General features: G+C 75.1%; 39 protein-coding genes and 1 pseudogene. 29 read left to right on the top strand and 11 right to left on the bottom strand.

The annotated features are described in order from the left end of the window. Positions 1-47: 47 nt before the first annotated feature. Complete coding sequence (locus tag ACFVVU_RS37030) at positions 48-692, bottom strand: GntR family transcriptional regulator (RefSeq protein ID WP_380686076.1); 645 nt, start codon at positions 690-692, stop codon at positions 48-50. A 129-nt stretch (positions 693-821) separates the two neighbouring features. On the opposite strand from ACFVVU_RS37030, the gene ACFVVU_RS37025 reads away from it, so the two are divergent. The 11 genes from ACFVVU_RS37025 to ACFVVU_RS36975 all read left to right on the top strand — a co-directional run bounded on the left by ACFVVU_RS37025 (position 822) and on the right by ACFVVU_RS36975 (position 14,336). After that, entirely contained in the window at positions 822-2,810 is a 1,989-nt protein-coding gene (locus tag ACFVVU_RS37025) for a beta-galactosidase (RefSeq protein WP_387794184.1), read from the top strand. A 9-nt stretch (positions 2,811-2,819) separates the two neighbouring features. After that, positions 2,820-4,169 carry an aminomethyl-transferring glycine dehydrogenase subunit GcvPA gene (gene gcvPA / locus ACFVVU_RS37020; protein WP_387794183.1) on the top strand — a complete coding sequence of 450 codons (1,350 nt, stop codon included), beginning with the start codon at positions 2,820-2,822 and terminating at the stop codon, positions 4,167-4,169. Then, the gene (gcvPB, locus tag ACFVVU_RS37015) at positions 4,166-5,740 is read left to right on the top strand and encodes an aminomethyl-transferring glycine dehydrogenase subunit GcvPB (RefSeq protein WP_380686070.1); all 1,575 of its coding nucleotides are present in this window, start codon (positions 4,166-4,168) and stop codon (positions 5,738-5,740) included. Before gcvPA ends, gcvPB begins: the two co-directional genes overlap by 4 nt. Further along, positions 5,737-6,840, top strand: a complete 1,104-nt coding sequence (locus ACFVVU_RS37010; RefSeq protein WP_387794182.1) for an ATP-NAD kinase family protein — start codon at positions 5,737-5,739, stop codon at positions 6,838-6,840. The genes gcvPB and ACFVVU_RS37010 overlap by 4 nt, the downstream gene beginning before the upstream one ends. Continuing rightward, positions 6,837-7,613: an SDR family NAD(P)-dependent oxidoreductase gene (locus tag ACFVVU_RS37005; protein WP_380686066.1), complete on the top strand. Its 777-nt coding sequence runs from the start codon at positions 6,837-6,839 to the stop codon at positions 7,611-7,613. Before ACFVVU_RS37010 ends, ACFVVU_RS37005 begins: the two co-directional genes overlap by 4 nt. A gap of 58 nt (positions 7,614-7,671) precedes the next feature. Continuing rightward, positions 7,672-8,988, top strand: coding sequence for an ABC transporter substrate-binding protein (locus ACFVVU_RS37000; protein WP_380686064.1), 1,317 nt, complete (start codon positions 7,672-7,674; stop codon positions 8,986-8,988). Next, positions 8,985-9,971, top strand: coding sequence for a carbohydrate ABC transporter permease (locus ACFVVU_RS36995; RefSeq protein WP_380715654.1), 987 nt, complete (start codon positions 8,985-8,987; stop codon positions 9,969-9,971). The genes ACFVVU_RS37000 and ACFVVU_RS36995 overlap by 4 nt, the downstream gene beginning before the upstream one ends. 9 nt (positions 9,972-9,980) lie before the next feature. Further along, positions 9,981-10,820, top strand: coding sequence for a carbohydrate ABC transporter permease (locus ACFVVU_RS36990; RefSeq protein ID WP_387794181.1), 840 nt, complete (start codon positions 9,981-9,983; stop codon positions 10,818-10,820). Then, a complete protein-coding gene (locus tag ACFVVU_RS36985; protein ID WP_387794180.1) occupies positions 10,820-12,418 on the top strand; it encodes an amylo-alpha-1,6-glucosidase in 1,599 nt (532 codons plus the stop codon). The genes ACFVVU_RS36990 and ACFVVU_RS36985 overlap by 1 nt, the downstream gene beginning before the upstream one ends. Positions 12,419-12,513: 95 nt before the next feature. Further along, positions 12,514-13,281: a serine protease gene (locus ACFVVU_RS36980; RefSeq protein ID WP_380685976.1), complete on the top strand. Its 768-nt coding sequence runs from the start codon at positions 12,514-12,516 to the stop codon at positions 13,279-13,281. A gap of 53 nt (positions 13,282-13,334) precedes the next feature. Beyond that, positions 13,335-14,336, top strand: a complete 1,002-nt coding sequence (locus ACFVVU_RS36975) for an RNA ligase family protein (RefSeq protein ID WP_380685974.1) — start codon at positions 13,335-13,337, stop codon at positions 14,334-14,336. An 88-nt stretch (positions 14,337-14,424) separates the two neighbouring features. Here the strand turns inward: ACFVVU_RS36975 and ACFVVU_RS36970 are convergent, their stop codons facing one another. After that, a complete protein-coding gene (locus tag ACFVVU_RS36970; RefSeq protein WP_387794179.1) occupies positions 14,425-15,477 on the bottom strand; it encodes a ketoacyl-ACP synthase III in 1,053 nt (350 codons plus the stop codon). 174 nt (positions 15,478-15,651) lie between these two features. Here ACFVVU_RS36970 and ACFVVU_RS36965 point away from each other — a divergent pair, with 174 nt between their 5' ends. The 7 genes from ACFVVU_RS36965 to ACFVVU_RS36935 all read left to right on the top strand — a co-directional run bounded on the left by ACFVVU_RS36965 (position 15,652) and on the right by ACFVVU_RS36935 (position 21,666). After that, positions 15,652-15,909, top strand: coding sequence for an acyl carrier protein (locus ACFVVU_RS36965; RefSeq protein WP_380685970.1), 258 nt, complete (start codon positions 15,652-15,654; stop codon positions 15,907-15,909). Between the two features lie 38 nt (positions 15,910-15,947). Then, positions 15,948-17,210, top strand: a complete 1,263-nt coding sequence (locus ACFVVU_RS36960; protein ID WP_380685968.1) for a beta-ketoacyl-[acyl-carrier-protein] synthase family protein — start codon at positions 15,948-15,950, stop codon at positions 17,208-17,210. Next, positions 17,207-18,544, top strand: coding sequence for a ketosynthase chain-length factor (locus tag ACFVVU_RS36955; protein ID WP_387794178.1), 1,338 nt, complete (start codon positions 17,207-17,209; stop codon positions 18,542-18,544). The genes ACFVVU_RS36960 and ACFVVU_RS36955 overlap by 4 nt, the downstream gene beginning before the upstream one ends. Further along, a complete protein-coding gene (locus ACFVVU_RS36950) occupies positions 18,541-18,798 on the top strand; it encodes an acyl carrier protein (protein WP_380689529.1) in 258 nt (85 codons plus the stop codon). Before ACFVVU_RS36955 ends, ACFVVU_RS36950 begins: the two co-directional genes overlap by 4 nt. Positions 18,799-18,840: 42 nt before the next feature. Beyond that, positions 18,841-19,626 carry an SDR family NAD(P)-dependent oxidoreductase gene (locus tag ACFVVU_RS36945; RefSeq protein WP_380689527.1) on the top strand — a complete coding sequence of 262 codons (786 nt, stop codon included), beginning with the start codon at positions 18,841-18,843 and terminating at the stop codon, positions 19,624-19,626. A gap of 64 nt (positions 19,627-19,690) precedes the next feature. After that, the gene (locus ACFVVU_RS36940) at positions 19,691-20,710 is read left to right on the top strand and encodes an aromatase/cyclase (protein ID WP_387794177.1); all 1,020 of its coding nucleotides are present in this window, start codon (positions 19,691-19,693) and stop codon (positions 20,708-20,710) included. Between the two features lie 5 nt (positions 20,711-20,715). After that, positions 20,716-21,666, top strand: coding sequence for an MBL fold metallo-hydrolase (locus tag ACFVVU_RS36935; RefSeq protein ID WP_387794185.1), 951 nt, complete (start codon positions 20,716-20,718; stop codon positions 21,664-21,666). A 65-nt stretch (positions 21,667-21,731) separates the two neighbouring features. Here the strand turns inward: ACFVVU_RS36935 and ACFVVU_RS36930 are convergent, their stop codons facing one another. Together ACFVVU_RS36930 and ACFVVU_RS36925 are read right to left on the bottom strand one after the other, a co-directional pair. Beyond that, positions 21,732-22,400: an NTP transferase domain-containing protein gene (locus tag ACFVVU_RS36930; protein ID WP_380688360.1), complete on the bottom strand. Its 669-nt coding sequence runs from the start codon at positions 22,398-22,400 to the stop codon at positions 21,732-21,734. 399 nt (positions 22,401-22,799) lie between these two features. Further along, positions 22,800-23,819, bottom strand: coding sequence for an acyltransferase domain-containing protein (locus ACFVVU_RS36925; RefSeq protein ID WP_380688362.1), 1,020 nt, complete (start codon positions 23,817-23,819; stop codon positions 22,800-22,802). Positions 23,820-23,945: 126 nt separating this feature from the next. Between ACFVVU_RS36925 and ACFVVU_RS36920 the strand changes: the two genes are divergently transcribed. The 3 genes from ACFVVU_RS36920 to ACFVVU_RS36910 all read left to right on the top strand — a co-directional run bounded on the left by ACFVVU_RS36920 (position 23,946) and on the right by ACFVVU_RS36910 (position 26,992). Beyond that, positions 23,946-24,899 carry a DUF6081 family protein gene (locus tag ACFVVU_RS36920; RefSeq protein ID WP_387794176.1) on the top strand — a complete coding sequence of 318 codons (954 nt, stop codon included), beginning with the start codon at positions 23,946-23,948 and terminating at the stop codon, positions 24,897-24,899. 90 nt (positions 24,900-24,989) lie between these two features. Then, positions 24,990-25,877, top strand: a complete 888-nt coding sequence (locus ACFVVU_RS36915; RefSeq protein ID WP_380688367.1) for a nitroreductase/quinone reductase family protein — start codon at positions 24,990-24,992, stop codon at positions 25,875-25,877. 47 nt (positions 25,878-25,924) lie between these two features. Then, a complete protein-coding gene (locus ACFVVU_RS36910; protein WP_380688370.1) occupies positions 25,925-26,992 on the top strand; it encodes an aldo/keto reductase in 1,068 nt (355 codons plus the stop codon). Between the two features lie 89 nt (positions 26,993-27,081). Here the strand turns inward: ACFVVU_RS36910 and ACFVVU_RS36905 are convergent, their stop codons facing one another. After that, positions 27,082-28,161 carry a DUF6081 family protein gene (locus ACFVVU_RS36905; protein ID WP_380689169.1) on the bottom strand — a complete coding sequence of 360 codons (1,080 nt, stop codon included), beginning with the start codon at positions 28,159-28,161 and terminating at the stop codon, positions 27,082-27,084. A gap of 196 nt (positions 28,162-28,357) precedes the next feature. On the opposite strand from ACFVVU_RS36905, the gene ACFVVU_RS36900 reads away from it, so the two are divergent. The 3 genes from ACFVVU_RS36900 to ACFVVU_RS36890 are packed head-to-tail and all read left to right on the top strand — an operon-like array spanning position 28,358 to position 31,028. Further along, positions 28,358-29,314 carry a pseudouridine-5'-phosphate glycosidase gene (locus ACFVVU_RS36900; RefSeq protein WP_380689167.1) on the top strand — a complete coding sequence of 319 codons (957 nt, stop codon included), beginning with the start codon at positions 28,358-28,360 and terminating at the stop codon, positions 29,312-29,314. After that, positions 29,311-30,012 (top strand): HAD family hydrolase, encoded by a 702-nt coding sequence (locus ACFVVU_RS36895; protein ID WP_387794175.1) that lies wholly within the window; start codon positions 29,311-29,313, stop codon positions 30,010-30,012. The genes ACFVVU_RS36900 and ACFVVU_RS36895 overlap by 4 nt, the downstream gene beginning before the upstream one ends. Further along, a complete protein-coding gene (locus ACFVVU_RS36890; protein WP_387794174.1) occupies positions 30,009-31,028 on the top strand; it encodes a DUF6081 family protein in 1,020 nt (339 codons plus the stop codon). The genes ACFVVU_RS36895 and ACFVVU_RS36890 overlap by 4 nt, the downstream gene beginning before the upstream one ends. A 73-nt stretch (positions 31,029-31,101) precedes the next feature. Here the strand turns inward: ACFVVU_RS36890 and ACFVVU_RS36885 are convergent, their stop codons facing one another. Both ACFVVU_RS36885 and ACFVVU_RS36880 read right to left on the bottom strand, forming a co-directional pair. Beyond that, positions 31,102-32,205, bottom strand: a complete 1,104-nt coding sequence (locus ACFVVU_RS36885) for a hydrolase (RefSeq protein WP_387794173.1) — start codon at positions 32,203-32,205, stop codon at positions 31,102-31,104. A gap of 168 nt (positions 32,206-32,373) precedes the next feature. Continuing rightward, positions 32,374-33,852, bottom strand: a complete 1,479-nt coding sequence (locus ACFVVU_RS36880) for an MFS transporter (RefSeq protein WP_380689735.1) — start codon at positions 33,850-33,852, stop codon at positions 32,374-32,376. Positions 33,853-33,930: 78 nt separating this feature from the next. Here ACFVVU_RS36880 and ACFVVU_RS36875 point away from each other — a divergent pair, with 78 nt between their 5' ends. The 3 genes from ACFVVU_RS36875 to ACFVVU_RS36865 all read left to right on the top strand — a co-directional run bounded on the left by ACFVVU_RS36875 (position 33,931) and on the right by ACFVVU_RS36865 (position 36,001). Continuing rightward, the gene (locus ACFVVU_RS36875; protein WP_387794172.1) at positions 33,931-34,422 is read left to right on the top strand and encodes a MarR family winged helix-turn-helix transcriptional regulator; all 492 of its coding nucleotides are present in this window, start codon (positions 33,931-33,933) and stop codon (positions 34,420-34,422) included. A gap of 153 nt (positions 34,423-34,575) precedes the next feature. Continuing rightward, complete coding sequence (locus tag ACFVVU_RS36870; protein ID WP_387794171.1) at positions 34,576-35,460, top strand: SDR family NAD(P)-dependent oxidoreductase; 885 nt, start codon at positions 34,576-34,578, stop codon at positions 35,458-35,460. Between the two features lie 61 nt (positions 35,461-35,521). Continuing rightward, positions 35,522-36,001, top strand: a complete 480-nt coding sequence (locus ACFVVU_RS36865) for a nuclear transport factor 2 family protein (RefSeq protein ID WP_387794170.1) — start codon at positions 35,522-35,524, stop codon at positions 35,999-36,001. Positions 36,002-36,065: 64 nt separating this feature from the next. Here ACFVVU_RS36865 and ACFVVU_RS36860 read toward each other — a convergent pair whose 3' ends face one another. The 3 genes from ACFVVU_RS36860 to ACFVVU_RS36850 all read right to left on the bottom strand — a co-directional run bounded on the left by ACFVVU_RS36860 (position 36,066) and on the right by ACFVVU_RS36850 (position 38,552). Then, positions 36,066-37,010, bottom strand: coding sequence for a 3-hydroxyacyl-CoA dehydrogenase NAD-binding domain-containing protein (locus ACFVVU_RS36860; protein ID WP_380688038.1), 945 nt, complete (start codon positions 37,008-37,010; stop codon positions 36,066-36,068). Further along, positions 37,007-37,828, bottom strand: a complete 822-nt coding sequence (locus tag ACFVVU_RS36855) for a BTAD domain-containing putative transcriptional regulator (RefSeq protein WP_380688040.1) — start codon at positions 37,826-37,828, stop codon at positions 37,007-37,009. Before ACFVVU_RS36855 ends, ACFVVU_RS36860 begins: the two co-directional genes overlap by 4 nt. Before the next feature lie 118 nt (positions 37,829-37,946). Then, positions 37,947-38,552, bottom strand: coding sequence for a DNA-binding response regulator (locus ACFVVU_RS36850; RefSeq protein WP_380688042.1), 606 nt, complete (start codon positions 38,550-38,552; stop codon positions 37,947-37,949). A gap of 149 nt (positions 38,553-38,701) precedes the next feature. On the opposite strand from ACFVVU_RS36850, the gene ACFVVU_RS36845 reads away from it, so the two are divergent. Together ACFVVU_RS36845 and ACFVVU_RS36840 are read left to right on the top strand one after the other, a co-directional pair. Continuing rightward, positions 38,702-39,697: a beta-ketoacyl-ACP synthase III gene (locus ACFVVU_RS36845; RefSeq protein ID WP_380688044.1), complete on the top strand. Its 996-nt coding sequence runs from the start codon at positions 38,702-38,704 to the stop codon at positions 39,695-39,697. Further along, complete coding sequence (locus tag ACFVVU_RS36840) at positions 39,694-40,182, top strand: flavin reductase family protein (RefSeq protein ID WP_387794169.1); 489 nt, start codon at positions 39,694-39,696, stop codon at positions 40,180-40,182. Before ACFVVU_RS36845 ends, ACFVVU_RS36840 begins: the two co-directional genes overlap by 4 nt. Here ACFVVU_RS36840 and carB read toward each other — a convergent pair. Next, a pseudogene (carB, locus tag ACFVVU_RS36835) lies at positions 40,146-40,707 on the bottom strand (carbamoyl phosphate synthase large subunit); the annotation flags it as partial. The gene ACFVVU_RS36840 and the pseudogene carB overlap by 37 nt on opposite strands.

Here is a 40,707-nt window from a genome sequence, read left to right as displayed (position 1 = left end):
GCGCCCGCCACCCGCACCCCGGGTGGCGGGCGCCGCCGCGTGGCGGGTCAGTCCGCCGGCAGGTGCGCGAGCATCCGCTCCATGCCGCCGATCCAGTTGGCCCGCAGCGCCGTGATGGCGCCCGGCAGGTCGTCCGCCAGGAGCCGGCGGGCGATCTCGCAGTGCTCCTCCGACTCACGGGCCACCGGCTCGTCCTCGGCGACGACCAGGTTCTCGTAGCGCCGCATCCCGGCCTTGACCCGGGTGAGCAGGTCCAGCAGCCGTTCGTTGGCGCAGCCGCTGAGCAGCAGGCCGTGCCACTCGTCGTCGCGCCGGTCGACGGTCGAGTGCGCGGCCACCTGGTCGGGGAAGCCCTGGGCGAGGTCCAGCAGCCGGGGCGCGATGGTCCGCAGGTGCTCCGGGTCGGAGGACTCCAGCGCCAGCGCCTCCAGGGCCGCGACGATGGCGACCAGTTCGCGGAACTCCTTGCGGCTGACCGGCGCGAAACGGAAGCCCCGGCCCTGGCTGCTCTCCAGCACGCCCTCGCCCGCCAGCGCGATCAGGGCCTCCCGCAGCGGGGTGCGGCTGACGCCGAGTTCGGCGGCCAGGACGGCCTCGTTGACGTCGGTTCCGGCCGCGAACTCGCCGCGGGTGAGGCGGTCCATCAGCTCGTCGCGGATCTGCTCGCGCAGCGGACGGCGCTCGATCGCCATCGCGTCCCCCTGACTTCCGGATTGAGGCACACCTCTTGACCCCCTCCAGTGTACTGCACTATGCATTTTGAATACAAAATGCGGGACGAGGCGAAGACGGGGTGGCCGACCCCGGGAAAGGGGCATGGCATGGGCCTGACACGGTTACCGGGTCTGCTGTTCGGCGGTGACTACAACCCCGAGCAGTGGCCCGAGGAGGTGTGGCGGGAGGACGTCCGGCTGATGGCCGAGGCCGGCGTCAACCTGGTCACGGTCGCGGTCTTCTCCTGGTCCCGGCTCGAACCCCGGCCCGGCAGTTACGAGTTCGGCTGGCTCGACCGGGTGCTCGACCTGCTCCACGCCCACGGCATCGCCGTCGACCTCGCCACCGCGACCGCCACCCCGCCGCCCTGGCTGGTCCGCGCCCACCCGGAGATCCAGCCGGTCGATGCCGCCGGCACCAGGCTGGAGTTCGGCTCGCGCCAGGGCTACTGCCCCTCCTCACCGGTGTTCCGCGCCGCCACCGTCCGCCTCGCCCGGGCGATGGCCGAGCGCTACCGCGAGCACCCGGCGCTGGCGATGTGGCACATCAGCAACGAGTACGCCGACCACACCGCCGAATGCTTCTGCGCGGAGTCCGCCCGGGACTTCCGCCGCTGGCTCCAGGGCCGCCACCGCTCCCTGGACGGCCTCAACGCCGCCTGGGGGACGTCCTGCTGGGGCCAGCACTACACCGACTGGACGCAGGTCGAGCCGCCCCGCAAGGCCCCGGGCCCGGTCAACCCGGCCCAGCTGCTGGACTGGCGGCGGTTCTCCAGTGACGCGCTGCTCGCCTGCTTCGAGGCCGAGCGCGCCGTCCTCAAGGAGGTCACCCCGGACATCCCGGTGACCACCAACTTCATGAGCGTGCTGCGCGACCTGGACTACTGGACGTGGGCCGCCGCCGAGGACGTCGTCACCGACGACGCCTACCCGGACCCGGCCGACCCGCGCGCCGCGGTGAAGGCCGCGCTCGGCTACGACCTGATGCGCTCGCTGAAGCGGCAGCCCTGGCTGCTCCTGGAGTCCGCGCCGAGCGCCGTCAGCTGGCGCCCGGTCAACGTCCCCAAGGACCCGGGCGTGATGCGCCTGCACAGCCTGCAGGCGCTCGCCCACGGCTCGGACGGCGTGATGTTCTTCCAGTGGCGCCAGGCCAGGTACGGCCCGGAGAAGTTCCACTCGGCGATGCTCCCGCACGGCGGCACCGCCACCCGGCAATGGCGCGAGACGCTCGCCCTCGGCGCGGACGTCCGGCGGCTCGCCGGGGTGGCCGGCACCGGCACCCGGGCGGAGGTCGCGCTGCTGCTCGACTGGGACAGCTGGTGGGGCCTGGAGGCGCCCGAGTCGATGCCCTCCGACCGGCTGCGGCTGCACGAGCTGCTGCTCTCCTGGTACACGCCGCTGCACGCCCGGGGCATCGCCGTCGACCTGGCCCCGCCGGGGCGCGACCTCGCGGGCTACCGGCTGGTGATCGCCCCCAACCTCTATCTCTGCACCGCCGAGCACGCCGCCGCGCTGGCCGGCTTCCCCGGGCGGCTGGTGGTCGGCCCGTTCAGCGGGGTGGTCGACGCTGCCGACCGGGTGCACGAGGGCGGCGCGCCCGGACCGCTGCGCGACCTGCTCGGGGTGCGCGTCGAGGAGTGGCGCCCGCTGCCCGACGGCGTCACCCAGGAGGTCGTCACGGCGGACGGGACCGCGCTGACCGCCCGCACCTGGACCGAGTGGCTGGACACCTCGGAGGCCACCGAGGTCCTGGCCCGCTACCGGGGCGGCCCGCTGGACGGGCGCCCGGCCGTCACCCGGCGCGGCACCGCCACCTATCTCGGCTGCCTGCCCGAGGACCCGGCCCCGCTGCTGGACGGGCTGCTGACCGACGCCGGGATCACCGGCGTCACCGGGCCGGGCCTGCCCGCCGGCGTCGAGGCCTGCCGCCGCGGCCCCTACCTCTTCCTGCTCAACCACGGCGCCGGGCCCGCCACGGTCCCGCTTCCCGTGGAGACCGGCTTCACCGACCTGCTGACCGGCCGTCCGCTGCCCGGCGGCCCGGTGACCGTCGGACCGCGCGACGCCGTGGTCCTGGAACCCCGACCGACGCCCTGAGGAGTGTGCGTGTCCCACCCCTACATCCCCAACGCGGGGCCCGAGACGCGGGCGGCGATGCTCGCCGAGACCGGCGCCCCCGACGTCGCGGAGTTCTACCGCGACATCCCCGCCGACCTGCGCCTGGACCGTCCGCTCGACCTTCCCGAGCCGTTCGCCGACGAGCAGGGCCTGACCCGGCACGTGCGCGGCCTGCTGGCGCGCAACACCGACCCGGCCGCGCTGCTGAGCTTCCTCGGCCACGGCTGCTACCCGCACTACGTTCCCGCCGTCTGCGACGAGGTCAACGGCCGCGGCGAGTTCCTCACCGCCTACGCGGGCGAGCCCTACGAGGACCACGGCCGCTTCCAGGCGCTCTTCGAGTACGTCTCGATGATGGCCGAACTGCTGGAGATGGACGTCGTCAACGTGCCCACCTACGACGGCTACCAGGCCGCCGGCACCGCCCTGCGGATGGCCGCTCGCCGCACCGGCCGGTCCAGGGTGATGGTCGGCGCGGCGATCGCGGCCGACAAGCTCGCCAAGATCCGCGACTACCTCGCCCCGGACGTCGAGGTGCTGCTCGCCCCGGTGGCCGACTCCGGGGAGACGGGCGAGGTGCGGCTGGACGACAGCTTCGCCGCCCTCTACCTGGAGACGCCCACCGTGCACGGCGTCGTCGAGACCCGCGGGCGCGAACTCGCCGACCTGGCGCACGGCGTCGGCGCCCTGCTGGTGGTCGGCACCGACCCGATCACGCTCGGCGTGCTCGCCCCGCCCGCCTCCTGGGGCGCCGACCTGGTCTGCGGGGACATCCAGTCGCTCGGCATGCACCCCCAGTACGGCGGCGGCCAGGCCGGGTTCATCGCGAGCCACGACGACGAGCGGATGGTCGCCGAGTTCCCGTCCCGGCTGTTCGGCATCGCCCCGACCGAGGTCCCCGGCGAGTACGGCTTCGGCGACGTCGCCTACGACCGCACCTCCTTCGCGCTGCGCGAGGAGGGCAAGGAGTGGGTGGGCACCGCCGCCGCCCTGTGGGGCATCACCGCGGGCGTCTACCTGGCGCTGATGGGCCCGCAGGGCATGCGCGAGATCGGCGAGACGATCCTCGCCCGCACCCGGTACGCGATGCGCGCGCTGGCCGCCGCCGGGGCCGTGGTGCGCCACCAGGAGGCCCTGCACTTCCGGGAGTTCGCCATCGAGGTGCCGGACGCCTGGGCGCTGCTCGCCGCCCTGCGCGGGCGCGGCATCCTCGGCGGGGTGCCGCTGGGGCCGCGCGAGGTCCTGGTCTGCGTCACCGAACAGCACTCCGTCGCCGACATCGACACCCTCGCGGCCGCCGTCGCGAAGGCCCTCACCGCTCCCGGAGGCACCGAGTGAGCACGCACGACGCACCCGAACCCTTCGCCGCCCTGCCGGTGGCGCCCAAGCCCGGCCTGCGCCGCTTCCACCAGGCCCGCTGGGACGAGGAGATCGTCTTCGAGCTGTCCCGCCCCGGCCGGCGCGGCGTGGGCGTGCCCGCCCCGGACGCGCCCCTCGTCGAGCTGCCCGAGGGCGTCGCCCGCCGCACCCCGCCCGCGCTGCCCGAGCTCTCCCAGAACCAGGTGGTCCGGCACTACCTGCGGCTCTCCCAGGAGACCCTCGGCGCCGACCTCAACATCGACGTCGGCCAGGGCACCTGCACCATGAAGTACAGCCCCAAGGTCAACGACTCCTTCGCCCGCGACCCGCGCGTGGCCGCCCTGCACCCGCTGCAGCCCGAGTCCACCGTGCAGGGCGTGCTGGAGATCTACTGGCGGCTGGAGCAGATCCTCAAGGAGATCTCCGGCATGGCCCGGGTCTCGTTGCAGCCCGGCGCCGGCTCCGCCGCGATCTACGCCAACATCGCGATGATCCGCGCCTACCACGCCGCCCGCGGCGAGGGGGAGCGGCGCGACCAGGTGATCACCACGATGTTCTCCCACCCCTCCAACGCGGCCTGCGCCAAGGTCGCCGGCTACGAGGTGATCACCCTCATGCCGGACGCCGAGGGCAACCCCGACATCGAGGCGCTGCGCGCGGCCGTCGGCCCGCGCACGGCCGCGCTGCTGATCACCAACCCGGAGGACACCGGGATCTTCAACCCGCGGATCCGCGCGTTCGTCGACCTGGTGCACGCGGCGGGCGGCCTGGCCTGCTACGACCAGGCCAACGCCAACGGCATCCTGGGCATCACCCGGGCCCGGGACGCGGGCTTCGACCTGTGCCACTTCAACCTGCACAAGACCTTCTCCACCCCGCACGCCTGCGGCGGACCGGCGGCCGGGGCGTGCGGCGTCTCCGAGGCGCTGGTGCCGTTCCTGCCCGGGCCGGTGGTCGACCGGGCGGGCGAGTCCTTCACGCTCACCGCCCCGGAGCGCTCGGTCGGCAAGATCCGGCCCTTCCTCGGCGTCACGCCCAACGTGGTGCGCGCCTACGCCTGGGTGATGGCGCTCGGCGCCGAGGGCCTGCGCGAGGTCGCCGAGACGGCCGTGCTCAACAACAACTACCTGCTGGCCAAGGTCGCCCGGATCCCCGGCGCCTCCGTGCCGTGGGCCGAACGCCGCCGGGTCGAGCAGGTCCGCTACTCCTGGCAGCGGCTCACCGAGGAGACCGGCGTGCACTCGGAGGAGATCGGCGTCCGGGCGGCGGACTTCGGCGTGCACTACTGGACCAGCCACCACCCCTACGTGGTGCCCGAGCCGTTCACCCTGGAGCCGACCGAGTCCTACTCCCGGGAGGACCTCGACGAGTACGCGGCGATCCTCGCCCACGTCGCCGACGAGGCCCGCAAGGACCCGGAGTCCGTCCGCGGCGCACCCTACCGGCAGACCGTGCACCGGATCGACCCGGCGACGCTGGACGACCCGGCGCAGTGGGCGCCCAGCTGGCGCGCGTACCTGCGCAAGCACGGCGCGAAGCGGCCCGGATGATCGTCGGCCTGATCGTGAACCCGGTCGCGGGCCTCGGCGGCGCCGTCGCCCTCAAGGGCAGCGACGGCCCGGAGGTCCAGGCCAGGGCGCTCGCGCTGGGCGCCGTCCCGCGGGCCAGGGCGCGCGCCGCCGCGGCGCTGCGCGCCCTGCGCGCCCGCCGCCCGGAGGTCCTGGTGCGCACCGTGGCCGGGCCGATGGGGGAGGAGAGCGCGCTCGCGGCGGGCGTCCGGTACCAACTCGCCCACCGGCCGCCAGCATCGGACACGGGCGCGGCCGACACCCGGGCGGCGGTCGCGGCGCTCGGCGTGGTGGACCTGCTGCTGTTCGCGGGCGGTGACGGCACGGCGCGCGACGTCCTGGACGCCGGGCCGCGCCCGCCGGTGCTCGGTGTGCCGGCCGGGGTGAAGGTCTACTCGGGCTGCTTCGCGGTGAGCCCGGCCGCGGCGGGCGCGGGCGCCGCCGCCTTCGACGGGCGGACCGTCGAGGCGGAGGTCGTCGACCTCGACGAGGAGGCGCACCGCGCGGGCGGCCTCGGCGTCCGGCTGTACGGGACCGTGCGGGTGCCGGCCGGGCGGGTGCGGCTGAGCGGGCGCAAGACCGGCTCCTCGGCGGCGCCGCCGGGCTCGGCGGAGTCCATCGCCCGGGCGGTGGTGGCGGCCATGCGGCCCGGCACCGCGTACGCGCTCGGGCCCGGCGCGACCACCCTGGCCGTCGGGCGGGCGCTCGGCCTGGAGCTGACGCCGCTGGGTGTGGACGTCGTGCGGGACGGCGCCGTGCTCGCCCGGGACGTCACGGAGCAGCGGCTGCTCACCCTTGCCATGTCACAGGTGACGCACGGCGTGCTGTCGGTGATCGGCGGCCAGGGCTTCGTGATCGGGCGCGGCAACCAGCAGTTCAGCCCCCGGGTGCTGGACGCGCTCGCCGGGGTCACCGTGCTCGCCACCCAGCAGAAGCTCGCCGCGCTCGGCGGGCGGCCGCTGCTGGTGGACAGCGGCGACCCGGTGGCCGACGCCGCGCTCGCCGGCCACGTCCGGGTGGTCACCGGACACCGTGAATCCGTGCTGTACCGCATCCAGTCGGCAAGTGAGGAGCTCCCATGAACAGCACCAACGGCACCACCTCCGGTACCACCCTGCGCGACAAGGTCGCCGTCGTCACCGGCGGCGCCTCCGGCATCGGCCGGGCCACCGCCCGGCTGTTCGCCGCCGAGGGCGCGGCGGTGGTGGTCGCCGACCTCGCGGACGCGGGCGAGGTCGTCCGCGAGATCGAGGCGGCCGGCGGCCGGGCGGTCGCGGTGCGCGCCGACGTCTCCTCGGAGACCGACTGCGAACGGATCGTCACCATCGCCGTCGAGACCTACGGCGCCCTGCACGTCCTGTTCAACAACGCCGGCATCATCCGCCGTCAGACGGCGCTGGAGATCTCCGCCGAGGACTGGGACCGGGTGATGGCCGTCAACGTCCGCTCGGTCTACCTGATGTGCCGCTTCGCCGTCCCGGCGATGACGCGGGGCGGCTCGATCATCAACACCGGCTCCGGCTGGGGGTTGAAGGGCGGTGGCAACGCGCTCTCCTACTGCGCCTCCAAGGCCGCGGTCGTCAACATGACCCGGGCCCTGGCGATCGACCACGCCGCCGCGGGCATCCGGGTCAACTCGGTCAACCCGGGCGACACCATGACGCCGATGCTCCGCGACGAGGCGCGCCAGCTCCGGGAGGAATGGGCGGTCTTCGAGAAGGACGCCGCCGACCGGCCGATGGGCCGGGCCGGCTCGCCCGAGGAGATCGCCGCCGCCGTGCTGTTCCTGGCCGGTGACGCCAGCAGCTACATGACCGGCTCCGCCCTCGTCGTCGACGGCGGCGGCCTCGCCTGACCCGCGCACCCGTCGTCCCCCCACCCCCGTCCCCGCACCAAAGCCCAGGAGGCACCCGTTGTCCGCTTTCACGAGAAGGTCAGCCCTGGTCGCCGCGGCGATCGCCCTGACCACCGTTTCCGCCTGCAGTGGCAGCGGCGCCGGGGGCGTCGCCGGCGGCGGTGACCCGGCCGACGGCGGCAAGGTCACCCTGCGCTGGTCCACCTGGGGCTCGGCCGAGGACACGGCGGTCTTCAAGGCCTTCACCGACGAGTTCGCCAAGAAGCACCCGAACATCACCCTCAAGCTGGAGCAGGTCGCCTCCTACGAGGACTACCACCCCAAACTGCTCACCCAGCTGACCTCGAAGACCGCCCCCGACGTCCTCTACGTCGGCGACGACTACATCGGCAAGCTGGTCGCCGACGGCGTGCTCGCCCCGCTGGACGAGCGGCTCGCCGGACCGGACAGCCGCAGCAGGCCCGAGGACTTCTTCGAGGGCATCTACGGCGGCGCCAAGAAGGACGGCGTCACCTACGGCGTCCCCAACGACACCAACCCCGAGGTCCTCTGGTTCGACCGGAAGGCGCTCGCCGCCGCCGGCATCACCGAGGACCCGGCCGCGCTCAACGAGGCCGGCCAGTGGACGATGGCCAAGTTCCAGGAGATGAACGCCAGGCTCAAGGCCGCGGACCGGACCGGCACGATCTTCTGGAACTGGTACGGCGCCAACTACAGCATGGTCAACGGCTTCGGCGGCAAGGTCTGGGACGGCGGGAAGTTCGTCGCGACCACCGACCCGAGGACCCGCCAGGCGCTGAAGACCCTCGCCGACGGCTACCGGGACAAGACCTTCGTCTCCGCCGACCTGCTGCCCGAGGGCAACGGCGCGGCCACCCAGTTCATCAAGCACCGGGCCGGCTTCTACGCGGGCGGCCGCTGGGTGATCGAGGGCATCGACAAGGGCGGCGACCGCGACGGCTACGACATCGTGCCGTTCCCCTCCGAGTCCGGCCGGCCGATCCCGGGCGCCGTCGCCGCCTCCTACCTGACCGTCAACAAGGACAGCAAGCACCCCAAGGAGGCCTTCACGTTCCTGACCGAGTTCGTCAGCAAGGAGGGCCAGCAGCTGCGGCTCAAGGGCGGCAGCGCGGTGCCGTCCGTGCGGGGCGCCGAGAACCTGGTGACCGACGGCAACTACCCGCCGCACGCCCGGACCTTCCTGGACGTGCGCGACCGGGGTTTCGCCAACTATCCGGACGAGGTCGCCGTCCCCGGTCTGACCAAGGCGATCAACGACCAGCTGATGAAGATCTGGGAGGGCAAGGTCGGCTTCGACGAGGGCCTGAGCCGGCTGCAGACCCTCGTCGACGGCATGAAGGGCACGCAGGGATGAGCGCCGTCACCCAGGCGACCGCCCGGCGGCGGCGCAAGCGCTCCGCCGCCGGGCAGGCCCCCGCCGTCCCCGCCGCCCCCGCCTCGCGCGGCGGCCGCGAGCCGCTCTGGCGCCGCCGCGACCGCCGCTGGGCGCTGCTCTTCCTCGCCCCCCAATTGCTCGGGCTGCTGGTCTTCCTGGTCGGCCCGCTCGGCTTCGCCGTCGTGCTGTCCTTCATGCGCTGGGACGGCCTCGGCGACGCCACCTGGGTCGGCCTGGACAACTTCCGCGCCCAGCTGACCGACCCCGAGTTCGGCCGCGCCGTGTGGAACACCCTCAAGATCGCCCTGATCACCGTGCCCGGCGGCCTCGCCCTCGCCCTGCTGATCGCCCTCGCCCTGCACGGCGTGCGCGGGCGCACCGCCTACCGGGTGGTCTACTTCCTGCCCGTCGTCACCAGCTCGGTCGCGGTCTCGGTGATCTGGCAGATGATCCTCGGCGGCGGCACCGACGGCATCGTGAACGGCACCGTCCACGACCTGTTCGGCCTCACCCTGCCGGACTGGCTGGCCGACCCGGACTGGGTGGTGGTCGCCGTGGCGGTGGTGACGATCTGGTCCTCGCTCGGGCTCAACGTCGTCATCTTCCTGGCCGGCCTCGCCACCATCCCCGCCAACCTGCTGGAGGCCGCGCGGATCGACGGCGCCGGGCCGTGGCAGACCCTGCGCTCGGTCACCCTGCCGCTGCTGTCGCCCACCGTCTTCTTCACCGTGGTGGTGTCGGTGATCAGCTCGTTCCAGGCCTTCGACCTCGTCTACGTCCTGGTCAACCCGGACCACAACGAGGGCGCCCAGACCATCGTCTACAAGGTCTACCAGCAGGGCTTCCGGGAGTTCCACTTCGGCCTGTCCAGCGCCGCCGCGCTGCTCCTGCTGCTGCTCACCCTGATCGTCACGGCGGTCCAGTTCCAGGCGCAGAAGCGCCTGGTCCACTACGAGTCCTGAGGCGCCGCCATGACCGTCCGCCGCACCACCGCCCCCCGGCAGCTGCTCCTGCACACCGGGCTCGTCCTCGGCGGCCTGCTGATGCTGTTCCCGTTCGTCTGGATGGTGCTGACCTCCTTCAAGGGCGTCGGCCAGATGATCAACGAGCCGCTGTCCTGGCTGCCCTCGCCCTGGCGCACCCGCAACTACCCCGACGTGCTGCGCGAAGTGCCGATCGGGCGGGCCTACTGGAACAGCATGTACATCGCGGCGATCACCGTCGCCGCCACCCTGTTCACCGGGGCGATGGCCGCCTACGCCTTCGCCCGCATCCCGTTCCGCGGCTCCGGACCGCTGTTCGGCCTCTTCCTGGCCACCCAGATGGTCCCCGCCCAGGTCACCATCGTGCCGCTGTACATCATGCTGGCCAAGCTCCAGCTGATCGACTCCCACCTGGCGCTGATCCTGCCCGCGATCGCCAACCCCTTCGCGGTCTTCCTGCTGCGCCAGTTCATCAGAGCCGTCCCGGTCGAACTGGAGGAGGCCGCCCGGATCGACGGCGCCGGCCGCTGGACGATCTTCTGGCGGATCGTCCTGCCCAACATCCGGCCCGGCCTGTGGACGCTCGGCATCATCGTCTTCCTGGCCAGCTGGAACAGCTACTTCTTCCCGCTGGTGTTCCTCAACTCCTCGGAGCTGTTCACCGTCCCGCTGCTGCTCGACTCCTTCAACTCCCAGCGCGGCGGCATCGACTACGGACTCACCGCGGCGCTCTCCGTGATGACCGTGGTGCCGATGCTGATCGCCTTCCTGATCGGGCAGCGCAGGATCCTCGACAGCATGGCCTCCTCGGGCCTGGGAGGGCGCTGATGTCCGCGCTGCCCCGGGTCGAACTCGACCTCGTCGAAAGGCCGTTCACCGAACGCGGCGCCCACCTGCTGGTCACCGCGGAACCGGGGCGGGACGGCGGCCTGCGGATCGCCCGGGCCGAGTACGAGACCCCGCTCGCCGCCACCACCGAACTCACCGGGCTGCGGGTGAGCGACGCCGCCGGGCGCCCGCTGCCCGTCGTCCGGGTCACGCCCGTCGAGGTCGCCTTCGCCGGCGGGGTGTCGCTGCTGTTCGCGGACCCCGCCACCCTGGTGCTCGCCGGGCACGGCGCGCGGGCGTCCTGGCGGCTGCCGGACGGCACCGGGCGCACCCTCGCGCTCGACGGCTGCCATGTGCTGGCCGGCCCGCCGGGGCAGTGGTCCGCCCCCTCCGTACGGGCCGCCGCCGAGGCCCGCTGGGCCGACTGGTTCGCCCGGATGCCGGCCGTGCGCCCCGACCTCGCCGAGCGCGCCCGGATGGCCTGGTGGACGCTGGCCGTCAACCTGCTGCCGATCGCCGGGCGGGAGGGCCTCGTCCCGTCCAAGTACGGCTACGTCGGCGTCTGGAACTGGGACGCCCTGTTCCACGCCGTCGCGCTGCGCCACGGCGACCCGGCGCTCGCCCGCGACCAGATCCTGCTCGTCCTGGACCACCAGCTGCCCGACGGCCGGCTGCCCGACGTGGTGCACCGGCACGGCGTGCTCGCCGACACCACCGACCTGCCGCGCGCCGACCACGCCCGCCTCGCGGAGCACGTCGGCAGCGCCAACGGCGCGCGCCCCGAGCGCGCGCCGGTCCCGGTCACCAAACCGCCCCTGGCCGCCTGGGCCGTCTGGAAGGTCCACGAGACCGACCCGGACCGCCCCTTCCTCGCCGCCGCCTACCCGCGGCTGGTCCGCGCCCACGCGTGGTGGTTCACCGCCTCCGACCCGGACGGCGACGGCCTGCCCGAGTACCTGCACCCCTACTCCTCCGGCCTGGACGACAGTCCGGTCTGGGACCACGGGCCGCGCGCCGAGCCCCCCGACCTCAACTCCTACCTCGTCCTGGAGGCCGACCGGCTGGCCGACATCGCGGCCGCCCTCGGCCGCCGGGCCGAGGCCGCCCGCTGGCGCGAACGGGCCGCCGCCCACGCCCGGCTGCTGGTCGACCGGCGCTGGGACGGCGCCCGCTTCACCACCCTGGCGGGCGGATCGCCGGTGTCCGCGCGCACCGCGCTCGACCTGATGCCGCTGTTCAGCGGCCGGCTGCCGGCCGGGATCGCCGCCGCCCTGGAGCGGACCCTGCGCTCACCCTCCTACTGGGGTGAGCGGCCGGTGCCGACCGTGGCCTTCGACGACCCCGCCTTCGACCCGGAGGCGATGTGGCGCGGCCCGGTCTGGCTCAACGTCAACTATCTGCTGTCCGAGGGCCTGGACCGCTCCGGCTTCCCGGGGACGGCCGCCGAGCTGCGCGAGCGCACCCTCGCCATGGTCCGGGACGGGGGCGGCCTCTACGAGTACTGGAACCCGCTGACCGGCGCCCGCGCGCGCCGGGCGACCTCCGGCTTCGGCTGGTCCGCGGCGCTCTTCCTGGACCTCGCCAGGATCGTCGGATAGTACGACTGTCCCTTTCTCCCTTCATCGCCTGACGTACCGTCACTACCCTTTCCCCCCGGACGGAGGCCCACCACCACAGAGATGGAGCACCGACCGTGCGAACCTCACTCAGGACCACCCTCGTCGTCCTCCTGGCCACCCTGCTCGCCGCCGCCGCGGCACTGACCGCCGCCGCCCCGGCCGGCGCCGTCGTCGGCGGCACGGCGGCGGGCGCCGGCCAGACCCCCTACCTCGTCTCCCTGGCGCGCGGCTCGCACTTCTGCGGCGGCGCCGTCCTCGACCCGAGCACGATCGTCACCGCCGCCCACTGCGTCAGAGGCGTGAGCGCCGACGCCCTGACCGTGCGCGCGGGCAGCCTCCAGCACGCCTCCGGCGGCGTCCGCGCCAAGGCCGCGTCCGTCCTGCCGCACCCCTCCTACGACCCGGCGACGCTCGACTACGACCTCGCCCTGGTCCGCCTCGCGACCCCGCTCGGCGGCAGCGGCGTCGCCGCGGTCCCGCTGCCGGCCCAGGGCAGCGATCCGGCCGCCGGCGGCGCCCAGGTCTCCGGCTGGGGCGCGACCGTCCAGGACGGCCCGCTGTCCGCGTCCGCGCGCATCGTCGCCGTCCCCCTCATCACCCGCGACAAGTGCCGCACCGAGTACGGGACCGCCAACGTCACCGACCGGATGATCTGCGCCGGGGAGGACGCCGGCGGCAAGGACGCCTGCCAGGGCGACAGCGGCGGCCCGCTCGTCGCCGGCGGCGTCCTGGTCGGCGTGGTCTCCTGGGGCCTGGGCTGCGGCCGCCCCGGCCACGCCGGCGTCTACACCCGGATCGGCGCGCTGCGCTCCTGGATCGACTCCCACCGCAGCGGCGGCTGACCCGCCCGGAAACCCGTTGCGCGGGCGGCGGAGGGCCGGTGATGATCCGTGGCATGAGCGCCGATCCCGTCCTGCACCCCTACCCCAAGATCTCGGCGCGCGGCGGCGTCGCCGCCTCCGGCGCCCGCGGCTGGGTCGCGGCGGAGAAGGTGCACGGCGCGCACTTCGCCGTCGTCTGCGACCGGGAGGGCGTGCGGCCCGCGAAGCGGCGCGAACTCCTCGGCGACGACGCGCTCGACGACTTCTTCGGCGTCAGCCGGATCTGGCCCGCGCTCGCCGTCGCGGCGGCCCGCCTCGCGGCGGCGGTGCGCGAGAGCTCCGGCCCCGCCGCCGTGGTGACCGTCTACGGCGAACTCGCCGGCGGCGGCTACCCGCACCCGGAGGTGCCCGCCGTCGACGGCGTCCAGCCGGTGCAGACCGGTGTCTGGTACGCGCCGGGGCTGCACTGGCTGCCCTTCGACGCCACCGCGGAGACCGCCGACGGCCGGTGCTGGCTCGCCGACCGCGACCTGCGCGAGGCCGCGACCGCCGCCGGGCTGACCTGCGTCCCCGCCCTCGGCCACGGCGCCCTGACCGCGCTCCAGGACCTGCCCGCCACCTTCCCCAGCCGCGTCCCCGCCCTGCTCGGCCTGCCCGAGCTGCCCGGCAACCTCGCCGAGGGCTACGTCCTCAAGCCGGCCGGGCCCTGGGCGCCCGAGGCCGGGCCCCGGCCGCTGCTGAAGGTCAAGCAGCCGGCCTTCGCCGAGGACGAGCGCTTCGACGGCGCCCGCCCCTACTTGCCGCCACCGGACGGCGCGGCCGGCGTCCCCGCCTGGCTCCTCGTCCAGGCCGCCGCCCTGCTCACCCCCACCCGCGCGGCCGCCGCCGTCAGCAAGCTCGGCCCCCGCACCCCGCCGGACGCCGTCGCCGCCGAGATCGCCCACGACGTCGCCGCCGAACTCGCCGAAGCCCTCGGCGGCCTCCCCGCCCCCACCCGTCTCGCCCTCCGGCACGCCCTCACCCCGGCCGCCACCACCCTCGCCCACTTCGACGCCGAGGACCGCCGCACCACCTGAGCCGAACCGCCTGGGCCGCACCGCCTGGGCCGGGGCGCCTGGGCCGCACCGCCTGGGCCGGGGCGCCGCTCGCCGGGCCCGTGGGTGCTCAGGGCAGCAGGACGACCTGGCCCGCGTAGTTGAGGCCGGCGCCGAAGCCGACCAGCAGGGCGGTGTCGCCCGGACCGGTCGCGCCGGTCTCCAGCAGCGCCTCCAGGGCCAGCGGCACCGAGGCCGAGGAGGTGTTCCCGGTGCGGGCGACGTCGTAGGAGACGGCCGTGTCCGGGCCCAGCCCCAGCCGTTCCGCCATCAGGTCGATCATCCGGGCGTTGGACTGGTGCGGCACGAACACGTCCAGCTCCCCGGGCGCCACCCCGGCGCCGTCCAGCGCCCGGCGCGCCCCGGGGCAGACCTCCTCCATCGCCCAGCGGAACACCCGCCGGCCGTCCATCCGCAGCCAGGGCCGTTGCGTCGTGCCGGGCGCGCCGGCGTAGGCGTCCCAGCCGCGCGACATCCGCAGCGAGTCGAAGTACCGGCCGTTGGCGGCCCGCGACACCGGCCCGATCCCGGGCCGGTCCGCCGGACCGACCACGGCCGCGCCGGCGCCGTCGGCGAACAGGAAGGCCATCGAGTCGTCCGTCGGGTCGACGATGTCGGTCATCCGCTCGGCGCCCACCACCAGCACGTGCCCGGCGCTGCCGGAGCCGATCGAGTCGGCGGCCAGCGCCAGCGCGTGGCAGAAGCCCGCGCAGGCGGCCGAGAGGTCGATCCCGGTGGCGCCGTCCGCGCCCAGCTCATGGGCGATCCGCACGGCGGTCGGCGGGGTCATCAGCATGTTGGAGGTGCTCGCCAGCAGCACCAGGTCGATGTCGGCGGGCCGCACCCCGGCCCGGGCCAGCGCCTTCTCCGCGGCGGCCGCGCCCATCACCGCCAGGGTCTCCTCCGGCCCGGCGAACCGGCGTTCCACGATGCCGCTGCGGCCCGTGATCCACTCCTCCGGGTGCCCGATCATCCGGCCCAGTTCGGCGTTGCCGACCACCCGGTGCGGCCGGTACCCGCCGACCCCGAGCAGCCGGCTGTGGCCCGCGGGCGCGGCCCGCAGCCCCTCCGGCCGCGGCCGCCCGGGCCGTCCCGCGCCCCGCCCCGTCCCCTGCTCGGCCATCGTCGACTCCCCTTCACGCGGCTCGCGTCGGAACTCCGCGGCCAGCCTCCCGACCGGCCCTGGAACCCGGCTGGAGCCCTGCCCCCCGGCCACTGTCCAGCGCGGCTCGACCGCAGCCCCAGCCGGGGCGCCGACCGTGGCGGTGTTCACCGAACGGAAGGAAACGGAAACCCCATGGCTGGCTTCACGCTCACCGACTTCCAGCAGATCGTGGCGAAGTGCTTCGAGGGCACCGACGGCGGCGAGCTCGACGCGGCCTCGGTCGACAGCGAGTTCGGCGACCTCGGCTTCGACTCCATCGTGGTCTACGAGATCGCGGTCCGGATCCAGGACGACTACGACGTCGCCATCCCCGACGAGGACCTCGACGACCTGAAGACGCCGGCCGCCTTCATCGCGTACGTCGACGCCCGCGTCCCCGCCGCGAACTGACGGGTGCCGAAGGCCGACGGAAGGAAGGAGGACCGGTTGTGAACCGAAGCGTCGCCATCACCGGGATCGGTGTGGTCGCACCCGGCGGGATCGGCCGCAAGGCGTTCTGGGACCTGCTCGTCTCCGGGCGCACCGCCACCAGGACCATCTCGCTCTTCGACCCCGCCCGCTTCCGCTCGCGGGTGGCGGCCGAGGTGGACTTCGACCCCGCCCTGCACGGACTGACCCCCCGGGAGGTTCGGCGGCTCGACCGGGCGGCCCAGTTCGCCGTGGTCAGCGCCCGCGAGTGCATCGCCGACAGCGGACTGGAGTTCGCCGCGCTGGACCCGCACCGGGTCGGCGTCAGCGTCGGCAGTGCCGTCGGCGGCACGACCACCCTGGAACAGGAGTACCTGGTCCTCAGCGACAGCGGCCGGAACTGGGAGGTCGACGGCGCCTACCTGTCGCCGCACCTGTACGACGCCTTCGTACCCAGCTCGCTGGCGGCCGAGGTGGCCTGGACGGTCGGTGCCGAGGGCCCGGCCACCGTGGTCTCCACCGGCTGCACCTCGGGGCTGGACGCCGTCGGCCACGCCCGCGACCTGATCGCCGAGGGCAGCGCGGACATCATGCTGGCCGGCGCCGCGGACACCCCGATCTCGCCGATCGCCGTCGCCTGCTTCGACGCCGTGCGCGCCACCTCGGCGCGCAACGACGACCCGGCCCACGCCTCGCGTCCCTTCGACCGGGGCCGCGACGGGTTCGTGATCGCCGAGGGCGCCGCGATGTTCGTCCTGGAGGAGCTGGGGCACGCCCGGGCCCGCGGCGCGCACGTCTACGGGCTGCTCTCCGGGTACGCCACGCGCTGCAACGCCTACCACATGACCGGGCTGAAGAAGGACGGCCGGGAGATGGCCGAGGCGATCCGGTACGCGCTGGCCGAGGCGGGCCGGGCACCCGAGGCGGTCGACTACGTCAACGCCCACGGCTCCGGCACCAAGCAGAACGACCGGCACGAGACGACGGCCTTCAAGCTGGCGCTCGGCGACCACGCCTACCGGGTCCCGGTCAGCTCGATCAAGTCGATGGTCGGCCACTCGCTGGGCGCGATCGGCTCCATCGAGATCGCCGCCTGCGCGCTGGCGATGGAGTACGGGGCCGTCCCGCCCACCGCCAACCTGCACGAGCGCGACCCCGAGTGCGACCTCGACTACGTGCCCAACGAGGCCCGGGAGGCCCGGCTGGACACCGTGGTGTCGGTCGGCAGCGGCTTCGGCGGCTTCCAGAGCGCGATGGTGCTGACCCGGGCGGACGCGGCATGAGCGGCCCGGACACCCGAGCGGCCGTCGCCACCGGCCCGGCGGCCGGCGCCGCGAGCGCGCCGGACACCGCCGTGGTCACCGGCATCGGCGTGGCCGCGCCCAACGGCCTCGGCACCGAGGCCTGGTGGGCGGCGACCCTGCGCGGCGAGAGCGGGATCCGCCCGATCACCGCCTACGACGCCTCCCGGTACCCGGTGCGCCTGGCCGGGCTGATCCCCGACTTCGACGCCGCCGCCCACCTGCCGGGCCGGCTGCTGCCGCAGACCGACCGGGTCACCCGGCTCGCGGTCGCCGCCGCCGACTGGGCGCTCGCCGACGCCGGGGCCGACCCGGCCGCACTGCCCGAGTACGGCATGGGCGTGGTCACCTCCAACGCCACCGGCGGTTTCGAGTTCACCCACCGCGAGGCGCGCAAGCTGTGGACCAAGGGCCCCCAGCACGTCAGCGTCTACGAGTCCTTCGCCTGGTTCTACGCCGCCAACACCGGCCAGATCTCCATCCGGCACGGCATGCGCGGCCCGAGCAGCGTCCTGGTGGCCGACCAGGCGGGCGGCCTGGACGCGCTCGGCCACGCCCGGCGCACCCTGCGCCGGGGCGGCGCGCTGGTGGTGAGCGGCGGCGTGGAGTCCGCCTTCGACCCCTGGGGGCTGCTCGCCCACCTGTCCGGCGGCGGGGTCTCCCTGGTCGCCGACCCGGAGCGGGCGTACCTGCCCTTCGACACCGAGGCCGCCGGCCACGTGCCCGGCGAGGGCGGTGCCGTCCTGATCGTGGAGAGCGGCACGGCCGCCGCCGCGCGCGGCGCCCACCAGGTGTACGGCGAGATCGCCGGCTACGCGGCGACCTTCGACCCGGCGCCCGGCTCCGGCCGCCCGCCCGGGCTGGAGCGGGCCGCCCGGCTCGCGCTCGCCGACGCCGGCCTGGCCACCGACGACATCGACGTGGTGTTCGCCGACGCCGCCGGCGTCCGCGAGCGCGACGACGCCGAGGCGGCGGCCATCGAGGCGCTGTTCGGCCCGTACGGCGTCCCGGTGAGCGTGCCCAAGACGCTCACCGGCCGGCTCACCGGCGGCGGCCCGCCGCTGGACACCGCCGCCGCCCTGCTGGCGATCCGCGACGGCGTGCTGCCGGCCGCGCGGATCGGCCGGCCGGTGCCCGGCCACCGGCTCGACCTGGTGCGCGGCGAACCGCGCCCGGCCCGGGTGCGCGCCGCGCTGGTGCTGGCCCGCGGCCACGGCGGCTTCAACTCCGCCCTCGTGGTGCGCGCCCCCGCCCCGGACGCCCCCCGGGCGACCCGCCAACCCGACCCCGACCCCTCCCGGGAGGACCGGCCATGAGCCGCCTGACCTTCGACGACCTGCGCGGCATCCTCGCCGAGTGCGCGGGCGAGGACGAGCAGACCCGCATCGACCCCGAGGCCCTGGACCTGCCGTTCACCGACCTCGGCTACGACTCGCTGGCCCTGCTGGAGACGGCCGCGGTGATCGCCCGCCGCTACGGCGCCGACCTCGCCGACGAGGTGGTGGCCGCGGTGGAGACCCCGCGCCAGCTGCTCGACCTGGTGAACAGCGCGACGGCCGAAGCGGCCTGAGCGAACGCCCACCCATTTCGCGTTCGAGAGAGGAGCGCCGGCATGGCGCAGCAGCAGCGCGGAGCGGCCCTGGTCACCGGGGCCACCCGGGGCATCGGCCGGGCCGTCGTCGAGACCCTGGCCCGGCGCGGCCACCCCGTCTTCCTCGCCGCCCGGGACGCCGGGCAGGTCGCCGCCACCGTGGGGGAACTGCGCGAGCAGGGCCTGACGGCGGACGGCGCCGCCTGCGACGTGCGGTCGCGCGAGGAGGTGCGGGCCTGGGTCGCGGCCGCCGTCGAGCGGTACGGCCCGGTGGAGGTGCTGGTGAACAACGCCGGCCGGGGCGGCGGCGGAGTCACCGCCGACCTGCCCGACGAGACCTGGTACGACGTCATCGACACCAACCTCAACAGCGTCTTCCTGGTCACCCGGGAGGTGCTCACCACCGGCCGGATGCGCGAGCGGGCGAGCGGGCGGATCATCAGCATCGCCTCCACCGGCGGCAAGCAGGGTGTGCTCTACGGGGCGCCGTACTCCGCCTCCAAGCACGGCGTGGTCGGGTTCACCAAGGCGCTCGGCCTGGAGCTCGCCAAGAGCGGCATCACCGTCAACGCGGTCTGCCCCGGCTACGTCGAGACCCCGATGGCCGAGGGCGTGCGCCAGGGCTTCGCCGCGCTGTGGGGCGTCACCGAGCAGGAGGTGCTGGAGCGGTTCCTCGCCAAGATCCCGCTGGGCCGCTACACCGACCCGGCCGAGGTCGCCGCCTTCGTCGGCTACCTGGTCAGTGACGAGGCCGCGCCGATCACCGCCCAGGCGCTCAACATCTGCGGCGGCCTGGGCAATTACTAGGGGATTTCCGCGAACTCCCGCCTGCCGCCCCCGACCACGGACGACCCCTGCGACGGAGAGAGCCATGACCACACCACCGCCCACACCACCGCCCGCACCACCGCTGCGCCGCACCGCCGAGCACACCGCCGACCTCCGGGCCCCCGCCGACCGGGCGTTCCGGCTGATCGCCGACGTCACCCGCTGGCCGCTGCTCTTCCCGCCCTGCGTCGCCGCCGACGTGCTGGAGTCCGACCTCGACTCCGAACGGATCCGGCTGTGGGCCGTCGTGGGCGAGGAGGTGCGCAGCTGGACGTCGCTGCGCACCCTCGACCGCGAACGGCTGCGGATCGACTTCCGCCAGGAGACCCCGAGCCCCCCGGTCACCTGGATGGGCGGCCACTGGGAGTTCGCGCGCGGGGCCGACGGCGAGAGCACCACCCGGCTGGTGCTCGGCCACGAGTGGGCCACCGCCGGCGCGCCCGAGCAGTCCGAGCTGATCGCCCGGGCCCTGGACGGCAACAGCGGGCAGGAGATCGGCGCCGTCCGCTCCTGGGCCGAAGGTCCGGAACCGCTGGAGGAGTTGGTCTTCTCCTTCGAGGACCGGGTGGAGGTGGCCGGCCCGCCCGAGGCGGTCTACGACGTCCTGTACCGGGCCGACCTGTGGCCGGACCGGCTGCCGCACGTGGCGGCCGTCGAGCTGGACACCGCCGCCGCGACGCCGGTCACCGGCGGGGCCGAGGTCCAGTGGCTGACCATGGACACCCGCGCCGACGACGGCTCGGAGCACCGGACCCGCTCGGTGCGGCTCTGCTTCCCGCACCGGCGGATCGTCTACAAGCAGACCACCCCGCCGGCCGGCCTGCTCGGCCACAGCGGTGAGTGGATCCTCCGTCCCCACGGTGCGGGCACCGCCGTCACCGCCGTGCACCGGGTGGCCCTCGACGCGGCGGCCCTGCCCCGGCTGTTCGGCCCCGAGCCCGACCTCGCGGCCGTGCGGGCACGGGTGCGGGCGGCGCTCGGCGGCAACAGCCTGCGCACGCTGGAGTGGGCGCGCTCCTTCGTCGCGGACGCCTCGGCCGCCGCCTCCGGGGCGTCGCGGTGACCGGGCTGCCCGCGGCGCCCGGTGGTGCCCTGCACGGCAGCGCCCCGGACGGCGACCGGATCCGCGTCCAGGAGGTCGCCGACGGCGTGTTCGCCCACGTCCAGGATCCCGGCGGCTGGTGCCTCAGTAACGCCGGCGTGGTGCTCGGCGGCGGCGAGAGCCTGCTCGTCGACACGGCCGCGACCGAACGGCGGGCGCGCCGGCTGCGCGAGACCCTGACCGGTCTGACCGTCGTCCCGCCCCGGCTGCTGGTGCTCACCCACTTCCACGGCGACCACGTCTTCGGCGCCGGGGTCGCGGCGCCGGAGGCGGCGGTGGTCGCCCACGAGAACGCCCGCCGCGAGATGGCCGAAGCCGGCCTCGGCCTCACCGGGCTCTGGCCCGCCGTCGACTGGGGCCGCGTCGAGGTGCGGCTGCCCCAGCTCACCTACCGGGACCGGCTCGCCGTGCACATCGGCGAACGGCCCGTCGAACTCCTGCACTTCGGGCCCGCGCACACCACCGGGGACACCCTGGTCTGGCTGCCGGAGGACGGCGTGCTGTTCGCCGGGGACGTGCTGCTCTCCGGCTGCACGCCCTTCCTGCTGATGGGCTCGGTGCGCGGCACCCTGCGCACCCTGGACCGGCTGCGCGAACTCGCCCCGCGGACGGTCGTCCCGGGCCACGGGCCGGTCGCCGGACCGGAACTGCTGGACGAGACGGCCGCCTACCTGGAGTGGCTGCTGCGCACCGCCGAGGCGGGCCTGGCCGCCGGGCTGAGCCCGCTGGAGACCGCCCGCGACGCCGGCCCCGGCCCCTTCCCGCACTGGCTGGACGGCGAGCGGGTGGTCGGCAACCTGCACCGTGCGTTCGCCGAGCTGACCGGCGCGGCGGAGGGTGCCGCGCTGGACGTGGTGCGGATCTTCGGGGAGATGGTGGAGCACAACGGAGGGCGTCTGCCCGCCTGCTACGCCTGACGTCCGCCCCCGCCCTCCGCCCGCGCGCACGGCCCCGGCCCCTTCCGGCCGGGGCCGTGCGCGCGTCAGACCGGCACGCCCGTGCGGCGGGTGCGGGTGCGGGCGGCCGGTGGGCGGACCCAGGTGTCGAGGACGGCGGCGGAGAACAGGCCCAGCCCCCGGGCGCGGGCCCGGGCCAGGTCGGCGGGGGTGTCGACGTCCAGCCGCAGACCCGGTCCGGCGGCGAGCACCGGCTCCCCGGCTCCGGCCGCCCGCCCGAACGCCGGGACCAGTTCGGCGGCCCGCAGTGCCGTCACCACCGTGGTGCCCGCGCCGGTGTGGTCGGCGACCCTGGTCCGGCGGTGGCGCCGCGCCCGGGCCAACAGCTCCGCCAGCTCCTCGGACCGCAGGGTGGGCAGGTCGGAGGCGAGCACGGCCACCGGGCTGTCCGGGGCGAGCGCCGAGGCCCCGGCGAGGGCGGCCGCGTCCGGCCCGGCCGCCCGCTCCTCCGGCACCGCCGCCGCCCCGAGGGTGTGCGCCTGCCGGGCGGCCAGCGGATCGCCGGTCACCACCAGCACCAGCCCGACCCCGGGCGTGGCCCGCACCGCCCGCAGCGTGTCCAGATAGAACGCGTGCGCCAACTCGGCATGGTGGCGCCCACTGTGCCGGGCCAGCCGCTGCTTGGCCACCCCGAAGGGCCGCACCGGCAGCACCACCGACCAGAGCACGTTCTCCCGATACGGCTCAGCTGTCATACCCCCCACCGTCCACCCGCCCTCTGGAGCCCCCCTGCACCCCCGCTGGAGCACCGGCCCCGGGGCCGCGGACGCCCTCGGGTTGTTTCGGCGGCCCGGGTCGGCGTCCTCGTCCGGTCCGGCGATGCGCCGACGCGGGGACGGTGCGGGCCGTTGGCCCGGAGCGGGCCGGCGAGCTGCGGGGTGGGCCGTCCGTCGTCCGCTGTCCGCTGTCCGCGACGCTCCCGCCACCGCCTCCTCGGGTGGTTGCCGTTCTTCTCGCGGCCGCGGTGACGGTGGTCGCCGGTCACACGGCTCGGGTCTCGCGGACCGGGGTCAGGCGTGGCGGTGCGGGGTGGTGGCTCGGGTCGCGGTGGGCCGGGGTGTCCGCCGGCCGCGCGTGGGGCTCGCCGCCCCGGGTCAGGGCCGGTGGGGCAGACGGGCGAGGGCGGCGCGGAAGGCGGTGAGGTCGGCGGGCGTGCCGGTGTGCAGGGGGGCGGCGAGGAGCGGGGCGACGACGGTGGCGCCGGAGCGGACGGCGGGGTGGTGGCGGGCGGGGGTGGAGAGGCTGCGGTCGGGGCTCGCGTCCAGCAGGAGCAGTCCGGGGCTGGTGCCGGAGCGGTCGAGCAGGGCCGACAGCGCGGGCCACCAGCGGACCGGGCGGGCGAGTTGGCCGGCCCAGAACCGCGGGTCGCGGGCCTCCTCGGGGCGGACCTCGGCGGTGGTGCACGCGGAGAGCACGGTGGTGCGCGGCGGTCGCGGGCCGAGTCCGGCGAGCGCCGTGCCGAAGCGGTGGGCCGCGGGTGCCAGGGCGGGGGAGTGGAAGGCGTGGCCGGAGCGCAGGGCGCGGACGGTGTGGCCGGCGGCGCGCAGCCGCTCCGCGGTGGCGGCGAGGGCGGCGGACGGGCCGGCGAGCACGGTCTGCCGGGGGCCGTTGACGGCCGCGAGGGCGACGCCGGGGCCGAGCCGGGCCGGCAGGTCGGCGGGGGCGGCGGCGACGGCGAGCATCCCGCCGCGGGTGCCCGGGTCGAGGTCGCCGCTGCGGGCGTCGACGAGGACGGCCAGCCGGTCGGCGGGGAAGACGTCGGCGAGCGCCGCGGCGGCCAGCTCGCCGACGCTGTGCCCGAGCAGCAGCGCGGGCGGGCCCGCGGCGGCCTCGACGGCCCGGCCGAGCGCGTGGCCGACGGCCAGCAGCAGCGGCTGGGCGGTCGCGGCGTCGTCCATCGCCGGGTCGGGGGCGGGCCGCAGCCAGGCCTCGCGCAACCGCTCGCCGCGCGCGCCGAGGGCGGCGAACGACCGGTCCAGGTGTGCGGTGAAGACCGGTTCGCCGCCGTACAGGCCGGCGGCCATGCGTTCGCGTTGGGCGCCCTGGCCGGGAAGCAGCAGGACGGTCCGGCGGTACTCGGTCATCGTCGTCTCCGGTGGGTCGTCATGGGTCATGGGTCACGGGTCATGGGGCGTCGGCCGTCGGCCGCTGGTCGTCGTCGGGAGCGTGCGGGGGGTGCCTTGACCCGGGGTGGACCGGGGCTCAAGCCAGAATCCTGTCCGCGCCGCGAGGGTGACGGCGTGACGGACGTGCTGTTCCATGACGACTTCCGCGCCGGGTTCGACACCGACGCGCTCTGGCAGGCCGGTGGCGACGGGGTCGCCGCCACCTCGGCGGACGGCCTGGCGGTGCGCTCCTCGGGCACCGACCCGGTCACCGGCGAGCCGGTCTTCACGGCCACCCGCTCGCCGGACGCGCCCGGCGGCGGCCGCGGCGACCACCTGAAGTGGACGGCCCTGGTGCGGCACGCCGCCCGCTCCGGGCTGCCGGGGTTCGACCTGCCGGCCGGGGGCACGCTGACGGTGGGCGCGGTGCTGTCCGCACGTTTTCCGGGCACCGGCCGGCACCCGTTCGGCGCGGCGGTCGCCGACCCGGCGGCCGACCCGCGGCTGGCGGCGGCAGGCCTGGTGGCCACCGACCCGGTGAGCCGGACGGTCTTCGACTTCCTGCTCACCGACACCCGGGTGTACGCGCTCTACGAGTGCCTGCCGCCGCGTCCCGGCGCCGACCCGGCCGACCCGGCCGCCCCGCCCCGCGCCGCGTTCAGCCACGCGGTGCCGGTGGCCGAGCGGACACCCGGGGCCTGGCACCGCTGCGCCGTCCGGGTGGACCGCTCCGGCACCCGGGTGACCTGGCTGCTGGACGATGCGCAGGTGCTGGCGGTGGACCGGATCGGCCACCTGCTGCCGGGGCGCCGGCACCTGCTGCTGGACCACGGCGGCGAGCCGGGGGAGCCGCTGCGGCTCGGCCAACTGGCCGCCGGGCTGGCGGTGCTGACGCTGCTGGACGGCGCGGGCCCGGACGGGCGCGCCCTGGTGCGGCTGGACGCCGAGCCCGGCCACTACGCCGACGTGCGGGCCGGTGCCCCGGTGCCGCAGGCCTTCGTCGACGAGCACAGCCGCCCGGAGAGCCGACTGTTCGGCGCCGGAGCCGAGTTGAGGGTGCGTGAGCTGACGGTGCGGGCGAGCGCGTGACCGGGCGCGCGGGTGCGGCCGGGTGTTGACAGGCACCGGCGGCCCCGTTAGCTTACCTTTGCTTTCAAAGCAAACGATTGGAGCGCCCTCATGAGCTGGAACGAACGGATCATCAAGGAGTTCCGGGAGAACAACGGGAAGGTGGGCGGCATGTTCGACGGCGCCCCGATGGTGGTCCTCACCACCGCCGGCCGCCGTACGGGCAAGCCGCACACCAACCCGGCGATCTACCTGCGGGACGGCGGCCGCTACCTGGTGTTCGCCTCCAACCTCGGCAGCCCGGAGCACCCCGACTGGTACCACAACCTGGTGGCCTCGCCCCAGGTCACCATGGAGATCGGCACCGACGAGGGACAGGTGAAGCCCTTCGCCACCCGCGCCGTCGTCCTGGAGGGCGAGGAACGCGACCGGCTGTACGAGCTGCAGAGCACCATCAGCCCCGCGTTCCGCGAGTACCAGGAGAAGACCACCCGGGTCATCCCCGTGGTCGCCCTGCACCCGCTGGACCTCTCCACCGACAACGAGCGCAACAAGATGATCGGCCGCCAGCTGATCATCCACCACAACGAGCTGCGCACCGAGCTCGCCGAGGTCCGCGCCGCCGTCGAGGCCGCGCTCGACGGCGAGGGCGCCCCCCGTCCGGCCGCCGACCTGACCCGGCAGCTGCACCGCCGCTGCCTGACGTTCTGCTACGGACTGCAGATGCACCACACCCGCGAGGACGGCTCCTTCACCGCCTTCGAGCGGCAGTTCCCGCACCTCGCGCCCGCCATCACCCGGCTGCGCGAGGAGCACAAGGTGGTCGAGCAGGCGCTCGCCCGCCTGGAGGAGGTGCTGGAGCGCGGCCTCGCGGCCGAGGGCGGCGACGTCGCCGAACTCCGGGCGGAGCTCGACCGGGCCATCAACGGCCTGGAGGAGCACTTCGCCTACGAGGAGGAGCACCTGCTGCCGGCGCTGGACGTGTCCCGTCCATCCTGACCGGGCCCCGGGCTGGCCGGGGCCCCCGAACCACGGAGCGTGCTGACATGCGCTACACGCTGCTCGGCAAGTCGGGCCTGAGGGTCTCCGAACTCGCCCTCGGCACCATGACCTTCGGCACCGACTGGAAACTGCCCCCCGAGGTCCCCGGCCGCCTGCTCGACCTGTACGCCGACGCCGGCGGCAACCTGATCGACACCGCCAACGAGTACGGAGACGGCACCGCCGAGTCGAGGCTCGGCGAACTCCTCGCCGGCCGCCGCGACCGGTTCGTGCTGACCACCAAGTACACGATGCAGACCCGGCCGGGAGACCTCAACTCGGCCGGGAACCACCGCAAGAACCTCGTCACCTCCCTGGAGGCGAGCCTGCGCCGGCTGCGCACCGACCACCTGGACCTGCTCTGGGTGCACGCCAGGGACACCCTGACCCCGGTGCCCGAGGTGATGCGCGCCCTGGAGGACGTCGTCCGCGCCGGGAAGGTGCTCCACATCGGCGTCTCCGACTGGCCCGCCTGGGAGGTCGCCCAGGCCAACACCCTCGCCGAGCTGCGCGGCTGGTCCGCCTTCGTCGGCCTCCAACTGCACTACAACCTCCTCGACCGCACCGCCGAACGCGAACTCCTGCCGATGGCCCACGCCTTCGACCTCCCGGTGCTCGCCTGGGGCCCGCTGGCCGACGGCCGGCTCACCGGCAAGTACCTGACCGGAGGCACCGGGCGGCTGGACACCGTCTCCTGGGGCCGGGCCCGCGGCGAGGGGGACGACATCGTCCGCGAGGTCCTCGCCGTCGCCGAGGCGGTCGGCCGCCCGCCCGCGCAGGTCGCGCTCGCCTGGCTGCGCTCGCGCCCGGGCACGGTGATCCCGCTGGTCGGCGCCACCTCCGAGGAGCAGCTGCGGCAGAACCTCTCGGCCGCGGAACTGGCGCTCGACGAGGAGCAGTTGACCGCGCTGGAGCGGGTCAGCGCGGTGCCGGCCGGGTTCCCGCACGCCTTCCTGCGCTTCCCCGCGATGGTCCGGCTGATCTACGGCGACCAGTGGGAACTGGTCGACGACCGGCGCACCACCGTGCGCCGCGCCGTCGCCGACGACCTCTACGGCAGCGCCGCGCGCTGACGGCGCATGCCGCACGGCGCTCACCGGGGCGCACGCGGACGGGGCCGCGGACCAGGAGGTCCGCGGCCCCGTCCGGCCTTCGCCCGTGCCTACTTCACGTACCGCATGTCGAACGAGCGCACGTTCAGCGTCACGCCCTGGCCCCAGAGCCGGTTCCGCTCCAGGCTGCTGTCGTCCAGGAAGCTCTGCTGGGCCGGCGCGCCCTGCGACGGCTGGTAGTAGAAATCCTGCTCCTTGTCGAGGCGGACCAGGCCGCGCTTGTCCCGGTCCTTCACCCCGCCGGCGCCGTCCAGCAGGTTGCCGGTGCCCAGGCCGCACTGCACCGAGCTCGCCCGGACCTGCTCCGGCGTGCCGCCGTGGTCCAGCCGCAGGTACTTGCGGTCGAAGGCCAGCGTGCCGATCCGGTCGGTGGACAGCACGTCCTTGCCGTTCACCAGCCAGGTGACCCGCTGCCCGCCGCGGTCGAACTTGATCTCCAGGGTGTCCGTCCGGCCCGGGGTGCGCTTGGCGACCGGGACGGAGAAGTGGTACGCGGCATAGGTGCTGCCGGGGATCGGCAGCCGCTCGTACACCGCGTGGATCTCGCCGTTGGTGACCGTCAGGTTGGCCACCGTGTGGGTGGTGTGGTCGACCGAGATCAGCGTCGCGCTGGCCAGCCGCGGGTCGCTCTGCGGGTCGGCGACCGCGTCGCCGAACGGGTGCTGGTCGACGTAGTCCGCCTGGACGGACAGCTTGCTGGAGCAGAGCAGCGCGCCGGTGTCCGGGACCGGCACGCCGTTGGCCGAGGAACGCCGGGGCTGCGCCACCCACTTGAGGTGGTCGCCGGTGCCGCCGCCGAACCCGGTCGCGTTCTGGTCGGTCGTCGCGGCGAAGGCCGGCCGGCCGGTGACCGGGTTGGTACCGGTCGGCACCACGGTGATGCCACGGCGCCCGGCGGTGATCACGCCGTCGCCCTGCGGCAGCGTCTGGCCGGTCGCGGTCTTCGACGAACCCAGCTGCCAGGTCTGGGCGGTGTCGAAGCCGCCGCGGAACTCGTCGTGGAAGAGGACCTGCCCGGACCGCCGGTCGGCGCTGTCCGCGCCGGTGGCCGCGCCGGCGGTTCCGCCGGCCCCGGCCACGCTGGCCACGGTCATCGCGACGCCGATCGCCGCCTTCATTTTCCCGTTCAACGCGTCTCCCTGTGCATCGGATCACTGAGTACCGAGGAGCGGCCCCGAGGACCGCGGGCGGTGCGCCGCACACTCTGTCCACGCCCCCTCGAATTCCGGTCGAACCGCCCCCTCCACGCCCGCTCGACCACAGCTCCAGCCGCCCCGGCCAGGCTGCGGACACCCACGACGACCAGCCCTGTCCGGAAAGGAGGCGATGGCCGTGGACCAGCTCCTCGCCATCACCGAGGAAGTCGGCACCGCACTGGCCGAGCGGCGGCCGGTGGTCGCGCTCGAATCCTCGCTGATCACCAACGCGCCGTCCGTCGACGCCGCCCTCGCCATCGAGAAGGCCGTCCGGGACGGCGGCGCCGTGCCCGCCACCATCGGCATCCTCGACGGCCGGCTGCTCGTCGGCATCGACGCCGAGCAGATCGAGCGGTTGCGCACCACCCCCGGCGTGCCCAAGGTCAGCGCCCGCGACATCGGACCGGTGCTGGCCGGCGGCGGCGCCGGAGCCACCACCGTGGCGGGCACCATCGTGATCGCCGAGCGGGCCGGCATCCCGGTCTTCGCCACCGCGGGCATCGGCGGCGTGCACCGCCGCGCCCAGCAGACCTTCGACATCTCACCGGACCTGCTCCAGTTCACCCGCACCCGGATCACCGTCGTCTCCGGCGGCGCCAAGAGCATCCTCGACGCCCGGCTCACCGCCGAGTACCTGGAGACCGCCGGCGTGCCGGTGCTCGGCTACGGCACCGACCGGCTGCCCGCCTTCTACGCGCGCGCCACCGACGTCCCGGTCCACCGGGTGGACGATGTCCGCCAGGCCGCGCGCACCGTCCGGGCGCACTGGGAGGTCAACGGCGGCGGCACGGTCCTGCTCACCACGCCGGTCGCGGAGGAGGACGCGCTGGACGCGGTCGTGGTGGAGACCGCGATCGAGCGGGCGCTCGCCGAGGCGGACGCCGCCGGGGTCACCGGCAACGCCGTCAGTCCGTTCCTGATGAAGGCGGTCTCCCGGGCCACCGAGGGCCGTACCGCGAAGGCCGGCCGCTCCCTGCTGCTGAGCACCGCCACCCTCGCCGGCGAGCTGTCGGTCGCGCTCGCGGCCCTCGCCGACTCCGATTCCGACTCCGAGCCCGGATCCGGGCCGGAGGGGGAGCGGGCATGACGGGCGGCGCGCCGGCCGGCGTCCTGTTCGACCTCGACGGCACCCTCGCCGACACCCCGGGGGCCATCACCGCCCTGCTCACCGCCGTCCTCGCCGAACGCGGGGTGCGCCCCGACCCGGACGAGCTGCGCGCGACCGTCGGCCTGCCGCTGGAGCCGAGCCTCGCCCGGCTGCTCGGCCGGCCGGCCGACGGCCCCGAGGTGGCCGCTGCCGCCGCCGACTACCAGGCCCGCTTCCGCGCCCACCTGACGGCCGCCGGCGCCGCCCTCTGTTACCCGGGCGTGCCCGAGGGACTGCGCCGGCTGACCGCCGCCGGGCTGCGGCTCGCGGTCGCCACCTCCAAGCCGCGCGGGGCCGCCGAGAAGATCCTCGCCCTGATGGGCACCGCCGACGCCTTCACCGCGGTGGCCGGCCACGACAGCGTCGAGCACGGCAAGCCGCACCCGGCGATGGCCCGGTACGCCGCCGAGCGCCTCGGCCTGCCGGCCGGTTCCTGCGTGGTGGTCGGCGACGGCGTCGCCGACGTCGGCATGGGCCGCGCCGCCGGCATGCGCGTCATCGGCGTCTCGTACGGCGCGGCGACCGCCGCCGAACTGACCGCCGCCGGAGCGGACCCGGTCGTCGGATCCTTCGCCGAGGTCGTCGACCTCCTGCTCGCCCAGGCCGCACCGACCACCCGACCCGAGGAGCCGCGATGAACCCGCCCGCCCGCACCCCCGACACCGCCGCCGCGACCGACGCCGCCGTGCTCTTCCGGGACGACTTCCGGGACGGCCTGGCCGCCACCGGCCCCGACGCCCGCTGGCGCCACGTGCAGGCCACGCCCGAGCTGATCGCCGACGACGCCGACCTCACCGTCACCGGCGACGGCCTGCGCCTGGCCTCCCGTGGCCGCCACCCGGAGACCGGCGAGCCCGCCTACACCCGGACCGTGCCCAGTGAGCGCGGCCAGGCCGGGGTGGTGCCCGGCTTCGCCGACCACGCCAAGTGGATCGCCTACGTCAACCGCACCGCCGCCTCCGGCTTCCAGGGCTTCGACGCCCTCCCCGGCCGGGTGCTGTCCGTCTCCGCCACCGTCTCCGGGCGCACCTACGGCACCGCCGGCCACCCGTTCGGCGACGCCGTCCGCGACCCCGAGGACGACCTGCGGCTCGCCGGCGCCATGCTGAACACCATCGACCCGGAGACCTCGGTCGCCTTCGACTTCATCCTGACCAACCGCCGGCTGTACGCCTTCTACGGGCGGACCAACTTCGCCCGCCGCCTGCTCGGCCGGTACGGCTCCTTCGCCTGCACCGTGCCGCTGCTCGACCGCACCCCGGACGACCGCCACCGGGTGCGGATCTCCTACGACCGCGCCGCCGGCGCGGTCCGCTGGCTGCTGGAGGATCAGGAGGTGCTGCGGGTGGACCGGATCGGCCTGCCGCTCGCCCGCGAGACCCTCACCCTCGACGAGGGCGGCGAGCTGACGGTGGTCGAGCCGCGCCAACTCAGCTTCGGAATGGGCATGCTGAGCCTGCTGGACGGCTCCTGGCCGACCGGGCGCGGCCTGGTCAGGCTCTCCCGGGCCACCACCTACTTCCGCCCCGACGCCGGCGAGCCGCACGAGCAGGCCTTCGTCGACGAGGAGAGCCTGGAGAGCAGCAGGCTCTTCGGCCAGGGCGCCGAGCTGACCATCGGGGACTACACCGTCACCGACGAACCGGCCGGCTGACCGGCCACCGCACGGCAGCGCGAAGGGGGCTGCGGGCACCGGCCCGCAGCCCCCTCCCGTGTGCACCGGGGTGTCAGCCCGCCCGGCGGCCGGCCAGCTCGGCGGTCGCGAAGCGGTGCGCGGCCGGCTCCCACTGCAGGACGGCGTGCGTGGCGCCGGTGGTGGCGTCCCGCCAGAACCGCTGGAAGGGCGCCTCCTCCTGCAGCGCGCCGGTGCCGGCCGTCGCGGCCAGCCCGTTGACCGCGGCCAGCAGCAGCTCGGCGGCGGCCGCCTGGTCGCGCTGCGCCCGGGCGCCCCGCCACTCGCCCCGCTCACCCCGGTCGGCGTCCTCGGCGGCCCGGGCCAGCAGCAGCGCGGCGGCGTCGGTGGTGGCGGCGGCCCGGGCGAGCGCGGACTCGGCCGCGGCCGAGGGCTTGCGGCGGACCGCGGCGGCGCCGTACGCGTCCAGCGCGCCGCGGACCGCGCCCAGCACCGGAGCGGCGAAGGTCAGCCCGCTGACGTCGCGCAGCGCGACGGCGAGCGGCGCGGGCGCCGCGCCGGCCGGGCGTCCGGCCAGCAGCTCGCCGGTGGTGAAGGTGTGCCCGGCGGGGACGTGCACCGGGTCCAGCACCAGGGTGTGGCTGCCGGTCCCGCGCATGCCGACGGTCCGCCAGGTCTCCTCGACCCGGTAGGCCGGGCGGGGCACCAGCAGGAACCGCGCCTCCCGCTCGTCCGGCCCGCCGCCGGGAACCGGCACCAGGCAGGCGAGCAGCGCGGCGTCGGAGGAGTCGATGCCGCTGACGTAGGACCAGCGGCCTTCGAGCCGCCAGCCGCCGTCCTCGGTGACGGCCGTGCCGGCGGGCACCAGAGCCCCCGCCACCAGGGTGTCCGGGCCGTCCGCCCAGAGGGCGCGCCGGCCCTCCTCGGGCAGGAACCCGGCCATCCGGCCGAGGGTCGCGGCGATCGACGCGCACCAGGCGGCGGACGGGTCGTGCCGGGCCAGTTCGGCGACGGCGTCGAGACAGGTGCCGAAGCCGCCCTCGTCGCCGCCCCACGCGGCGGGGACGAAGTGCCGGGCGAACCCGGCCTCCCGGACGGCCTCGGCGACCTCGGGGACGAGCCGGTACTCGCGCTCGGCCCGCTGCGCGTGCGTCGAGGCCAGCCGGCACACCTCGGTCAGGTCGGAATGCTCCTTCACGGCGGCACTTCCCTCCGGGGACGGTGGAGAACGGTGGAGAAGCGCAGCCTCCCTCCGCCCGGTGGAGACCCACTGGACCTCCGGTCGCGCCCGCCCGCCGTCGGCGGAAGGAGCGCGGGGACCGGTGCGGCCCCTCCGCCGACGCCGGTGCGTCCGTGCGGGCCGCCGTCAGGCCTTGGCGGCCCCGGCGTCGGCCGGTTCCTGGGGGGTCTGCTGCGGGGGGCGGGCGGCCATGAAGACCAGACGGCCGCCGGGGAGGATCATCGCGGCCGGGGCGGCCAGCAGGTAGAGGCCGACGACGACCAGCAGGCCGGTCGCGGCGGAGCGGATCGGCGGGTGGCCGCCGTCCAGCAGGCCGAAGTAGACGGTGCCGAGCAGCGCCACGCCGGAGGCGGTGCCGATCTGGATGGCCGTGTTGACCAGCCCGGCCGCGGCGCCCACGTGGTGGCCCGGCGTCTTCGCCAGGACGGTGGCGATCAGGACGCCCGAGGCCATCGACATGCCGACGCCGCCGACCAGCAGACCCGGGATCAGCTGCCAGGAGTGCAGCCCGGTGCCGTAGCGGACCACCGCGAGGGTGGTGAGGCCCATGCCCGCGGCGAGCACCAGGCAGCCGACCACCGCCAGCGGCCGGCCGAGCTGGCGCAGCTTGGTGGCGAACGGCGAGAAGAGGCCGACGCCGACGGCGGCCGGCACCATGGTGAGCGCGGTGTGCAGCGGCGAGAAGCCGACGGTGCTCTGCAGGTGGACGGTCAGGACCACCGGGTACGCGGCGCCGGCGAAGAACAGCACGGCGACCGAGAGCCCGCCGAGGGCGGCCCGTTCGCGCAGCAGCGCCGGGTCGATCAGCGCGGTGTGGCCGCGGGCGACGACCGTGCGTTCGTAGCGGCCGAAGAGCCAGAGCAGCACCGGGCAGGCGGCCATGACGACGAAGGTCCACCACGGCCAGTCCAGGGTGCGGCCCTCGACCAGGGGGTAGAGCAGGGCGAGCACGGCGACGGTGGCGAGTACGAGGCCGCGCACGTCGGTGCTGGAGGCGTACTCGGAGCGGGAGTCGCGGCAGAGCAGCACGGTGCCGATCAGCGCGGCGATGCCCACCGGCACGTTGACGAAGAAGATCGGCCGCCAGCTGAGGTCGAACAGGTCGGCGTTCAGCAGCAGGCCGCCGAGCAGCGGGGCGCCGACGCCGCCGATCGAGAAGGTCAGGCCGTAGACGGTGGCCGCGCGCTGCTGCTCGACGGGCGGGAACTCGACCCGGAGCATCGCGAGCACCTGCGGCACCATCAGGGCGGCGGAGGCGCCCTGGAGGATCCGGACGGTGACCAGCATCTCCGGGTTGACGGAGAGGCCGGTGACCAGCGAGGTGAGGGTGAAGGCGACCAGCCCGGCCTGGAAGACCTTCAGCCGGCCGTAGCGGTCGCCGAGCCGGGAGGCGGTGATCATGCCGGAGGCGAAGGCCAGGGTGTACCCGGCCATGGCCCATTCGAGCTGGGTCGAGGAGGCGTGCAACTCGCGGCGGAGCGTGGGTAAGGCGACCTGGAGGACCGTTCCGTCGATCAGGTCCATCACGGTGGCCGCCATGGTGACCACCAGGGCGGCCCAGCGACGGGGGTTGAACTGCTCGGATGCTGGCCGGGGCACGGGCATGGGACGCCCCTTCCGGTACTCTGGGGGAGCGGACAGAGACTTTGCTTTGAAAGCAAAGTTATGAGGAGGGGTGGAGGGATGTCAACGGAACACGCGTCCGACGCCGTGCCCGGGGGTGGTCTGAGTGCCGATGAGGCGGTCCGTGCGATGCTGCTTCTCATGCCGAGGGTGGCGGCGCGGTTGAAGCGCACGCCGGTGCCCGAGCGTTTGCGTTCGGCGAATCTGGCGCCCCGTCATCTGTCGATGCTGTCCTATCTGGTGTTCGACGGGCCGATGCCGGTGAATCAGCTGGCGGCGCGGCTGGAGGTGGCGCCGACGACGGTGAGTCTGATGGTGAGTGATCTCAGCCGGCAGGGTGTGGTGGAGCGCAAGGCCGATCCGGCGGACCGTCGTCGTACGATCGTGGCGATCACGGAGGAACCGGAGACCAGGGCGGCGATCGAAGGATGGCTGGCGAACGGTGCGGCCTCCTGGCGCAGTGCCTTCGAGCCGCTGGCGCCCGAGGAGCGCGCGCTGTTCGTCCGCACCATCGAGGCCTACGAGAACGGCGCCTCCGGCTCCCGCGACTGAACCACCACCCCCGCGACCGACCCACCCCCGCGACCGACCCACCCCGACGACCACCGCCCCGGCCGAGCCCCGCTGGAGCGTTCTTCGAGCCGCCCGCGCTTCGCTGGTCGGCGGGCGGCACCGCGCCGCCCGCACAGATCCGCGGGAGGCGGCATGCCGACAAAAGTGCTGGTCACCGGAGCCACCGGGGCGGTCGGGAGCCATCTGGCCCGCCGACTGCTCAAGGACGGGGCGGAGGTGCGCGCTCTGGTCCGCGACCCGGCCCGGGCCGCCGCCCTGCTGCCCGCCGGGATCCACCTCGCCCCGGGTGACCTGACCGACCCGGCGGCCGTGCGCGCCGCGCTCGACGGCGTCGAGCAGGCCTTCGTCCTGCTGGCCGACGACGCCGGCGCCGCCGTCGCCGAGGCGCTGCGCGCGGCGGCCGGCCGCGGCCCGCAGCATCTGGTGCTGCTCTCCGCCGCCGCGCCCGCCGCACCCGCGGACCCGGCCGGGGACAACCCGCTGTTCCGCAAGCACCGGCAGGGCGAGGCCGTCCTGGCGGCCACCGGCCGGTCGGTCACCGTGCTGCGGCCGGGGCCGTTCGCCTCGCTCGCCCGGCAGTGGATCCCCGCCGTGCGCGGCCCGGGCGTGATCGGTGCCGTCCACCCGGACCTCGCCCTGCCGGTGATCGACCCCCGGGACATCGCGGACGTCGCCGCCGCCGTCCTGCTCGGCGCCGGGACCGGGCCGGGGCCGCTGGTGCTCTCCGGGCCGCAGGCCCTGGACACCCCGGAACGGGTACGGATCCTCGCCGAGGTGACCGGCCGTCCGCTGACCGTCCGCCGGCTGAGCGCCGGGGCCTGGGTGCGGCTGGTCGGCGACCGGCTTCCGGAGCCCTACGCCCGGGCGCTGCTGGGCGTCGAGGAGTACCTGCGGCGGGTGCCGCCGCCGCTGGTCACCACCGTCCAGGAGATCACCGGCCGGCCGGCCCGGACCTTCCGCGGCTGGGTCGAGGACCACGCGGCGGAGTTCCTCCAGACCGGCTCCAGGACGGTTTGAGCCCACCCGGCGAGGGTGACCGGGACCGTCCGCGAAGCCGTTCCGACCGAGGAGGAAGCCGGTGCAGAGCACCACGACAGCCACGACCACCACGACCCCCGCCCCCGTGGCCAACCCGGCGCTGACCGGGCTCTACGCGGAGGTGCAGCTCTTCTACGCCCGCCAGATGCAGCACCTGGACGCCGTGCGGGCCGAGCCGTTCGCGGCGACCTTCGCGGCGGACGGCGTGTTCGACCACTCGCCGGACGCGCCCGCCGTTCGCGGCCGGGAGGCGATCGCCGCCGAGGTCGACTCCTACAACGAGCGGCGCTTCGCCCAGGACCCGGTGCAGCGCCGGCACTGGTTCAACATGCTCGACGTGCGCGAGCAGCCCGACGGCAGCGTGCACACCGAGTTCTACGCCGTGGTGCTGACCACCCGGCCCGGGCAGTTCCAGCCGGTCGTCGCACCCGCCTGCGTGGTGCGCGACGTCCTGGTCCGCGAGGGCGGCGAACTGCGGACCCTGGAGCGCCGGGTGACGCAGGACCACGCGTCCTTCTGAGCGGGCCGCCGCCCCGGGCGGGGAGGGACGGCCGGCCCCCTCCTCCCCGCCCGGGGCAGCGGCGTCACCGTGCGCGGGCCCGCGCCGCCGCCGCGATCACGGCGTTCTGCCCCCGGTCGCGGCGGGCGGCCAGCTCCTCGTACGGCACCGCGCCGAACGAGGCGTCGGCCTGCGCCAGGAGGGTGTCGATCGTCTCCCGGTCCACCGGCGGCGAGCCGAGCAGCGCCCAGCTGCGCTCCAGGCCGCTGCCCAGGTGCTCCAGCCAGTGCCGCAACCCGCCCGGACCGCCGCCCAGGTGGAAGGCGTGGAACGGCCCCACCACCGCCCAGCGGGACCCGATCGAGGCGGTCACCACCTCGTCCAGCTCGTCGACCGTGACCACGCCCTCGCGCACCAGGTGGATGCTCTCCCGCAGCAGTGCCGACTGCAGCCGGTTCGCCACGAAGCCGGGCACCGCGCGGCGCAGCACCACCGGTGTCTTGCCCAGCCACCGGTAGAAGTCCACCGCCGCCTCGACGGTCTCCGGCGCGGCGTCCCGGCCGGCCACCACCTCGACCAGCGGCACGATGTGCGGCGGGTTGAACGGGTGGCCGACCACCACCCGGCCGGGGGTGTCGAGCCCGGCCCCCAGGTCGTCCGGCAGCAGGGTCGAGGTGGAGGAGAGCAGCAGGGCCCCGGGCGCGGCCGCGGCCGCCTCGGCGAACAGCCGCTGCTTGAGTGCGAGGTCCTCCAGGGCGTTCTCCTGCACCACGTCGACGCCGGCCACCGCGCTCGCGAGGTCGGGGGCGAACACCAGCCGGGCCGCCAGCGCGGCCGGATCGGCCGGCCCGTCGGGAAGTGAGGCCGCGTACAGGGGCAGCGCCGCCGTCACGTGCTCCCGGGCGTCGGCGCGGGTGCTGCTGATCCGCACCTCCAGCCCCCGGGCGGCGAACAGGGCGATCCAGCCGAGCGCGATCGTGCCGGTGCCGATCACGGCCGCGCTGCGGTAGGTCCTCGGACGGGTGGTCACCGCGACACCTCCAGGGCGAATTCGGGAAGTTCGGGAAGGTCGGCCCGCAGCGGGCCGGGCGAGCCGCCGAGGACCAGCTGGTGCAGTCGCTGCACCCGGCGGGAGGGTTCCACGCCCAGCTCGCCGACCAGGGCGCCGCGCAGCCGCTGGTACGTCTCCAGGGCGCGCCAGGTGTGGCCCGAGCGGTAGTAGGCGATCATCAACTGGGCCGAGAAGTTCTCGTGCAGAGGATGCCTGGCCGTCAGCATCCGCAGTTCGCCGAGGATTTCGGCGTGCCGGCCGAGTTGCAGGTCCGCCTCCACCCGCAGCTCGACGGTCCGGGTGCGGGCCTCGTCCATACCCAGCACCTCGGTCTCCAGCACCGGCCCCACCGGGACGTCGGCCAGCGCCGGGCCGCGCCACAGCCGCAGCGCGCGGCCGAGGGTGTCGGACGCCCGGCGGGCGTCCCCGGCGTCCAGGGCCGCGCTGCCCTCGGCGGTCAGCCGCTGGAAGGTCCGCAGGTCGGAGTCGTGCACCGCACCGGTCAGCTGGTAGCCGCCGAGCCGGGTGGCCAACACCTCCTTGGCCGTCTGGGGGGCGCCGGGCGGCAACGCGGCCGCGATCCGGCGGCGCAGTTGCAGGACGTAGGTCTGCAGCGTCGTCTGGGCGCTGCGCGGTATCCGCGCCCCCCAGGCCTCCTCCATCAGCGTGGGAACCTGGACTATTCGGCCCGCCCGCAGTGCGAACAGCGCGAGCAATTGTCGCGGCTTTCCGGCGCTCGGCACGATGAAGTTTCCGTCGATTCGTATTTCCAGCGGCCCCAGAACACTGATGTCCATACGTGTGCCTCCATGGAAATGTCGGTTTCCTGGAGTATTGCATGAGGAGTTCCGGAGGTCCTAGTGATGATCTCACGCGCGGACCGTGAATTTCTCATGCCCGGGCCGCCCGGGGCGGTCAGATCATGCCCGCCTCCCGGGCTATGCGGACGGCGTCGATCCGGTTTCGGGCGTCGAGCTTCTGGACGATCGCGGTCAGGTAATTGCGCACCGTCCCCACCGACAGGTGCAGCTGCTGGGCGATCTGCCGCACGTCGTCGCCCTCGGCGGCCAACCGCAGCACCTCCACCTCGCGCGGGGTGAGCAGGCCGTCCGTCGGCAGCGAGAAGCTCAGCGCGAGCTGCGGGTCGACCACCCGCTCACCGGCCATCACCCGGCGCACCGCGGAGACCAGTTCGCTCGGCGGCGCGTCCTTCAGCAGCACCCCGGCGATCGGCAGCGACAGCGCCCGCCGCAGCACGGTGGGGTGGCTCAGGCTGGTGAGCAGCAGGACCCGGCAGCCGGGCACCCGGGCCCGCAGCCGCTCGGCGGCGTCCAGGCCGTCCAGACCCGGCAGGTTGATGTCCAGGACCGCCAGGTCGGGTCGGGACTCCAGCGCGGCCGGCACCACCTCGTCGCCGCTGCCGACCTCCGCGACCACCTTGACGTCCGGCTCCAGTTCGAGCAGCGCCACCAGTGCGCCGCGTACCATCCGTACGTCTTCGGCGATGAGCAGCCGTATCACCGAGTCCCCCTTCCCCGTTCGCGTCCGCCCGTCCGCCGGGCCCCGCGTCCGTTGAATTGTACGGCTGCCCAGCGAGGCTCAAGGGCTATTCCAGGTCGGATTGTGAGGATCGCCTCGCCCGGTAGTGGACGGCGAAATGGAGAACCGAAGTGGGGTACGCGCGGAAACGACCAATACGCGTCGCCGGCACCGGACACAGCGAAATACTGGGCGTCGGCGGTTACCGGCCCCGCCGGCGCGTCGACAATGCCGAGCTGTGCCGGAGCATCGACTCCACCCCGGAGTGGATCGAGACCCGCAGCGGAATCCGCCGGCGCGGCTTCGCCGGACCGGACGAGACCCTGCCGATGATGGCCGCCGAGGCCGCCGGGCGGGCCCTGGACCGGGCCGCGGTGCGCGCCGGCGACGTCGACCTCGTCCTGGTGGCCAGCATGTCCCACCTGGTCCAGACGCCCGCGCTGGCCGCCGTGGTGGCGCACCGGCTGGGCGCCGACCGCGCCGCCGCCTTCGACCTGTCGGCCGCCTGCGCGGGCTTCTGCCACGCCCTGGCCGTCGCCTCCGACACCGTCCGCACCGGGGGAGCCCGCCGGGTGCTGGTGATCGGGGCCGAACGGATGACCGACATCGTCGAGCCGACCGACCGCACCAGCGCCCTGCTCTTCGCCGACGGCGCCGGCGCCGTGCTGGTCGGCGCCGCCGACCGGCCCGGGATCGGCCCGGTGGTCCGCCGCTCCGACGGCGCCTACGCCGAGGCCCTGCGGATGACCGCGCCGTGGGCCGGCGAGGAACGGCCCTGGATGCGGATGGACGGTCGCCGGGTGTTCCGCTGGGCGATGGAGGAGGTGGCCCCCGCCGCGCTGGCGGCCCTGGACGCCGCCGGCCAGTCCGTGGCGGACCTCGGCGCCTTCGTCCCGCACCAGGCGAACCTCCGGATGACCGAGCTGATGGTCGAACGCCTCGGCCTGACACCCGCCACCACCGTCGCCCGCGACGTCGTCGAGACCGGCAACACCTCCGCCGCGTCGATCCCGCTCGCCCTGGACAGGCTGCTCACCGAGGGCGCGGTGACGAGCGGGGACACCGCGCTGCTGGTCGGCTTCGGCGCGGGCCTCAACTACGCGGCCCAGACGGTGGTGCTGCCGTGAACGGCCGCGCGGTGACCCGCGACGAGCTGCGCTCCGCGATGGCCCGCACCGCCGCGGGCGTGGTGGTGGTGACCGCCCGGGGGAGCGACGGCACCCCGCAGGGGCTCACCGCGACCTCGTTCTGCTCGGTGTCGCTGGAACCGGCCCTGGTCCTGGTCTGCGTGGCCGAGACGGCCGGGGCCTACAAGGCGCTCGCCGGCTGCGAGGAGTTCGCGGTGAGCGTGCTGCGCCGCGAGCAGTCCGCCGTGGCCACCCGGTTCGCCACCAGCGGGGCCGAGAAGTTCCACCCGGCGGACACCGAGCTGACGCCCCGGGACCTGCCCGCCGTCGCCGGCGCCCTCTGCCAGCTCGACTGCGTGGTCGACGCCCGCCACCCGGCCGGCGACCACCTGATCCTGGTCGGCGAGGTCACCGCCGTCCGGCTCGCGGACGGCGGTGACCCGCTGGTCTACGCCGGCCGGTCGTACCGGACCCTCAGCTCCTGAAGCGGCGTCACCGTCGGGCCGGCGGAGGACTGGAGGGCGTCGATGCCCTGCACGGCGGCGCCCATGGCCTGGACCGTGGTCAGGCAGGGCACGGCGCGGGCGACGGCGGCGGTGCGGATCAGGTAGCCGTCCCCGCTGCGCCCCGCCGGCCCGGCCGCACTGCGGCCGGTGATGACGACGAGATCGACCGCGCCGTCGTGGATCAGCCGGTCGACGGTCTGCTCGCCGTCGGGGCCCTCGCCCTCGCTGTGCTTGCGCACCACGGTGACCGGCACGCCCGCCCGTCGCAGGACCTCGGCGGTGCCGGCGGTGGCCAGCAGCTCGAACCCCAGCCCGGCGAGGGCGAGCGCCGGCAGGACGATGTCCCGCTTGTCGCGGTCCGCCACGGACAGCACGACCCGGCCCTTGACGGGCAACGGCAGTTGGGCCGCGCTCTGGGACTTGGCGTAGGCGGTGCCGAAGACCCGGTCCAGGCCCATGACCTCGCCGGTGGAGCGCATCTCCGGGCCGAGCACGGTGTCCACC

This window comes from Kitasatospora sp. NPDC057965 (genome assembly GCF_042887135.1).
Classification (GTDB): Bacteria; Actinomycetota; Actinomycetes; order Streptomycetales; family Streptomycetaceae; genus Kitasatospora.
Note: the sequence above shows the minus strand (reverse complement) of the source record. Positions and strands in the feature narration are given on the sequence as shown.

What these genes read in the sequence shown, in the direction of transcription:
- ACFVVU_RS37030 (WP_380686076.1), bottom strand. Translation starts at nt 692, where the DNA reads ATGGCGATCGAGCGCCGTCCGCTGCGCGAGCAGATCCGCGACGAGCTG.
- ACFVVU_RS37025 (WP_387794184.1), top strand. Translation starts at nt 822, where the DNA reads ATGGGCCTGACACGGTTACCGGGTCTGCTGTTCGGCGGTGACTACAAC.
- ACFVVU_RS37010 (WP_387794182.1), top strand. Translation starts at nt 5,737, where the DNA reads ATGATCGTCGGCCTGATCGTGAACCCGGTCGCGGGCCTCGGCGGCGCC.
- ACFVVU_RS37005 (WP_380686066.1), top strand. Translation starts at nt 6,837, where the DNA reads ATGAACAGCACCAACGGCACCACCTCCGGTACCACCCTGCGCGACAAG.
- ACFVVU_RS36995 (WP_380715654.1), top strand. Translation starts at nt 8,985, where the DNA reads ATGAGCGCCGTCACCCAGGCGACCGCCCGGCGGCGGCGCAAGCGCTCC.
- ACFVVU_RS36990 (WP_387794181.1), top strand. Translation starts at nt 9,981, where the DNA reads ATGACCGTCCGCCGCACCACCGCCCCCCGGCAGCTGCTCCTGCACACC.
- ACFVVU_RS36985 (WP_387794180.1), top strand. Translation starts at nt 10,820, where the DNA reads ATGTCCGCGCTGCCCCGGGTCGAACTCGACCTCGTCGAAAGGCCGTTC.
- ACFVVU_RS36975 (WP_380685974.1), top strand. Translation starts at nt 13,335, where the DNA reads ATGAGCGCCGATCCCGTCCTGCACCCCTACCCCAAGATCTCGGCGCGC.
- ACFVVU_RS36970 (WP_387794179.1), bottom strand. Translation starts at nt 15,477, where the DNA reads ATGGCCGAGCAGGGGACGGGGCGGGGCGCGGGACGGCCCGGGCGGCCG.
- ACFVVU_RS36965 (WP_380685970.1), top strand. Translation starts at nt 15,652, where the DNA reads ATGGCTGGCTTCACGCTCACCGACTTCCAGCAGATCGTGGCGAAGTGC.
- ACFVVU_RS36955 (WP_387794178.1), top strand. Translation starts at nt 17,207, where the DNA reads ATGAGCGGCCCGGACACCCGAGCGGCCGTCGCCACCGGCCCGGCGGCC.
- ACFVVU_RS36950 (WP_380689529.1), top strand. Translation starts at nt 18,541, where the DNA reads ATGAGCCGCCTGACCTTCGACGACCTGCGCGGCATCCTCGCCGAGTGC.
- ACFVVU_RS36945 (WP_380689527.1), top strand. Translation starts at nt 18,841, where the DNA reads ATGGCGCAGCAGCAGCGCGGAGCGGCCCTGGTCACCGGGGCCACCCGG.
- ACFVVU_RS36940 (WP_387794177.1), top strand. Translation starts at nt 19,691, where the DNA reads ATGACCACACCACCGCCCACACCACCGCCCGCACCACCGCTGCGCCGC.
- ACFVVU_RS36930 (WP_380688360.1), bottom strand. Translation starts at nt 22,400, where the DNA reads ATGACAGCTGAGCCGTATCGGGAGAACGTGCTCTGGTCGGTGGTGCTG.
- ACFVVU_RS36925 (WP_380688362.1), bottom strand. Translation starts at nt 23,819, where the DNA reads ATGACCCATGACGACCCACCGGAGACGACGATGACCGAGTACCGCCGG.
- ACFVVU_RS36915 (WP_380688367.1), top strand. Translation starts at nt 24,990, where the DNA reads ATGAGCTGGAACGAACGGATCATCAAGGAGTTCCGGGAGAACAACGGG.
- ACFVVU_RS36910 (WP_380688370.1), top strand. Translation starts at nt 25,925, where the DNA reads ATGCGCTACACGCTGCTCGGCAAGTCGGGCCTGAGGGTCTCCGAACTC.
- ACFVVU_RS36900 (WP_380689167.1), top strand. Translation starts at nt 28,358, where the DNA reads ATGGCCGTGGACCAGCTCCTCGCCATCACCGAGGAAGTCGGCACCGCA.
- ACFVVU_RS36895 (WP_387794175.1), top strand. Translation starts at nt 29,311, where the DNA reads ATGACGGGCGGCGCGCCGGCCGGCGTCCTGTTCGACCTCGACGGCACC.
- ACFVVU_RS36890 (WP_387794174.1), top strand. Translation starts at nt 30,009, where the DNA reads ATGAACCCGCCCGCCCGCACCCCCGACACCGCCGCCGCGACCGACGCC.
- ACFVVU_RS36880 (WP_380689735.1), bottom strand. Translation starts at nt 33,852, where the DNA reads ATGCCCGTGCCCCGGCCAGCATCCGAGCAGTTCAACCCCCGTCGCTGG.
- ACFVVU_RS36875 (WP_387794172.1), top strand. Translation starts at nt 33,931, where the DNA reads ATGTCAACGGAACACGCGTCCGACGCCGTGCCCGGGGGTGGTCTGAGT.
- ACFVVU_RS36870 (WP_387794171.1), top strand. Translation starts at nt 34,576, where the DNA reads ATGCCGACAAAAGTGCTGGTCACCGGAGCCACCGGGGCGGTCGGGAGC.
- ACFVVU_RS36855 (WP_380688040.1), bottom strand. Translation starts at nt 37,828, where the DNA reads ATGGACATCAGTGTTCTGGGGCCGCTGGAAATACGAATCGACGGAAAC.